This is a genomic window from Candidatus Binataceae bacterium (genome assembly GCA_035308025.1).
GTDB lineage: Bacteria > Desulfobacterota > Binatia > Binatales > Binataceae > JAJPHI01.
Window position 1 is genome coordinate 56,833 of record DATGHL010000026.1, and the last position, 57,671, is coordinate 114,503.

The 57,671-nt window shown below is 62.5% G+C and carries 50 protein-coding genes (1 of these 50 running past the window's edge); 23 read left to right on the forward strand and 27 right to left on the reverse strand.

All coding sequences use genetic code 11. The features are described from left to right. The first annotated feature begins 46 nt into the window (after window positions 1-46). Window positions 47-832 carry an SDR family oxidoreductase gene (locus VKS22_07255; GenBank protein ID HLW70403.1) on the forward strand — a complete coding sequence of 262 codons (786 nt, stop codon included), beginning with the start codon at window positions 47-49 and terminating at the stop codon, window positions 830-832. A 40-nt stretch (window positions 833-872) separates the two neighbouring features. Here the strand turns inward: VKS22_07255 and VKS22_07260 are convergent, their stop codons facing one another. Then, entirely contained in the window at window positions 873-1,913 is a 1,041-nt protein-coding gene (locus VKS22_07260) for a lytic transglycosylase domain-containing protein (GenBank protein ID HLW70404.1), read from the reverse strand. Window positions 1,914-2,049: 136 nt separating this feature from the next. Between VKS22_07260 and VKS22_07265 the strand changes: the two genes are divergently transcribed. Together VKS22_07265 and VKS22_07270 are read left to right on the forward strand one after the other, a co-directional pair. Further along, window positions 2,050-3,180 (forward strand): ATP-binding protein, encoded by a 1,131-nt coding sequence (locus VKS22_07265; protein ID HLW70405.1) that lies wholly within the window; start codon window positions 2,050-2,052, stop codon window positions 3,178-3,180. Between the two features lie 376 nt (window positions 3,181-3,556). After that, window positions 3,557-5,899, forward strand: a complete 2,343-nt coding sequence (locus tag VKS22_07270; protein HLW70406.1) for a response regulator — start codon at window positions 3,557-3,559, stop codon at window positions 5,897-5,899. A gap of 243 nt (window positions 5,900-6,142) precedes the next feature. Here the strand turns inward: VKS22_07270 and VKS22_07275 are convergent, their stop codons facing one another. Together VKS22_07275 and VKS22_07280 are read right to left on the reverse strand one after the other, a co-directional pair. Beyond that, window positions 6,143-6,934, reverse strand: coding sequence for an SDR family oxidoreductase (locus tag VKS22_07275; GenBank protein HLW70407.1), 792 nt, complete (start codon window positions 6,932-6,934; stop codon window positions 6,143-6,145). Then, window positions 6,931-8,229, reverse strand: a complete 1,299-nt coding sequence (locus VKS22_07280; GenBank protein HLW70408.1) for an acyl-CoA dehydrogenase family protein — start codon at window positions 8,227-8,229, stop codon at window positions 6,931-6,933. Before VKS22_07280 ends, VKS22_07275 begins: the two co-directional genes overlap by 4 nt. Before the next feature lie 192 nt (window positions 8,230-8,421). On the opposite strand from VKS22_07280, the gene VKS22_07285 reads away from it, so the two are divergent. From VKS22_07285 to VKS22_07305, 5 genes are all read left to right on the forward strand, one after another. Continuing rightward, window positions 8,422-8,571 (forward strand): hypothetical protein, encoded by a 150-nt coding sequence (locus VKS22_07285; protein ID HLW70409.1) that lies wholly within the window; start codon window positions 8,422-8,424, stop codon window positions 8,569-8,571. 233 nt (window positions 8,572-8,804) lie between these two features. Then, entirely contained in the window at window positions 8,805-10,007 is a 1,203-nt protein-coding gene (locus tag VKS22_07290) for a serine hydrolase domain-containing protein (protein HLW70410.1), read from the forward strand. Window positions 10,008-10,023: 16 nt separating this feature from the next. Then, entirely contained in the window at window positions 10,024-10,350 is a 327-nt protein-coding gene (locus tag VKS22_07295; GenBank protein ID HLW70411.1) for an NIPSNAP family protein, read from the forward strand. Between the two features lie 126 nt (window positions 10,351-10,476). After that, window positions 10,477-11,364, forward strand: coding sequence for a VOC family protein (locus tag VKS22_07300; protein HLW70412.1), 888 nt, complete (start codon window positions 10,477-10,479; stop codon window positions 11,362-11,364). 194 nt (window positions 11,365-11,558) lie between these two features. Continuing rightward, window positions 11,559-12,824, forward strand: coding sequence for an MFS transporter (locus tag VKS22_07305; GenBank protein HLW70413.1), 1,266 nt, complete (start codon window positions 11,559-11,561; stop codon window positions 12,822-12,824). On the opposite strand, the gene VKS22_07310 is transcribed toward VKS22_07305, so the two are convergent. Beyond that, complete coding sequence (locus VKS22_07310) at window positions 12,775-13,407, reverse strand: vitamin K epoxide reductase family protein (GenBank protein HLW70414.1); 633 nt, start codon at window positions 13,405-13,407, stop codon at window positions 12,775-12,777. The two genes, VKS22_07305 and VKS22_07310, sit on opposite strands and share 50 nt — an antisense overlap. Before the next feature lie 18 nt (window positions 13,408-13,425). Further along, window positions 13,426-15,090, reverse strand: coding sequence for a hypothetical protein (locus tag VKS22_07315; GenBank protein HLW70415.1), 1,665 nt, complete (start codon window positions 15,088-15,090; stop codon window positions 13,426-13,428). 455 nt (window positions 15,091-15,545) lie between these two features. Between VKS22_07315 and VKS22_07320 the strand changes: the two genes are divergently transcribed. Then, a complete protein-coding gene (locus tag VKS22_07320; GenBank protein ID HLW70416.1) occupies window positions 15,546-16,595 on the forward strand; it encodes an Mrp/NBP35 family ATP-binding protein in 1,050 nt (349 codons plus the stop codon). A 41-nt stretch (window positions 16,596-16,636) separates the two neighbouring features. Next, window positions 16,637-16,981 (forward strand): 4Fe-4S dicluster domain-containing protein, encoded by a 345-nt coding sequence (locus VKS22_07325; protein HLW70417.1) that lies wholly within the window; start codon window positions 16,637-16,639, stop codon window positions 16,979-16,981. A 44-nt stretch (window positions 16,982-17,025) separates the two neighbouring features. On the opposite strand, the gene VKS22_07330 is transcribed toward VKS22_07325, so the two are convergent. Beyond that, window positions 17,026-18,312, reverse strand: coding sequence for a BamA/TamA family outer membrane protein (locus tag VKS22_07330; GenBank protein HLW70418.1), 1,287 nt, complete (start codon window positions 18,310-18,312; stop codon window positions 17,026-17,028). A gap of 306 nt (window positions 18,313-18,618) precedes the next feature. On the opposite strand from VKS22_07330, the gene VKS22_07335 reads away from it, so the two are divergent. Continuing rightward, on the forward strand, window positions 18,619-20,310 hold the full coding sequence (locus VKS22_07335; protein ID HLW70419.1) for a thiamine pyrophosphate-binding protein: 1,692 nt from the start codon (window positions 18,619-18,621) through the stop codon (window positions 20,308-20,310). Between the two features lie 310 nt (window positions 20,311-20,620). Here the strand turns inward: VKS22_07335 and VKS22_07340 are convergent, their stop codons facing one another. Next, entirely contained in the window at window positions 20,621-22,129 is a 1,509-nt protein-coding gene (locus VKS22_07340) for a hypothetical protein (GenBank protein HLW70420.1), read from the reverse strand. A 92-nt stretch (window positions 22,130-22,221) separates the two neighbouring features. Here VKS22_07340 and VKS22_07345 point away from each other — a divergent pair, with 92 nt between their 5' ends. Next, entirely contained in the window at window positions 22,222-22,662 is a 441-nt protein-coding gene (locus tag VKS22_07345; protein ID HLW70421.1) for a hypothetical protein, read from the forward strand. 32 nt (window positions 22,663-22,694) lie between these two features. On the opposite strand, the gene VKS22_07350 is transcribed toward VKS22_07345, so the two are convergent. The 7 genes from VKS22_07350 to coaBC form a co-directional block, all read right to left on the reverse strand. Further along, window positions 22,695-24,221 carry a metallopeptidase TldD-related protein gene (locus VKS22_07350; GenBank protein HLW70422.1) on the reverse strand — a complete coding sequence of 509 codons (1,527 nt, stop codon included), beginning with the start codon at window positions 24,219-24,221 and terminating at the stop codon, window positions 22,695-22,697. Window positions 24,222-24,245: 24 nt separating this feature from the next. After that, on the reverse strand, window positions 24,246-25,718 hold the full coding sequence (locus tag VKS22_07355) for a TldD/PmbA family protein (protein ID HLW70423.1): 1,473 nt from the start codon (window positions 25,716-25,718) through the stop codon (window positions 24,246-24,248). Between the two features lie 104 nt (window positions 25,719-25,822). After that, the gene (locus VKS22_07360; protein HLW70424.1) at window positions 25,823-27,022 is read right to left on the reverse strand and encodes a CoA transferase; all 1,200 of its coding nucleotides are present in this window, start codon (window positions 27,020-27,022) and stop codon (window positions 25,823-25,825) included. Window positions 27,023-27,113: 91 nt separating this feature from the next. Beyond that, entirely contained in the window at window positions 27,114-27,923 is an 810-nt protein-coding gene (locus tag VKS22_07365; GenBank protein ID HLW70425.1) for a slipin family protein, read from the reverse strand. A gap of 14 nt (window positions 27,924-27,937) precedes the next feature. Then, window positions 27,938-29,251, reverse strand: a complete 1,314-nt coding sequence (locus VKS22_07370) for a nodulation protein NfeD (GenBank protein HLW70426.1) — start codon at window positions 29,249-29,251, stop codon at window positions 27,938-27,940. A gap of 42 nt (window positions 29,252-29,293) precedes the next feature. Beyond that, the gene (locus tag VKS22_07375; GenBank protein ID HLW70427.1) at window positions 29,294-30,103 is read right to left on the reverse strand and encodes a uracil-DNA glycosylase; all 810 of its coding nucleotides are present in this window, start codon (window positions 30,101-30,103) and stop codon (window positions 29,294-29,296) included. A 39-nt stretch (window positions 30,104-30,142) separates the two neighbouring features. Further along, window positions 30,143-31,384, reverse strand: a complete 1,242-nt coding sequence (gene coaBC / locus VKS22_07380; protein HLW70428.1) for a bifunctional phosphopantothenoylcysteine decarboxylase/phosphopantothenate--cysteine ligase CoaBC — start codon at window positions 31,382-31,384, stop codon at window positions 30,143-30,145. A 291-nt stretch (window positions 31,385-31,675) separates the two neighbouring features. Between coaBC and VKS22_07385 the strand changes: the two genes are divergently transcribed. Next, window positions 31,676-32,917 (forward strand): DUF1329 domain-containing protein, encoded by a 1,242-nt coding sequence (locus VKS22_07385; GenBank protein HLW70429.1) that lies wholly within the window; start codon window positions 31,676-31,678, stop codon window positions 32,915-32,917. A 22-nt stretch (window positions 32,918-32,939) separates the two neighbouring features. On the opposite strand, the gene VKS22_07390 is transcribed toward VKS22_07385, so the two are convergent. Genes VKS22_07390 through VKS22_07400 form a run of 3 tightly spaced genes read right to left on the reverse strand, consistent with a single transcriptional unit; the run spans window position 32,940 to window position 35,532 of the window. Beyond that, the gene (locus VKS22_07390) at window positions 32,940-33,485 is read right to left on the reverse strand and encodes a nuclear transport factor 2 family protein (GenBank protein ID HLW70430.1); all 546 of its coding nucleotides are present in this window, start codon (window positions 33,483-33,485) and stop codon (window positions 32,940-32,942) included. Window positions 33,486-33,494: 9 nt separating this feature from the next. After that, window positions 33,495-34,691: a kelch repeat-containing protein gene (locus tag VKS22_07395; GenBank protein ID HLW70431.1), complete on the reverse strand. Its 1,197-nt coding sequence runs from the start codon at window positions 34,689-34,691 to the stop codon at window positions 33,495-33,497. A 10-nt stretch (window positions 34,692-34,701) separates the two neighbouring features. Then, window positions 34,702-35,532 (reverse strand): helical backbone metal receptor, encoded by an 831-nt coding sequence (locus tag VKS22_07400; GenBank protein ID HLW70432.1) that lies wholly within the window; start codon window positions 35,530-35,532, stop codon window positions 34,702-34,704. A 158-nt stretch (window positions 35,533-35,690) separates the two neighbouring features. On the opposite strand from VKS22_07400, the gene VKS22_07405 reads away from it, so the two are divergent. The 4 genes from VKS22_07405 to gspC are packed head-to-tail and all read left to right on the forward strand — an operon-like array spanning window position 35,691 to window position 39,742. Further along, window positions 35,691-36,293, forward strand: coding sequence for an ureidoglycolate lyase (locus VKS22_07405; protein HLW70433.1), 603 nt, complete (start codon window positions 35,691-35,693; stop codon window positions 36,291-36,293). A gap of 6 nt (window positions 36,294-36,299) precedes the next feature. Beyond that, window positions 36,300-37,409: an amidohydrolase family protein gene (locus VKS22_07410; protein HLW70434.1), complete on the forward strand. Its 1,110-nt coding sequence runs from the start codon at window positions 36,300-36,302 to the stop codon at window positions 37,407-37,409. Window positions 37,410-37,445: 36 nt separating this feature from the next. After that, on the forward strand, window positions 37,446-38,810 hold the full coding sequence (locus VKS22_07415; GenBank protein HLW70435.1) for a glutamate-cysteine ligase family protein: 1,365 nt from the start codon (window positions 37,446-37,448) through the stop codon (window positions 38,808-38,810). 17 nt (window positions 38,811-38,827) lie between these two features. Then, window positions 38,828-39,742 carry a type II secretion system protein GspC gene (gspC, locus tag VKS22_07420; GenBank protein HLW70436.1) on the forward strand — a complete coding sequence of 305 codons (915 nt, stop codon included), beginning with the start codon at window positions 38,828-38,830 and terminating at the stop codon, window positions 39,740-39,742. Window positions 39,743-39,778: 36 nt separating this feature from the next. Here the strand turns inward: gspC and VKS22_07425 are convergent, their stop codons facing one another. The 8 genes from VKS22_07425 to VKS22_07460 all read right to left on the reverse strand — a co-directional run bounded on the left by VKS22_07425 (window position 39,779) and on the right by VKS22_07460 (window position 47,582). Continuing rightward, on the reverse strand, window positions 39,779-40,777 hold the full coding sequence (locus VKS22_07425) for a polyprenyl synthetase family protein (GenBank protein ID HLW70437.1): 999 nt from the start codon (window positions 40,775-40,777) through the stop codon (window positions 39,779-39,781). Between the two features lie 20 nt (window positions 40,778-40,797). Next, entirely contained in the window at window positions 40,798-41,553 is a 756-nt protein-coding gene (gene cofE / locus VKS22_07430; GenBank protein ID HLW70438.1) for a coenzyme F420-0:L-glutamate ligase, read from the reverse strand. Window positions 41,554-41,565: 12 nt separating this feature from the next. Next, window positions 41,566-42,471: a 2-phospho-L-lactate transferase gene (cofD, locus tag VKS22_07435; GenBank protein ID HLW70439.1), complete on the reverse strand. Its 906-nt coding sequence runs from the start codon at window positions 42,469-42,471 to the stop codon at window positions 41,566-41,568. After that, entirely contained in the window at window positions 42,458-43,711 is a 1,254-nt protein-coding gene (cofH, locus tag VKS22_07440) for a 5-amino-6-(D-ribitylamino)uracil--L-tyrosine 4-hydroxyphenyl transferase CofH (protein ID HLW70440.1), read from the reverse strand. Before cofH ends, cofD begins: the two co-directional genes overlap by 14 nt. Window positions 43,712-43,713: 2 nt before the next feature. After that, window positions 43,714-44,898, reverse strand: a complete 1,185-nt coding sequence (gene cofG, locus VKS22_07445; GenBank protein HLW70441.1) for a 7,8-didemethyl-8-hydroxy-5-deazariboflavin synthase CofG — start codon at window positions 44,896-44,898, stop codon at window positions 43,714-43,716. 74 nt (window positions 44,899-44,972) lie between these two features. Further along, on the reverse strand, window positions 44,973-45,680 hold the full coding sequence (locus tag VKS22_07450; GenBank protein ID HLW70442.1) for a type 1 glutamine amidotransferase: 708 nt from the start codon (window positions 45,678-45,680) through the stop codon (window positions 44,973-44,975). A gap of 58 nt (window positions 45,681-45,738) precedes the next feature. Further along, a complete protein-coding gene (locus VKS22_07455; protein ID HLW70443.1) occupies window positions 45,739-46,860 on the reverse strand; it encodes an FAD-dependent oxidoreductase in 1,122 nt (373 codons plus the stop codon). Window positions 46,861-46,868: 8 nt separating this feature from the next. Further along, window positions 46,869-47,582 carry an anti-sigma factor gene (locus VKS22_07460; GenBank protein ID HLW70444.1) on the reverse strand — a complete coding sequence of 238 codons (714 nt, stop codon included), beginning with the start codon at window positions 47,580-47,582 and terminating at the stop codon, window positions 46,869-46,871. Between the two features lie 120 nt (window positions 47,583-47,702). On the opposite strand from VKS22_07460, the gene VKS22_07465 reads away from it, so the two are divergent. Beyond that, window positions 47,703-48,770: a 3-deoxy-7-phosphoheptulonate synthase gene (locus VKS22_07465; GenBank protein ID HLW70445.1), complete on the forward strand. Its 1,068-nt coding sequence runs from the start codon at window positions 47,703-47,705 to the stop codon at window positions 48,768-48,770. 90 nt (window positions 48,771-48,860) lie between these two features. Here VKS22_07465 and VKS22_07470 read toward each other — a convergent pair whose 3' ends face one another. Further along, on the reverse strand, window positions 48,861-50,267 hold the full coding sequence (locus tag VKS22_07470; GenBank protein ID HLW70446.1) for a nicotinate phosphoribosyltransferase: 1,407 nt from the start codon (window positions 50,265-50,267) through the stop codon (window positions 48,861-48,863). Between the two features lie 51 nt (window positions 50,268-50,318). Further along, window positions 50,319-52,850: an ATP-binding protein gene (locus VKS22_07475; GenBank protein ID HLW70447.1), complete on the reverse strand. Its 2,532-nt coding sequence runs from the start codon at window positions 52,848-52,850 to the stop codon at window positions 50,319-50,321. Between the two features lie 50 nt (window positions 52,851-52,900). Between VKS22_07475 and VKS22_07480 the strand changes: the two genes are divergently transcribed. The 5 genes from VKS22_07480 to VKS22_07500 form a co-directional block, all read left to right on the forward strand. Beyond that, on the forward strand, window positions 52,901-53,287 hold the full coding sequence (locus VKS22_07480; GenBank protein ID HLW70448.1) for a hypothetical protein: 387 nt from the start codon (window positions 52,901-52,903) through the stop codon (window positions 53,285-53,287). Window positions 53,288-53,449: 162 nt separating this feature from the next. Continuing rightward, window positions 53,450-54,910, forward strand: a complete 1,461-nt coding sequence (gene hpnJ / locus VKS22_07485) for a hopanoid biosynthesis associated radical SAM protein HpnJ (GenBank protein HLW70449.1) — start codon at window positions 53,450-53,452, stop codon at window positions 54,908-54,910. A gap of 62 nt (window positions 54,911-54,972) precedes the next feature. Continuing rightward, window positions 54,973-56,175: a bacteriohopanetetrol glucosamine biosynthesis glycosyltransferase HpnI gene (gene hpnI, locus VKS22_07490; protein ID HLW70450.1), complete on the forward strand. Its 1,203-nt coding sequence runs from the start codon at window positions 54,973-54,975 to the stop codon at window positions 56,173-56,175. Then, window positions 56,176-57,027, forward strand: a complete 852-nt coding sequence (locus VKS22_07495) for a hypothetical protein (GenBank protein ID HLW70451.1) — start codon at window positions 56,176-56,178, stop codon at window positions 57,025-57,027. Between the two features lie 290 nt (window positions 57,028-57,317). Next, window positions 57,318-57,671, forward strand: partial view of an amidohydrolase family protein gene (locus tag VKS22_07500; protein HLW70452.1) — the beginning only. It continues 1,329 nt past the right edge of the window; 354 of the gene's 1,683 nt are visible here — the first part of the coding sequence; it begins with the start codon at window positions 57,318-57,320; the stop codon falls past the right edge of the window.

Sequence of the window (57,671 nt, forward strand, 5' to 3'; positions counted from 1 at the left end):
GCGCCGCCGCTCGCGAAATCCGGCTAGATTGCGCTTGAGGAAATCGATGGACCTGGGAATCGCGGGAAAAACAGCCTTGGTGTTGGGCGGCAGCAAGGGTCTCGGACGCGGCGTCGCCCATGCCTTGGCGGCCGAGGGCGTCGCCGTCGCTGTATTGGCGCGCGGTCAGGAGGCGATCGACAAGACGGTCGCCGAAATCAACGGCCGCGGGGGACGCGCCATCGGCGTCGCTGCGGATCTAGCCGATTGGCCGACGGTCGAGCGCGCCTTCAACACCGCGCGTCAGCAGCTCGGGCCGATCGATATTCTCCTCAATAACTCGGGTGGCCCACCGCCGTCGCCGGTAATCGGCGTCGCGCCCGAAGTCTGGGAAGCACAATTTCGCCAGATGGTGTTGGTGCTGTTTCGCCTGACCGATCTGGTGCTGCCCGAGATGCGGACGCGCAAATGGGGCCGCATCATCAACGTCGCCTCCGAGTCCGTGATCCAGCCGATTGCCGCCATCGGTATTTCGAACACGCTGCGCGCCTCGGTCGTCGGCTGGGCCAAAACCCTCTCCGGCGAGGTCGCCCGCGACGGCGTTACGGTCAACACGATGTTGCCGGGCCCCTTTGCCACGGACCGTGTAGCGCAGGTCTCGAAGATGATGGCGAGTCGGCAGAACATCACGGTTGAGGAGGTCCAAAAACGCCTCGCCAATCAGGTGCCGGTCGGACGGATCGGTGACGCCGCCGAGTTCGGCGCGATCGCGGCCTTTCTCGCCAGTCGGCACGCCGGCTATATCACGGGATCGACGATTCGCGTCGAGGGCGGGACTATCCGCTCAGTCTAGCCAGTCAGGCTGTAAGCTCGGGCCGGGGCTTGGGGGAGAGCTAAAGTTCGGGGGAGACCTGGGCGCTAGTCGCTCCGTTCGCGGGTACGCGAACCTGATAGACTCTCGCGCTCGGTGGGGCGCAATCGCCAACCAGCGCAGGATTCAATGCGCGCAGGACACTGACCGCGGTGTGCTGACGCGCGGCCACCGCCTTGAGCGGCGTACCACCCTTCACAGTGACCGTCTGATAGGAAGGAGTTGCTGCATAGCGCATCGGTTCGATCCCGTAGGCTTCGCGATGACGCGCAATCAACGCTACGGCCATAAAGCGATTAAGCAGGGTGCGGGTACGGCGGGGTATGCGCTCGATCAGGCGCTCGTACGGAGCGTCGGCCAGACGGAGATAGCGGTCACAACCGGTTTCGCCGTTGTTCCACGCTACCAATGTCATCCGCCAATCCGAGCCGGTCTGCTCGTGGAGCGTCGTCAGGTAATCCGCCGCCGCGCGCGTTGACTTGATCGGGTCGCGCCGCTCGTCCACCCAGCGGTTGATCGTTAGACCGAAGCGGCGGGCAGTACCGCGGCTGAGTTGCCAAGGGCCAGCCCCATTTGCCGCAAAGCCGCTCTCGGCAACGGTTAGATAGACCAGGTCAGGCGGCAGCCCGCGGTCCCGCAGCAACGATCCCATCTCGGCCATGTATGGGCTGATCCGCCGAAACGACCGGTTAAGCGTCGCGGGCTGGTTAACGTAACCGTCCACATAGGCCTGGACGGTGCGATTCAACACGATCGGAAAGGGCGCGACACTTTGCGGTTGGCTGCGTACAAAGGGCCCACTGTCCGACCCCGGCTTCGTGGCGGCAGCGGCGTCGTCATTCTGCGCCGGGGCATTCTGAGCCGGGCTCGCATGGTCGGTCGCCACGCCGGTGACCGACAATCCTGCCTGCTCGGAGGAGGAATTCAGCGCCGGCGAGCAGCCGAACAGCGGTGCCGCTAGACAGGCAAGTACAGAAATCTTTAGGAGGTTCCCCGGCATCAAGTTCCCGTTGACGAGGCTCACCTTATTGTCCTGGGCAACCGCAATCAACCCATCTGACATCAAAAAATCTAATATTATAAACAGCTATTTCTATTATGCCGCACCGCTCGTTGAACGTAACTTGAGGCGAAAACCGTCCCGTCCGCCGACGACAACTCTCGGCGGACGAACCACGCTATGCTAATTTCTGACGGCGATGGATCTGTGGCGCGACATAGTCGAAAGCCTACCGCAGGCCGTGCTCGTGCTGTCGCAGACGGGCGATCCGATCACGGTCAATCCGGCCGCCGAGACTTTGCTGGGAGTTTCGCCCATCGTGCGCTTCCGCGTCGAACGCCTGTTCGAGCTCAATCAGTGGCTCGCTGATATGGTCAAGACTTGCTTCGAGACCGCGCAGAGCCTCGAAAATCCGGCGATCGAGCTCGCCCTGGAGAAGCGCCGGGTCTCCGTTCACGCGGGCGTTTTCCCCTTACTCGGACCGGTTGGTGAAGCCCAGAGCGTGGTTGTCCTGCTTCACGATCTTTCCCATCAAAGAGGACTCGAACTCGGCGGCGAGCGCAATCGTCACGCGCTGCGGCTATCGCCCGCCGGGCTCGCCCACGAGGTCAAGAACCCGTTAACCGGGATTAAAGGGGCCGCCGAGCTGTTGGCGGCGCTCTTTCCAGCCGACGAGCGCGCCCGTCAGTACTGTGGATTGATTCTGCAGGGGGTTGATCGAATCGCTTCGCTGGTCGAGCAGGTACTGGCGGTATCGGGGCCGGCCCGGCTCAATCGCGGGCGCTTCAACATCCATCAGGTGCTGCATCAGGCGCTGCGGATGGCGGGTCTGTTCGAGCCGGTGCAGCAGGGTGTCGTGGTTGAACAGTTGTTCGACCCAAGCCTGCCCGAGGTTAACGGCGACGCCGCGGCCCTCGAGCGCGTCTTCTTGAACCTGTTGCGCAACGCACGCGAGGCGATCGACGAGAGTCCCACGGGCACTCGACATCTGATCAGGATTAGGACCGCGATGGAGAGCCAATTCAGGATCTCGTCCAAAGGGCGGCGGCGTCAGTTTCTGCGGGTCGAGATTAGCGACACCGGCAAAGGGATAACCGGCGAAGAAATAGAACAGCTTTTCACACCTTTCTTCACCACCAAGGCAAAGGGCACAGGGCTCGGCCTGATGTTGAGCCAACATACGATCGAGCTTCATGGCGGCAAGCTGTGGGCCGAGAGTCGCGGCCCTGAGAATCTGCTCCGCAGCGACTCCGTGAGAGACCCCGCGCAACCTGCGGATCCGGTGCAACCGGTCGGCATGACTTTCCACGTCCTGCTGCCTTTCGACTAGGACCAGTTTCTACGGGCAATAGTCGGCTGCAACGGATGCGAAACGATTGCCGTAGCGAAATCGCAAATCATGTTGCAATATCGTCGATAATACTCGCGGCGAATGAGCTTCGCGCGCAGAACGGAGTGCGCTTAATCGCGATGACTGAGACCGCGCATTCACTGCCTTAACATACGTCTGTTATGCATTGATATGTCTAATTGTGTATTGATCAGGGGTGGACCACCTTCTTCGCTCTCGCTCGTGGCAAAATAAAAGCGAAGCTATCGGATTGGGGGCGATTTCGCTGATGGATACCTAGCGGGCATCAGGTTTGCTCACATCCACTCTGACGCGCGCGTGAATCCGCGTCAGACCCGCGTCAAAGTGGAGAAGCATGAAAAAGGCTGAGGCCTGCTGCGCGTCCTGGATCGATGCTGTTGCAGATGTCGACCCGGCGCGCGAGCTTGATGAGGCCGAGCTCTGGCTGACGCGCACCGTGCGTATCGGAATCGGCTGCACGCTGCCGCTGCAGCTCGGCCATCTCGTGATAGTCATGGTCCGCTTTCCGTGGTTCGCACGATCGGTCGGGCCGATCCTTTTCTGCGATCTCGCCTTTACCGGCTTTTTTCTCGGCTGGACCTGGACGCGATCGTTCCACGACCGCTGGCGCGAGGGGGTCTTCGCCTGGAGCTCGACGCTGGTCGTGAGCGCCGCGATTGTCGGGACGATCACCCATCAGATGACCGCCTTCTTCCTCGCGTTGGTGCTGATGCTGTTTGGGACGGCTGCCTTCGCACCATGGGGGATGCTGTGGCAGTCATTCTTCGTGCTGGTCTGTCTAGGCGCGGCGGTTGCGGCGACGGAGATTGCGCCGCAGGCTGCTGACGGCTTTCAACTGTTTCGCTTGCTCGAATTATCGACCGCCGCATTTATCTCACTGTTCCTCGCGACCTTGACCGAGCGTTATCGCAACAGCATCAAGTTGCGGCTCCAAGCACTGGTGCAGAATGTCGAGCAGCTACGCGCGGCCGAGCGGGCGGTCGCCGCGGCACGAGAGGCCGCTGAGGCGAGTTCACGCGCCAAGAGTGATTTTCTTTCGAGTATGTCGCATGAGATTCGCACGCCCATGAATGCGATCCTGGGAATGGCCGAGGTCCTGGCTGATAGTGAACTCAGCCCCGATCAGCGCAAATACCTGTCGATCATGATGAACAACGGCGGCGCGCTGCTCGACCTGATCAACGCGATCCTCGATCTGGCGCGGGTCGAAAGCGGCCGCCTCAAGCTCGAAGAGACCAGTTTCGATCTCTACGAGCTGACCGAACGCGTTGCCGAAACTCTCGCGCTGCGGGCCCATCAGAAGGGCCTCGAGTTGATCGTCGATATTTCGCCGGCCACTCCGCAGACCGTGATCGGCGACCCTCTGCGGGTGCGCCAGGTACTGACCAACCTGCTCGGCAACGCGATCAAGTTCACGGCGCAAGGGGAAATCGCGCTCGAAATCAGACCCGAAGACGATCATGGGATGATCCGCTTTGCGGTCCACGATACTGGAATCGGTATTCCCGCTGAGCAAATCGAAAGCATCTTTAGCAGCTATGCTCAGGCGGAATCCTCGACCGCGCGCAAGTACGGTGGCAGTGGCCTCGGCCTCGCGATTGTCAAACAGCTCGCCGAGCTGATGGGTGGGCGGGTCGCGGTGGAAAGCACCGTCGATTGCGGCAGCACCTTTCACTTGAGCGCGCGCTTCAGATTGCCGGACGGGTCGGCCACGGCTGCAACCGTGGTCACTCGACCCCCGGGGAATCTCAAGCTTCTCGTCGTCGACCCGAACGCCACCAGTCGGCGAACGTTAGCCGCGATGCTCGCCCATCTGGGCGCGCAATGCACCGTCGCCGCGGACGGCGATGAGGCGCTCGCGCGCCTGCGCGACGATCGCCACGGCTACGACGCTCTCCTGCTCGACAATCAGGCGATGGGGCTTGGGGGTGTTGAAGCCGCCCGCCGAATCATCGCGGCGGGCTGCGGCCAAATTACGATCATCCCGATGTTAACTGCGAACGACCTCAGCGTGAAGCTGCCGATATTCCGTGGTCTCGGCCTGATCACGCATCTGGTCAAGCCGATCCGGCGCGCGGAGCTAGCTGGCGCCCTCCAAGCCGTCGCCGAGGAACGCACCGTCGCCCGGTTGGAAAAGCCCGCCGCGTTTGCTGCGAGCGGCGCGGCCCTGGCGCTCGGCGCGGCGCCGGATCGCGAAACTGCACCGCGTTTGCTCTCCCGGCCGGCGGTCTTATCTGACTTCGTGGGCTCGCTCCGCATCCTGGTGGCTGACGATTCCCCGGATAATCGTCTCCTGATCGAAGCGTTTACGAGGAAGACCGGGTGTAGTCTCGATCAGGCCGCTGATGGAGCGGCCGCGCTCGGGAAATTCATGGAGCACCGCTACGACATCGTCCTGATGGACATGCATATGCCGGTGATGGACGGCTACATGGCAGTCAGGCGGATTCGCGAATGGGAGAAGCTCCACGGCCTCAGGCGCACTCCGATAATCGCCCTGACGGCCTCGGTGCTCGACGGGGCGGTGGGCAAGACGCTCGAAGTGGGCTGCGATAGCCATGTCAGCAAGCCGGTCCGGCGCGAAATTCTGATCGCTGCGATCCGCGAACTGGTAGACGCTCCCGCCGTCAGGATGAGTCGCCCAGACGATTCCGTGATTGCCGTTGCGCCTGCTTGAGCGGGTAACGCCCAGGATTCATTCAGCCTAGGCGCGGCGCCAGGAGATTCTCAAGACCTACAACAAGAACGTATTAGTGACGGCGGTCATGAGAAACGGATCGCGCGTCAGGCCGAGTGCAACGAGCTAAAAGAGCGTATCGCGAGCGGTTGGTCCGGCACTGTCACATTAGCGTGTTCGAGGGCGACGATATTGCCCAGGTCTCCGGCGGTTCGATCAAATTCGCATTCCATACTCATCTCCTCATTCATAGAGCGTTCGCACGATCGGATTCGACGAGCCGCCGTCGATGGTGAGAATCGCGCCGGTGGTGAAGCTCGAGGCCGGGCTCGCGAAGTACATCGCGGCCCCGGCGACCTCTTCGGGATCGCCCGCGCGCTGGAGCGGAAAGGTCTCGCGCGCGCGCCGGGTAAAATCGTCGGTGCGCGACCAGCCTTTGCTGATATCGGTATGGAACGGGCCGCACATGATGCAATTGACGCGCACCTTCGGCCCATACTCCTTGGCGAAGGTGACGGTCAGGACATTGAGGCCGGCCTTGGCGGCGCCATAGATCGCCATCTCGGCGCTGGGCCGCGCCGCCGCCGTCGACGTGATGTTGACGATCGCCCCGCCCGGCCCTGCGGCCATCCGCGCGCCGAACACCGCCGACAGCCGGTAGGGTCCTTTGAGGTTCACGGCGAGGATCTTGTCGAACAGCTCCTCGCTGGTCTCGAGCGCCGAGGGCGCCAGCGGCGAGATGCCGGCGTTATTGATCAGAACGTCAGCGCGGCCCCACTTCGCATAGACCTCGTCGGCGAGGCGATTGCAATCTTCCCACTTGCCGACATGGATCGCGTGGGCCGAGCCGTCGCCGCCGAGCGCGCGCAGTTCCTTGACCGTGGCCTCGCAGGTTTCGAGCTTGCGACTCGCCACTGCGACCTTGGCGCCGGCCGCCGCAAACGCCAGGGACATCGCGTGGCCGATGCCGCGGCTGCCGCCCGTAATAACGACGACCTTGCCGGTGAAATCGTAATGCTGTGTGGCCGGGTTCAATTGGCCGCGACCTCGCGCTCGATGAGCTCGCCATATTTCTTGATGGCGGCCTCGCGCAACGCCGGAATGTGACCGCTCGGGAAGAGTCCCTTGGTGCCCTTGTATTCGCGCAGGATTTGCCGCGCCAGCGTGATCTTATGGACCTCGGTCGGACCGTCAGCCAGACCCATCACGAAACTTTCCATCACCTGATCGACAAAGGGCATCTCGGGCGTGACGCCGAGCGAGCCGTGGAGCTGCAACGCGCGCACCGCGACATCGTGAAAGACCTTCGGCATCTGCGCCTTGACCGCGGCGATATCCTTGCGAACTTTCAAGTAATCCTTGAACTTGTCGATCCGCCACGCGGTGCGCAGCACCAGCAACCGGAACTGCTCGATGTCGATCCAGGAATCCGCGATCTTTTCCTGCACCATCTGCTTGTCGGCGAGCGCCGAGCCTTGCGTGGTGCGCGAGAGCGCCCGTTCGCACATCAGATCGAAGGCTTTGCGCACCTGCCCGATGGTGCGCATCGCATGATGGATGCGGCCGCCGCCCAGGCGGGTCTGCGCCACCGCAAAGCCGCTGCCGCGCGGCCCGAGCAGATGATCTTTCGGGATCTGCACATCCTTGTAGCTGACGTAGGCGTGGGCGCCGGCGCCCTCGGGCTCCTGGCCTACTCCGACATTGCGCTTGATCGTGACGCCCGGAGTTTCCATCGGGACGATGAATGACGATTGGCGCAGATAGGGGGCGGCGTCGGGCTCCGATACTGCCATCACGATCAGAAACGACGCCCAGCGCGCGTTGGAGGAAAACCACTTCTCGCCGTTGAGCACCCAGTTGTCGCCCTTGAGCTCGGCCCGGGTGGTGAAGACCTTGGGATCGGCGCCGCCCTGCGGTTCGGTCATCGAGAAGCATGAAACGATCTCATTGGCGAGCAGTGGTTCGAGGTAGCGTTTCTTCTGCTCGGGCGTGCCGTATTTGGCGAGAATCTCGGCGTTGCCGGTGTCCGGGGCCTGGCAGCCGAAGACCGTCGGGGCGAAACGCGAGCGCCCGAGAATCTCGTTCATCAGGGCAAGCTTGACCTGTCCGTAACCCCGGCCGCCGAGTTCGGACTCGAGATGGCAGGCCCAGAGCTTTTGCTTGCGCACGGTCTCCTGCAGCGGACGGACCAAGCGGTTGCGTTTGGGATCCCGCACGTCGTAGGGCGATTCCAGAACATAGTCGAGCGGTTCGACCTCTTCACGGACAAACCTTTCCATCCAGTCGAGCTGCTGTTGAAATTCCGGTTCGGTCTCAAAATCCCAACTCACGTTGATTTCCTCCAATGCCGGGCCGTCGTAGCTCCATCGCGGTTCGAGCGATGGCGACCAGGGTATGCCGTAAGGCGAGAGTGCCTCAGCCCGCGATGGTTCTCAAGGGTTGCGATCAGCGACGCGTTGGTCACAGTTTGATAAAAACCAGTTGACTGGTCGAAACGACCAGTCAGAATTGAGCAATGATTCGTGAATTTCAAGCCTCCGAGGCGAAGGTTCGTCTGTTGCGAATTCTCCACGAAAGTCGAGCGCGGCGACACGATCATCATCACGCGCCGCCGCCGGCCAATCGCGCGCCTGATACCCGAAGCCGCGCGCCGTCAGGACGAAAGCGATTGAGACTCTCCGTGGGTTTGGCCGGCGGACGGGCCGGATCTCGCTGCGAGAACCCCTTGCGTCGCGCCACGAAGGCCACAAGTACTGATTAAAATGGTAAGCGGCTGGAAGCGATTTCTATTTTCGGGCAGCGCGGTCGTTGATTTATCGCCGCATTGATGTAGTAAGCTCCGGCATGAATGCGCGGTCCTCGCCCGACGGTGTATCAACTCCAACAACGAAAAGGAGCCCGACCAATGCCGGCACAGCACTTTTTTGCGGATTCCCCGACCGCAATCGGACTTGATCCCGACAAAGTTCAGGCACTCTTTGATCGCGCGCGACGCGACGTTACCGAAGGCGTGCTGCCCGCCTGCCAGTTGGCGATCGCGCGCAGCGGAAAGATCGGCGCGATGGGAACCTTCGGCCGCGCCGTGCAGGGCGGCGTCGAGCAGCCGGCGACCGACGCCACCGTCTTCGACGCGATGTCGGCGACCAAGGCGATCACTTCGTCGGCGCTGTGGCTCCTGATCCAGGAGGGCAAGATCGATCCGGCCGAGCGCATCGTCAAGTATGTGCCCGAATATGGGACCAACGGCAAAGAGTCGACGACGATCGAGCATCTGCTGATTCATACGGCTGGCATCCCGGTCGCGCCGGGCGCCTGGAAGGATTGGGGCGACCATAAGCGGCGGCTGGAACGGTTTGCGCAATGGCGCCCGGAGCATCCGCCGGGTGAGCGCTTCGCGTACCATATCCACGCGAATTACTGGCCGATTGCCGAGGCGATCGAGCGCATCACGGGAACCCGCCTCGGCGATTTCATCCGCGATCGCATCGCCGCGCCGCTGGGTTTGCCCGACCTGCGGATCGGCTTGCCGCGCGCGATTCAGCCGCGGATGGCGGACGTGAAATGGGTCGGCGAGCCGGCCGCCGCCGAAGAATACAAGAAACTCGGCGTGACGCCGCCGCGCGCCAACATGGGCTCGATCAACGAGGCGGTGGTGCTGGAGATGAACGACCCGGAGCTGCGCGAGATGGATTTCCCGGCAGGCGGCCTGATGACCACCGCAGCGGACATCGCGCTGTTCTATCAGGCGCTGCTCAACGACGGCTGCGCGCATGATGGCCGGCGCATCTGGGATTCCGCGATGCTGCGCGAGGCCCGGCGGATCCGCAGCGGCGACCTGATTGATCCGGCGCGCGGGATGACGGCGAATCGCGCCCTCGGAATCGTGATCGCTGGCGGCGACGGCAAGGCCAATCTGCGCGGCTTCGGGCGGACCAACTCGGCCGAGGCGTTTGGCCATCCGGGCTTCGGCGGGCAGCTCGCGTGGGCGGACCCGGCGAGTGGGATTTCGTTCAGTTATCTGACCAACGGCTTCGACCGCAATGACTTGCGCGAGGGCCGCCGCAGCGTGGCGCTCGCCAGCCTCGCGGGGGCCTGCGCCGCCCAGTGACCGGAGAGTAAATCTCATGATTCACGAATTGAGAATCTATCACGCGATGCCCGGCCGGCTGCCGGACCTGATCAGCCGCTTCGAGAAGGTCACGGTGCGGCTCTTCGAGAAACACGGCTTCAAGCAAATCGGCTACTGGACGGTCGCGATAGGCGAGTCGAATCAGGACCTGATCTATATGCTGCAATGGGAATCGATGGCCGAGCGCGACGCCAAGTTCGCGGCCTTTCAGGCCGATCCCGAATGGATCGAGGCGCGCCGCAAGAGCGAAGAGAACGGCCCGATTCTGGCGTCCCTGGCCAACTCGATCCTGCGGCCAACGAACTTTTCCGCATTGCGCTAATGTTTATTGTCATCCTGAGCGAAGTGAGCAACGCGAACGAAGTCGAAGGATCTCGGACAGCTTCGCGCCAGCGAAGCCGATACCGGTTTTCCGGGTAGACCTATGCACGGCGACACGGAGGAAAATATGGTTCAGGTGACCGAGTTGGGCTACATGGGAATCGGCGTCAAGCAAGTCGCGGAATGGCGGCGCTTCGCCACCGAGATCCTCGGAATGGAGTTGGCGGACGACGGCGAAGGCGACCGCTGCTACCTGCGCACCGACTACTGGCATCATCGAATCGTACTGCACGACAACGGCAGCGACGACCTCGAGTATCTGGGCTGGCGCGTGGCCGGCGCCGAGGAGTTCGCCGCGATGCAGCGTCAGCTCGCCGAGGCCGGGATCAAGTTCCGCGTCGGCGCGAGCGAGGAAGCGGCTGAACGCCGCGTTCTCGAAGTGCTCAAGCTGAACGATCCCGGCGGTAATCCGATCGAAATTTTTCACGGCCCGGAGATTCACTTCAGCAAGCCGTTCCATCCGGGCCGCCGGATGCACGGACGGTTCAAGACCGGCAGCGGCGGCATCGGCCACTGCATCCTGCGCCAGGACGATCCGGCCGCGGCGCAACGCTTCTATACCGCGCTCGGAATGCGCGGCGGCGTCGAGTACCGCATCCGCCTCGGCAGCGATCGCGTCGCCACGCCGATCTTCATGCACTGCAACGATCGCGACCACTCTATCGCATTCGGCGTCGGTCCACAGAAGCGGCGCATCAACCATCTGATGCTCGAAGTCGAAAACTTCGACGACGTCGGGCTCGCCTATGATCTGGTGCGCAAGCACAAGGTGCCGGTCGCGATCACGCCGGGCAAACACTCGAACGACCATATGTTCTCTTTCTATCTGCGCAATCCTTCCGGATGGCTCTTCGAGTACGGCCACGGCGGGCGGCCGGCGACTCATCAGTCGGAGTACTACGTCGAGGACATGTACGGTCATCAGATGGAGGGTGGCGGCTTCAACGTTGACTAACACTAGCGGAGCCGAAGGCGGAGCGAGCACAGGGGGCGGCCAAGTCCGCGAGGCGCGGCCACGGTCAGACGTCCGCGAGCTGCGTCCAGATTCTTGACTAGCCGAGCGCGGCTGCTGCACGAAGCGAGCACGGGGGGCGGTGGAGTCTGCGACGCGCGGCTAAGGTCAGAAGTCTGCGAGTTGCGTCAAAATTCTTGATCAGCCCAACGCCGCAGAACAAGCAGGACGGTCCGCGAGCCGCATCGAGCGCCGGAGTCGACTACAAGGCGATCGCGCTGCTCTCGGCCGCCCATCTCTCGGACGACGTCAATCAGGGCGTCGTGCCGGCGATGTTGCCGTTCTTCATCGCCGCCAACCACCTGACCTACGCCGCTGCGGCTGGGCTCGTGCTCGCGCAGACGTTGTCGGCGTCGGTCGCGCAACCTGCCTTTGGGATGCTCGCCGATCGGCGGCCGTCGCCGTGGTTGATTCCGGCCGGCCTGATGCTCGCCGGCGTCGGCGTCGCGATCAGCGGCCTCGCGCCGAGCTATGCGCTGATCTTCGCCGCGATCGCACTGAGCGGTCTCGGCATCTCGGCCTTTCATCCCGAGGCGGCGCGTCGCGTCCGCTACCTGAGCGGCTCGCGGCAGGCGACGACTATGAGCCTGTTCACGGTCGGTGGGATGGTCGGTTTCGCCCTCGGACCGTTATTTATCACCCCGACCCTGATTGCCTTCGGGACGCGCGGTGCGCTCGTGCTGGCAGCTCCCGTCATCGCCATGGGCGCGGCGGTGACGTGGCAACTGCCGCGCATCACGACGGTGCATGAATCCAATCGCCACAATGCGCGTGCGCTCGCTGAGGCGCCCGAGCGCTGGAGCGACTTCGTCCGGCTGACCGCGGTCGTAATCTCCCGCTCGATCACATTTTTTGGCCTAAACACCTTTGTGCCGCTCTATTGGATCCATGTCCTGCACGGCTCGCAGAGCGGCGCCGGCCTCGCTCTCACTACGATGCTCTTCGCCGTCGCCGTCGGGACGCTGATCGGCGGCCGGCTCGCCGACAGCTACGGACGGCGGATCGTGATCGTGGTCTCGCTCGCCGTCGTGGTTCCTTTGATCATGCTGTTTCTCAGCCTCAATAACCTGATCGCGGCCGGTGCGATGCTTATTCCCGTCGGAATCGTACTGGCGGCGTCGAACAGCGTCGTCGTCGTGATGGCGCAGGAATATCTGCCCAATCGCGTCGGCCTCGCCGCGGGCGTGACGCTGGGGCTTTCGATGACCATCGGCGGGCTCCTGATGCCGCTCTTCGGGACGATCGCCGACCACTACGGCTTGGCGCGCGCGCTGTTTGTGCTGGGGCTGCTGCCGGCGATTGGCTTCGTCCTGAGCCTCGGTCTGACCGAAAGCACCGGCTCGATCGATGAAATCAGCGCAACAGTTGCCACAAAATCAACGCGTTCAATGCTGCGACGTTGATACACTTCATGCACAGGCTTTTGATCCTGATCACCATTACATAGCTTAAATAGGCGCTGATCAGGACCGCGGTAAGTGCAAACAGTAGCGCCGCTCCCGGCGCTTTCACGTAAATCAGAAATAATAACGTAACGTAGAGCGCAACGCCGAACGCGGAATTCGGAATCCCGAAAGTCGCGCTTTCCGGACTTTGCAGCACAGCCTCAGTATGGTCATTGCGGGCTCCGCTACACCGGCACCGCGGTATCTTGTAATCGGGATCCGCCGAGAGTCTGTATTTGTAGTAGGTAGTCTGCAGCGAATAGATCAGGCCGAACGCCGCCAGTACGTACAGTGGATTTGCGTGGATGGTGTGCGTCAGCAACTCGGTCAGAATCCAAAAGCCGAGAATCGACCCGGTTACCATCTTGAGAAACTCCAGCAACAAGGCTGGGACCCGGCCTGGGACGTAACTCTCAAGGAAATTGCCCGAAACCACAGCTTGTCGGATACGCTCCGATACAACCTGACGCCGCACTTCCCGCTCGCGCACCCGATTCGAAATCACGCTCAACCACGTGGTCCCAGCCGTATTATGAAACATTTTATTCCTCTCCAATCCTCATCGCGGCGGCTGCGGCGGCTGGGTTTCCGAGTCTGGCAACTCCGGCGCCTGCACAAAAGCCGCCAGATCACTGGAAGTCACATACGGGCTCAGCCGGATCATGCACCACTGCAGGCGGGTGTAGGCCCGGCGAATGTTACCGCTCGGGTCCATCACCTTGCTGATGTGCAGCGTCGTGTCGTTCTCACAATTCGGCTTGTCACTGTCGTGGAGCAGGCCGCACTGATGCCCGCATTCGTGCAGGTAGGTCTCAGCGACCCGCACGATGTTTTGGTTCGCGGCGGAAATATTCTCGACCACCAGCGCCATCATGCGGTTCGTGTCCGCCTCGAACGGCAGCACCGCCTTTTGCACGAACACCAGCTTGCGGCTCCCGCGAAACGTGACGATGGTATAGCCGAGCAGATCGTTGCAGCCGACCGACGAGTCGTCCATGTTGTATTCCGACACGAAAAAGGTCGTGACCGCAGAGGTGTCGCCGTCCTTGTTCAGTAAAAGGAAGTTGGTCTCGTCGAAGGTAAGTGTCTGGCCCGATCCGCACTTCATATTTTCGGCAACCGCGGTGTTGGGCGGCGTGAATTCGATCTCGCCATTTACCAGATTCAACGAGGTGTTGGTCGGATGGCTGCAGGTCGAATCCGTATCAACGCGCATACCCATATCGGGCAGCGACCGATCACCGAAATAATCCTGAGAAGCCTTGTTGGTGTATTTATTGTTCCAATCGTTATAGTTATTGCTCGCCAATATGGCATCGCCAGCGAGCCATGCCTGGACGTTGGGATTATAGGTGAGCAAATTCTTGTGAAAGTCCGTGCCAGTTCCGTCGTCCGCTGGTGCGCTCGCAAAGATATCGCTGAACAGATGGCTGGCGATCTCCATCACCTTATACGGGTAATAGAGCAACGGCCGGCCCGGCACGTACCCGCCGCCCTGCTCTCTGATGAAATGGCCGGTGATCAGATTACCGCGCGTGGCGACTTCGTAGTATGAGATTGCTCCCGATGCCGCATCAACTATCGGCGCCAGCGGCTTCCCGCTATCGCTCAATATGTAGCCTCGAACGTTCTGGTCCGCTGCTCCGTCGGCATTCGCGTTGTTCACATAGACAAACCAGTCGGAATAGCCGTCATTGTTGCGGATAATTTTCGGGGCAACCCGGAAGCGGCGCGGATCGGTGTTGTTGAAGATCTCGGCGAGGTACGTCCAACATAGGAACCAGCGGATCACAATGTCGATCAGCGTGCAGACCCACGTCAGGATCATCGTGACGATCGCTTCGATTAGGTTGAGTAGCTGGATTATGGCCTGAACGATATAATTGCATACGAGCCGAGTGATAAACTGAACAACAACTTGTAAAACGTACGTCCAGGCACAGATAATATTTGTAACAACGCCGCAGACGTTGTTGCAGACGTTCTCACACCCGCAATCACAGCCGAAAATCCCGCAGAAGAAGTCGCAAATGCCGCAGATGACGCTGCAGACCGCATTGCATACGGTCTGGACCACGCTGTTGCAGAGCCACTCGAGGACCTGGGTGACGACGTTTACAGCTTCCTGGATGAGCTGGCAGAGCTGAACCAGGATATATTCAACGACGGAGACGACGATCTGGATGAGCCTGATGACAGGCTGAAAGACGAGTTGGCAGAGCACAGGATGCTACCTCCGGCTTTTTCCCCCGCGGTAGCTCTCCGCAAGAATTAGACCGGCTTAGTAGTAACCTTATTGCGATGCTATTGCCCTCCCGTGCCAAGCGCTCTTGGCAGTCTGCTGCAAAGGAGTTGCTTGAGGCGCCAGATTAGCCGAGCCCGTAGCCCGGGGTGCTGCCCGTTGCGGGCGGTTCCTCGGATAGTTCTCTCTACGCCGGGCGTCGCTCTCAGATTTCTGACGCATCGCCGGAAAGATGAAATGTTTCACTTTGCGCACATCGCTCGCACAAAGTTGTTAGAATGTTTCACGTGAAACATTTTTTTCGACGCGTACTCCGTTGTCACGCGCTTGCGGGGGTCTGGCGTTGAAAAGGTTTCGCGTGAAACATTTTGCGGAGCGATCGTGCAAGAGCGCGACAGCAGAGCGCGGACTCTCCGGACGCTAAAAAAGCAGTGAAAATGAAAGAAATCTCGACAGCGGATGTCCTGACGGCGCTGGCGCGGGTGAGTTACCCGGGTTATTCCATCGATCTGGTCGCGCTCGGAATCATCGAGGAGGTGACGCCCAACGACGCCGGCGGCTTTGCCGTCACCCTCCGTAATGCAGGCGACAAAGAGGCCACGCTCAAGGAAATTGCGCGGCGGGTCCACGAGGCGCTCGCCCACGATCTTGGCGTCGCCAAGATCGAATTCAAGGTCCATAAGATCGAGCCTGAGCTCGGCGAGAAGACCGGACGGACGCGGCTTGCCGGGACGCGCTGGGTGGTGGCCGTGGCTAGCGGCAAAGGCGGCGTCGGCAAGTCCACGGTCGCGGCGAATCTCGCGGTGGCGCTCAGCCGCCTCGGCTACAAGGTGGGTTTGCTCGACGCCGATATCTACGGCCCGTCGGTCCCGATGATGTTCGGGGTCGCGGGCGAGAAACCCCGCTCGGCGGGTGGGCAGAGTTTTTTCCCGATCGAAAAGTTCGGCATCAAGCTGATCTCGATCGGATTTTTTCTCACCGACAAGACGCCGGTTATCTGGCGCGGCCCGATGGTGATGAGCGCGGTGCGCCAGTTCTTGCAGGACACGCTCTGGGGCACCCAGGATTTTCTCATCGTCGATCTGCCCCCGGGCACCGGCGACGCCCAGCTCACGCTCGCGCAGTTGGTGGAACTCGATGGCGTCGTGATCGTGACGACGCCGCAGGACGTTGCGCTCGCGGACGCCCTCCGCGCCGTCCGGATGTTCCGCCAAGTGCATTGCCCACTCCTCGGCGTGGTTGAAAACATGAGCTACTTCACCTGTCCCGACTGCGGTGAACGCGAAGATCTGTTCGGCCATGGCGGCGGCGAGAAGATGGGCCGCGCAGAGGCTCTGGAGCTTCTGGCGGCGCTCCCGCTTTACGCAGAAATTCGCGCGGCGGGAGACAGCGGTACGCCAATCACGCTGCGCCAGCCCGAGCATCCGTCGAGCCTCGCCTTCGTCGAACTCGCGCGCCGCGTCGCCGCCGCGATGCCGGAGCATTAGGCGAAGCCGATCTTTCCGAATACCCTGCAAGCGTATCCAGCATGGCAACAATAATAACTGAGGAGTGCATCAACTGCGGCGCCTGCCTGCCGCGATGCCCAAACAACGCAATCTATGTCGGCGGTGCGCCGTGGGAGAGGGACGGCACGAGCCATCCGCCGATCGCTGAGGACATCTATTATATCGCGCCGGAAAAATGCACCGAGTGCGTCGGCTTCTTCGACCATGAGGAATGCGCCGCGATCTGTCCGGTCGATTGCTGCATCCCCGATCCGCAGATTCCCGAAGCTGAAGCGGCGCTGCTCGAGCGCGCCCGCAGCCTTCATCCGGACGTCCGCTTCGCGACGCCCTTCCCTTCCCGGTTCAGCGCCACCGCGAAGTCCTGAAAAGGGTGGGTCAGGACGCGGGCCCTGGCCGGGGACTGGTTATTCTAGAAGGGATAGTTGATGCCGGAGAAGACCGCGGCGCCCTCGCCCCCATAGCCGACATCGACGTAGCCAGCCACGAACGGCTCGGCAATCCCGCGAAAGCCGATGCCGCCGACCGGATGGAGATCGGTTGCGGGATCCTCAGAGAGCTTACGGAAGACGCGGCCGGCTTCGGCAAACGGCGCGATTTCGGCGATAGCATGAGTGCCGACTATATCGGTGTCATAGACCCGCGTACGGAACTCGAAATTAGCGACTGAAAGATTGTTGTCGGTGAAGCGGCCCACGCCATAGCCACGCAAGGTTTCCTGATCGTAGAGCAGGCTGTCCTCACCGCCGAGTCGCGCCATTGACCAGAACGGCGTCTCGCGGCCGGCCGGCGTGTACTGGATATACGCGTGCGCCGCGATCGTCAGACGCGGCATGACGGTCCAGTAATGGCGGAAGTCTGTGCCCATACGGTTGTATGAGACGGAGCTCAGAAATCGCCGATCAGCGTTACCCTCATAGAGCGTGATGAGGCCGCCTGCGCGCGGGATGTCAACCGAGTCGCGCGTATCATAGGTGGCGCGGATTTCGTTGTAGATTTCGGAGCCGCCGTTGATGCCCTTGACCTTGGGATAGAGCGCGGTGGTTTGGGGGAGGGAATTAAAGGCGCCCTTCAGAATCCTGACGTAGCGCGGGCGCGCGACGATGGCGAGTTGCAGGTTCTTCGTAATGTTCCAGCCGAACTTGCCGCTCACGTAGACCTGCTGAGTGGTGTAGTTGCTCTGGCCGCTTTCGCGGGAATCGTTGCCAATCCCGAAAAAACGTTCGGTAGGATCGCGCTCGAAGAAGATGCGGCCCTCGAACGACCACCATTTCTCCAACGTCCTGCCGGTGGCGTAATCCAAATCCACTTGACGCTGGATAGTCTGGTGCGCCTCCGCGAGCGCGTACCACTGGGTATCGGCCGAAGGGTAAGCGAAGTAGCGCACTGCGCCGCCGGGTCCGAGGTCGGTATTGTCGTTGATGTCGGGGGCAAAGATGCTGGTGATCTCTTTATGTTGATTCTCGAAAAGCGCGGCGAACAAGACACCGAAGGTGACGCCGCCGTTGGGATCGGTTGCGACCTCAGGAATCGGAATCAGCGTAAAGGGCCAGTTAGCCGGATTGAGCGGCGCGGGCCACGACGACGGATTATAAGGCGGCGGCCACGATTGCGGTTGCATCAAGCTGAACGCAAACACCGGAAGGGTTGCGCCAAAGAAAATCAGCGCAACCAGGACCGCTCGGTAAAAGCGCTTCATCAAGCGAGAGCGAGCTCCATCACGCGGTGTTGAAGCCCGATGCGTTTCGGCATTCGATGGTTCTTCGGCACGGCCTAACAAGATACAAGTTACGGCCTCAGGATCAACTACCTTACGACGGATTGGCGTCAGGGTTGTTCGGTCGAACGATTTCGTCCACGCGCCGGCTCGCGGTTTTCGCTCGCCTGGGAAATGTGTCAAGATTCCCTCGAAATCCAAGCGGCGCGCACGCCCGGTAGCCCCAGCCCTACGGCGCGGCATCCCAAAGTGTCTGTGACCGCACGGCATTACCCAGGAGGACTTCCGATGGCCAAAGCAGACGGCGGCGAACTAGTCGCGCGAATTATGCGCGAGAACCGCGCGCGCTATTGTTTCGCGATCAACGGCGGGCATCTGTTCCCGATTCTCGCGCAATTGCGCAGCCACGAGATCAAGCTCATCCATATGCGTCACGAGCAGGCAACGGCCTACGCTGCCGACGCCTATGCGCGGATGACGGGAGAACCCGGTATCTGCATGGTGACGGCAGGATGCGGATTGACCAACGCGGTGACCGGCCTCAGCCTCGCCGCGATGACCAACAGCGCCGTGGTCTGCGTCTCCGGGCAGCATCCGAACACGGAGGATCATCAGGGCTCATTCCAGGAGGCCTACGGTTCCGACATTCTGCGCAGCTTCGCGAAGTATACGAAGCGCGTCACCGACTGGAGCACGATCGAGTTCGACATGCGGCTGGCCTTCCGCGAGGCGATGACACCGCCACAGGGCGTCGCTCTGGTGGAGATTCCGCAGAACATACTTTATGCGGGCGGCGAGGACTCGAAGCAGCGTGCGGGCGGAATGCCGTTCACGCTCGACGACACGCGCTCGGCGGGCGATCCGGCGAAGATCGACAAAGCGGTCGAGATGCTGCATGCGGCCGAGCGGCCGCTGATCGCCGGCGGCGACGGACTGTTCTGGTCGCAGGCCGCGGCAGAACTTAAAGAGTTTGTTGAACTTACGAATATTCCGGTCTATGCGCGCCGCGCCGGACAGGGTTCGGTCTCGGAAGAGCATCCGCTGGCGATTCGCGGCGCCTTCAAGAAGCCCTTCACCGGCCGCGCCGACGTCGTCCTGACGCTGGGCTTCCGCTTCTGGAGCGGCGAGCATTTCGGCCGTCCGCCGACCTGGAATGACAAGGCCAAGTACATCCAGGTCGATCCGACCGCGAGCCGGATCGGCTGGCAGGTGCCGGCGGAGATTCCGATCGTGGGCGATCCGAAGTTGGTGCTGCGCCAGATGATCAATCGCATCAAAGAGGCGAAGCTCGACTTCTCGAAGAACCGCAACTCGAGCTGGGTCAAGGAGCTGGCGGAGGTGCGTGGAAATTTCGACCGCCAGGTGGTCGAGGGGGCGAAGAAATTTGCAACCAATCGGCCGATTCATCCGGCGCGGCTGACGCGTGATCTGGTTTCGGTGCTCGACAAGAATGCGACGGTAGTGATCGACAGCTTCACGCTCTCGGGCTGGATGTCGCAGAGTTTCGTCTGCCGCTTTCCGGGCTCGGTGATTGATGCCGGACCGCTGGCCCCGGTCGGCCACGGCTTCGGGATGGGTATCGGCGTGCAGTTGGCGCGGCCCGGAGCGCAGGTCGCACTGGTGATGGGCGACGGCGGCCTCGGGATCGGCGGCTGGGATATGGAGACGGCGGCGCGCTACAAGCTGCCGATCGTCTGCGTCTTGTGGAACAACAGCTCGTGGGGCCCGAGCTTCGAGGCGATGCCGATGCTCAAGGATCGCACCGACCCGTTCAACATGCTTCAGGAGATTCGCTACGACAAGATCTTCGAGGAGATGGGCTGCCACGGCGAGCACGTGACGAATCCCGACGACATCACACCGGCGCTCGAACGGGCCTTCAATTCGGGCAAACCGGCGGTGGTGAGTATCGTCGGCGACAAGACGGTTGGCCATCCGACCCTCGGCGGCAATCTACTGGGCTCGACCGGCTCGAACTAGAACACTAGAGGAGCCAAAGACGGAGCGAGCAGGCGAGTCTTTACCTTGGCCGCGCCTCGCGGACTCGGCCGCCCCCCGGAGCTGCGTCAAGATTCTTAATCAGGCGGCGGGATACGTGGAATGCGCATCCCGCCGCAACTTTTAGAGATTCCCCAGTTCTACTTCCGCTGCGGCCGAGATTCGTCACGCAGCAGCTTGCAGACTCCCCTCGTCATTGTGCTTCTCAGCGGATTGAAGGATCCGGGATTCTTCGCTGCGGCAGCCTTCGCTCAGAACGACAGAAGTGGCTTGTGCAAAGAATCCCTATGGTTTAGCGGGCGCGGACCTCGACCAGGCGGAAGCGCTTGAGCAGACGTGGATAGCAGGAGCTGATCTGCTGCAGCGAAGCCGACGGCAATGCGGAATCCGCAATCAGAATCGGTTCCGGTCCGCAGGCGATCGTCCATACGCGCGAAGCCGGATCGAGCTGTGCGCGCGCGCCGACGAGGCGTAGACGCTGCGGCTGATCGAGGTAGTAACGCAGGACCATCAGGGGCTCGAGCGGGACCACGGCGACCTGCCGACCCGCGGGCGTCGCAGCGACGGCGAAGCGCGCCGCCTCGCGCCATTGGACGTCCTCGGGATTGCGCCAGTGATGATGTAAATGCGCGAGCGATTGTCCGACGACCAGTATCGCGATCGCGTAACGTAAAGCTGCGCCGCGCACCGAGGCGATCCCGATCGCAGCCAGCACCAGAAAGGCGACGAGGCTCGGCAAGACGTAACGCTCGACCATCAGCGGTGTGATCGCATACGACACGATTTCAATCAGGCCAAACGGAATCACCAACCAGCACAGAATGAACAGGACGCCCAAGCGATGCGTACTGCGCTGACGCCAAGTCGCATACAGCGCCATCAGGGTCAGCGGCCAAAAGGCCGCGTTGCCCGTCAGCACCATCAAGGCTCTGACGGGCCACCACGGCGGCTGCGGCTCGATCGTCCCCAGGACGCCGGCATGAAGGGCGCCCAGCGCGGCACGCACGTCAACGATGCCAAGCGGGATAAACATCGCCGCCGCCAGAATCAATGCAGCCCCAGGCCGCGTCACGGAAATCCGGCCGAGCACTTTGCGAGATTGCGATGGCAGCCATAGAAGAGCTAGCCAGAGCGCTTCGGCGGCAAAAAAGCCGAGCACAATGAAATTGCAGGCGGTCGCAAGCGCCGTGAAAAAACCTGCGGCAATAACATTGGCGGCGCCGCGACGGCGAGATGATCGAATGAAAAACCAGATCTGCGCGAGCGTCGCGATCAACATCAATGGGTACATCCGGGCAGTGCGGTCAGTCGTGATCATCCGGAGATTGCAGGCGAACAGCAGGGCCGCGAAGGCCGCGGCCAACTCAGGGCTGAGGCTGCCGTCAGCGTCGTCGAGCGCGGCGAGAAGCTCGCGCACTGTGATGAAGAGCACAAGAATCGTCAGGGTGCCGAGCAGAGCGGAGAGCGTTCGCATCGCCCCGACACGATCACCCACTGCGTCGATCCAAAGATGCAGCGCAACGTCATAGATTCCGGCCTTGCCCGGATTGAGCTGCTGGCTGAGCGCGAAGCTGCCCGCGACGGTCGGCGCCGCGGCGGCGGTCCATGACGCCGCCTCGCCCCGGCTCATTTCGTCGGCGCCAAGCCGATAGAAGCGCAGGCTGCCGCCGAGAATCACGGCGACGATCAGGATCGCCAGCGTCGCGCGGCGGTCGGAGTCGGCGCGCGGAGCGGGAGACGCGGAAGTATCGGCGAGCCTCGGTAGTTGCAGGCGGCGCGCAAGCGCTTCGCGGATCGACATGGGCGTTGATGCTACTATCGCAACGATCTCATTTCATGTTACCGGCACGGTTTTCCTCATGCGTTCGCGCTGCGGCTCCCTTGTGCTGCGCGGTGTGGTTGGCGTTAGCCGGCTGCCGTCACACGACACATGAAACTGCCGTCATCTGTCCGGCGGGGGCGACTCTGAAGGGCGCCGCGCCGCCCAACGGGCGCGAGCTTTGGTGCGAGAAGATCGTCGATGGCGCGCCGGTCAAGGACGGACCGTTCATCGTCTACGCTGACGGCGGCGGAAAGCTGATCGAAGGAACCTACCGCGACGGTGTGCAGGAAGGCGAATGGACCACCTGGTACGAAAACGGCCAGCGCTCGGCGGTGGATTATTTTCATCGCGGCCTGCAGGACGGTCCACATCTGAGCTGGTACGCCAACGGGCAGAAGGCGATCGAGGGTAATTACCGCGCGGGCAAACGCGAGGGCGTCTGGACCCGTTGGGATCCGTCCGGGCTCACCAGCAGACGCGAGAGGTACGCGGCCGACAAGGTTGAGCGTTAGTGGTCGGGCGGAGCGGGTTCGGCTGGATCCGGCTAGTGCGGATTGACGGCGGATAGCGTGAGACCTTCGACCGCGATCGCGGGCATGAAATAGGCTTCGGGCGCGCCCCAAACGATCGCCGCTTCGGACTTTTTTCCAACCGCCAGCGGCTTCGAGAAGATCTGCTCGATATTCGCATTGATGCGCAGGCAGTTGGGCGCCAGCGGCGCCGCGAGCTTGCCGTCGCGGATGACCCAGGAATCGCCGCTGATCGTGCAAGTGAAATCGCCGGCGCGCTGCCCGTTGATCGGATAGGTGTACCAGACGCGGCCGACGTAGATGCCGTCGCGGACGGAGGCGATCAGTTCCTTTTCATCGACGCCGCCGCGCGTGCGCATGATCACGTTGGTGCCGGCGGCGCCCGGATGGGCGTCGAAACGGCGCGCGCCGCCTTCGCCCAGGCGATAGGCGCTCACGGGCGGAAAGTCGAGATTATCGATGGCAGCCGCGGTACCGAGTTTTTCGGCGCGATGCTCGTCGGAGAGCAGTCGGTGACGATCGTAATAGTTCGAGAGCAGCCCGATCAGTTTGCCTTCGCGGATGATCTCGGTGGGAGACGCGGGCAGACCCTCGCAGGTGATGCGGCGGCGGACGGGTCCGATTTTCGCCTGCGGATCATCGATCAGGTTGAGGCGGGCGTCCATCACCTGAGCGCCGAAGCGGCCGTGAAAGGCTGAATTCGCCGCGTGGAAAGCGCCGGTGGTAACAGAGCCCATCACGACATAATTGACGATTTCGGCCAGCGGCTGCGGCCCCAGCACGACACGATAACTGCCGCCCGCAAGCCGTTCGCCGTGACGCAGGTCGAGCGCGCGCAGCACGGCGTCGCGTCCCAGGTGCGCGCTTACAAGTTCCATCGCGGCTAACGTCGTCCCGATCGCGGTGGCGGTGCCTTTGGCTTCGAGCGATTCGATCAGGGCCGTAATCGAAGAGAGGAAAAAGGCGTTCTCGTCGGCCCGCACGTCGGCAAAGGCCGAGCTGGCGAGCGCTACGCGATCGCGAATCAACGATAGGTCGCCGCCGATAATCAGTCCAGGATGGGCGAGCTTCAAGGGCGCGCGTTGATCAAAAGTCGCGAGCGCGCCGGCGAGGATGCTCCAGGCAGCGTGTGCGATTTGGCCATCTCCGGTCGTGATCAGATCGCTTGCGACGCCGGCGGCGCCGGTGGAAAAGCTGCGCGGCTCGGCGGGCAGGCCCGGGAAATGCGGATCGACCAGCAACGAATTACGCGCCTTGGCCAGCGCGTCACGCACCGATGCCGGACTGAAATCTCCGGCGATGGCGGCGAAGCCGGCTTCGTGCGCGTCCCGCCGCATAACGATTCGTATGGCGAAGCCGCCCGCGTTCAGCGATTTCAACTCCTCGACCCCGCGCGAAGGTATATCGGAGGTGTAATTGAGGCGGGCGACACGATGCTCGGCGCTGGAACAATAGACCTCGTGTGCGGCGATCTCCTTGTCGCGCGCGATTAGTGCAGAAGCCGTGTGTGCGAACTGCTTCAGCTCGTTGAGGCTGTGCATTTTCAGTGACTGGGCGCGCGGGCGTCAGCCGCCGCCGAGTCGCGCGCGCGAACGCAGCGTCGGGCCGCCGTTGGACATGCGCTTGACCTGCATCGGCTGACCCTTGCCGCAATTCGGGATGGCGAAGAGGCGGAGGTCGTTGCCGACCCCGTCGATATTCATGAAGTAGCGCTTCGAATCGCTCATCAGGCTGCCCGCGCGATAGAGCCGGCCCAGGCGGCCATGCTCGATCGCGTACACGCGGCGGGCGGAGATGCGGAAATTCTCGCGCGATTCCGCGATCGAGGGAATCTGGTTGCCGCAGACGTAATAGCCGCGCTCGACGTCGGCGATCATCGCCGCGGGATCGCTCGCGCCGGGCATAAAGAAAGTGTTTGACATCCGGATGAGTGGCATATGCCAGGCTTCGCTCGCGCGCGACGAACCGTTGGGTTCGACGCCGAGCGCCGCGGCGGTGGCGCGCGAATTCAGAAAGCCGCGGAAGACTCCGGCCTCGACGTGCAGCTTGCGGCGCGCGCGAGTGCCCTCGTGGTCGTAACGATAGTGACCGAACCCGGCAAGAGTCGGATCGGAACAGGCCCATAGCAGCGGTGAACCGATCGGACGCCCGATTTCGTTCGCCGCGAGCGAGCGCAGCAGCCAACTGCGGCCGGCGTAGGCGGCTTCCATCTTGAGCGCGCGGTCGGCCTCGCAGGGATGGCCGATGATCTCGTGAGCGACCAGGGCGTTGAAGTGCGGATCAGTGACGACGACCACTTCATCGTCGGGCGGCTTGAGCGCGGGTGCGGCGGCAAGCTCACGGGTTTCCTTGCCCAACTCCAGCGCGAAGGTGTGCAAATCCGGATGGGGCGATAACTCGTCGCGCGAGCCATCGGCGAGGGTCTCGAAGCCGCGCTGATCGCCGATCACATCCCAAGTCTCCTGATGGCCGTCCGCAGTCTGCGCCACAATGTAACAATCACCCTGCGAGAAGGCGAAGGCCTGCGAGATGATCGACCCGGCAGAGTTGACGAAAAGCTCGTGGCGGAGTTCAGCGAGCGCCGAAACTGCATTGAAGGCGATCTCGTTGCCGAGACCACAGACTGCGGCGGAAGCCTCGCGGCAGGCGCGATCCAGTTCGCCGTGGTCGAGGCCGCGCGGATCGCACACATAGGTCGCGGCGGCGTTGTCGCACTTGGTGGAGGGCTCGACGAGATCTAGCGCCATCAGGTTCGCGGCCTTAGCGCCGAGAAGTTTCAGCGTCGCGCTTTTTTCACGCAGGTCGGCACGCGCGCGCTCCAGGGCTTCGTTGAGGGCGCTGTTCAAGGCCGCAGCCAGCTTGGTTTTGCTCAGCGCGAGACGCCCGATCTCCACACCGGTAAAGCCGCGGCCGACGACGCTGTCGCGGCCGGCGCAATGCACGCGCACACCGAAGGCGGCGGCTTCGCTCGCCGAACTGTCGCGCGCATCGCCGTCGCTGGCGGTAGCGGTGCGGGCGAACATTGCCTCGAAACGCATCTCGGCGTAGGTCGCGCCGCGATGGGTCGCGACCAAACGGCGCAGAGCGGAAGGCGCGGCCCCCTTGAGGAACTCGATTGCGGCGAAGATATCCGGCGGCGGGCTCAGATGACGCCCTGCTGACTCAACTGATCAAGGTCCGCGGCGGTCATGCCGAGCATCTGTCCATAAATTTCGGAGTTGTGCTGACCCAGCAACGGAGCGCTTTTGACCTCGACCGGGGAATCCTCAAGCCGCACCGGACATCCGGGCATCGTGAATTTGCCGCGCACCGGATGGTCGATCGTAACGACCATCCCGCGTTCCCGCATGTGCGGATCGTTGAGCAGCTCGACGGTATCGAACACCGCGCCGCACGGGACACCCGCTTCGCCCATCATCCGCATCACGTCATGCTTGGTGTGCTGACTGGTCCAGCCTTCGAGGATGGCGGTAAGCTCGTCGAAGTGCTGGATGCGTTCCTTGCGATCGCTGAAGCGCGGGTCAGTAAGCACATCGGGGCGGCCGATCGTGTTCCACATCGCGTTCCACATCTCGGGCGAAGTGGCGAGCATATAGACGTAGTCGTTGGGACCGCCGGGCGCGCATTTGAAGGTATCGCCGATGATGCCGGCGCCCACGCGGCTGCCGTTGCGGACGACCGGCTCGTGGGTCAGATGGGTGGCCATCATGGGGACGCGGACGAAATTGAAGACCGCTTCCTGCATCGCGAGTTCGACCTTTTGCCCCTTGCCGGTGGCTTGGCGCTGTATATACGCGGCAAGGATGCCGATCGCGGCGTGCATCCCGGTGCCGGTGTCACCGATCGTGGGACCGGGCCGCAGTGGCGGCGAATCGGGATAACCGGTCAGTGAAAATGCACCACCGGTCGCCTGCGCGATCATGTCGAAGCTCTTGTACTTGCTGTAGGGACCGAAGGTGCCGAAGCCCTTGATCGTCAGGTAGATCAGGCGCGGATTGATCTCGCGCAAGCGATCGTAGCCGAGGCCGAAGCTTTCTAGGGTGCCCAGCGAGTAGTTCTCGCTCAAAATATCGACTTGCTTGACCAGCGCGATCAGCATATCGCGACCGCGTTCGGATTTGAGATTGAGCGTGATGCTGCGCTTGTTCGCATTGAGCAGCATGAAGTAATGGGAATCGACGCCGGGCTTCTCGGTCAGCATCCAGCGGCCCTGCTCGCCCATCTTGGGCGGTTCGACCTTGATCACCTCCGCTCCCAGCCACGCCAGCATCTCGGTGCACGAGGGCCCGGCCTCGAATTGCGTCAGATCAAGAACCTTCACTCCCGCAAGTGCTTTTTCCATTTCCGCTCCTCCAGGCTGAACAAATATCCGTCGGCGCCGCTTCGATCTTGTACCGCCATCCATGAGTAACGGCAAGGCGACCGACTGCGGTCTAGGTCGAGGTTTTGGGATCGATGCTGACGATGGGCGGTGGCGGTACGGCTGCGGGCGTCGAGCCGGCGGCGAATCTGCGGAAAGGCTCGAACAAATCGATCGGCAGCGGAAAAATGGTCGTCGAGTTATGCTCGGTCGCGATCTCGGCGAGCGTCTGCAGATAGCGCAACTGCAGAGTGATCGGATTATGGCTCATGATCTCGGCTGCCTCCGCCAGGCGTTGCGCAGCCTGATATTCGCCCTCGGCGGCGATCACTTTGGCCCGGCGCTCGCGCTCGGCTTCGGCCTGCGCCGCGATCGCGCGCTGCATGTCCTGCGGCAAATCGATGTTCTTGAGTTCGACCAGCATCACCTTGATGCCCCAGGGTTCGGTGTTCAGATCGATAACTGATTGAATCTGGGCATTCAGCCGGTCACGCTGACTCAACAGATCATCGAGATCCGTCTGGCCGCCGACCGAGCGCAGCGTGGTCTGCGCGAGTTGCAGGGTCGCATACAGATAATCCCGCACCTCGGTCACGGCCTTTGACGGATCGATCACGCGAAAGTAGAGCACCGCGCTGACTTTGACCGTGACGTTGTCTTTGGTGATCACATCCTGGGAGGGGATTTCCAGCGTGACGGTGCGCAAATCGATGCGCACCGTGCGTTCGAGGATCGGCACGATAAAGACGACGCCCGGTCCGCGATAGGCGCTTAACCGCCCGAGACGAAAGATCACGGCGCGTTCGTATTCATTGAGAATTTTGAGTCCGCTTAAGACCACGATGATAGCGATGAAGGCAACTACGCCTGCGCCGATTGGCATTTTAGCTTTCTCCCTTAGCGCTCTGCGCTGACCACGAGTTCGAGGCCGTGCACGGCCGTTACACGCGCGCGGGCGCCTGCTGCAATCGACACATCCGAGACCGCGCGCCAGAGTTCGCCATGCACGAACATGCGCCCGGGCGCTCCCGGTGCGATCGCTTCGCGAACCACGCCGATCTCGCCGATCAAGCCCTCGCGACCAGTCTGCGCGCGTCCGCGCCGCTGAGCTATCGCGATGTAGCCGACGCCCAGGATGACCGCGCTCATCGCCACCGCCGCCCCCCAGATAATCCCGCCGTTGATTCCGAGATTAGTCTCCGAGCGATCGACCAGCAGGAATGATCCAATTACGAACGCGGCCACGCCGCCCATCCCAAGAACGCCGTAGCTGGTCAGGAAGACCTCGGAGATCAGCAGTGCGACGCCGAGAATCATAAGGAGCAACCCCGCCGCATTGATCGGGATTACGTCGAAAGAAGCGAGCGCCAACAACAGGCAAATCGCGCCGAGCACGCCCGGTAGAAAAACCCCCGGATGAGCGAACTCGAAGTACAGGCCGAGCAAGCCGGCGATCATCAGGATGTACATCAGATTCGGATCGGCGAGGTGGCTCAGGAGCCGATCGCCGAGGCCCATCTCGCGGCGGCGCACGAGCGCGTCGGCGAGTTCGAGCTTGACGGTTTGGCCGCCGGCAAGCTTGACCTGCCGCCCCGAAGCTTGCTGCAGCAGGCTGTCCAAATCCGGCGCGACGATATCAATCACGTGCAGCTTGAGCGCTTCGTTCTCGCCAATCGCGACGCTCTTGCGGACGGCGTCCTCGGCCCAGGATTCGTTGCGACCGCGCTCGCGCGCGATCGTTTTGGCGAACGACGCGGTGAAGTTCTCGAGCTTCTGGCCCATCGCGCCCGGCACGTCGTCTCCACCCATCTCGACCGGATGGGCCGCGCCGATCGTCGTCCCGGGCGCCATTGCGGCCAGGTTCGCCGCCTCCGTGATGAAGGTGCCGGCGGAGGCGGCGCTGGCGCCGGCTGGAACGACATAGACGATCACGGGGACAGGAGAATTGAGTAGGCTCTTCACGACGGTCCGCGCCGAAGTCAGCAGTCCGCCCGGCGTATCGAGCTCGATAACCAATGCGGCGGCGTGGTCAGCAGACGCGCGATTGATCGAGTCGTTGATAAAGTCGGCAGAGGCTGGGTTGATGGCGCCGTCTACTACGATCAGATCAACCACGACCGGCGAGGCGGCCTGCGCAGCACCGCTGACAAAGATGATTGTAAGGAACCCCAGGACCAGGGCGAGCGCTCGCACATGAAGTAATCGCTTCACGTCGATGTCAGGTCGCGCTTCATTTTCGCATCGCGCCCCGCATCAGGATCGCGCACCGCGCCCTGGAAGCGCAAGTTCGAGGGCTTTCATAACCTCTTGAATGTCCCCCCACACGAGTCGTTTGTCGGCGGGGTTGCGGAGCAGATAGGACGGATGAAACGTCGGCATCATGCGCACGCCGCGCACGCTCTGCCAGACGCCGCGCAGCTTGCTAATCGGTGTCTTGATCTTGAGCAGCGAGTGCACGGCGAAGGCGCCGAGACCGACGATGACGCGAGGCCGGACCAGATCGATTTGGCGGAACAGAAAAGGCTCGCAGGCCGCGACTTCGTCGGGCTCGGGATTGCGATTCTCCGGCGGCCGGCACTTGATCACATTGCAGATGTATACCTGCGCGCGCGTCAGGCCCATGCCGCGCTCGATGATATCGGTGAGCAGTTGGCCGGCGCGGCCGACGAAGGGCTCGCCCTGCGCGTCTTCGTCAGCACCCGGCGCCTCGCCGACGAACATCAGCTCGGCCTTGGGATCGCCGACGCCAAAGACCAGATTGGTGCGCAAGGGCGCCAGCTTGCAGCGCCGGCAATCGCCGATAAACTCGCGCAATTCGCCGAGGTCGGCGGCACGCGCGAGTCCCGGATAGAGCTCGGCCGCAGCGGGCACTGTCTCAAACATGACTGGCGGCGATGGCGGTGCTTCGGCGCGGCGCGGCTTCAGCGGCATCGGGAGAGGAGCGGCCGGGACGAATCGACCTGCGGGCACGCCTTCCAGCCCTTCTTCGCGCAATTGCTCGAGGTAGTCACGGAGCGAAGCGAGGATCGTCGCGCGATCAGACGGGCACCCAGAGCTGTTCATTACCTGTGTTTCGCGCTCACCGATAGTAGTTGCGAAGAACTACTTTTGCCGCGCGGCGCGAGGAGGATTTTTTATCTCAGCCTTCGCCGCGCGCAGAGCATTCAAGCGGTCAAGAATCACGTCGGCGACGTCATCCTTCAGCAGTTTGGGAGTTGTTTCAATCTGGCCGTTCGCACTAAGCATCGTCACGATATTAGTATCGACGGCGAAGCCCGCATCGCTGCGCGAAACATCGTTGCCGACAATCAGATCAAGCCGCTTGCGCCGGAGCTTGTCGAGAGCATTGACTTGAAGATCCTCGGTTTCCGCGGCGAAACCAATCAGGATGCGTCCGGCCTTCTTCGCGGCCAAGAGTGGCAGCTCGTCGGTGATAGGCGCGAGTTCGAGTGTCATGCCGGCCGGGTTTTTCTTGAGCTTGCGCAGCGCGGGTGCCTTCGGGCGAAAGTCCGCGACCGCGGCGGCCATGATCAGGACGGAGCTCCAGGGAAAGTTGCGCGAGGTTGCACCGAGCAGCTCAGCGGCGCTGGTGGTATCGATCCGCTCGACCCCATGCGGCGTCGCCTGCGCCGACGGTCCCGCCACCAGCCGCACCTGCGCGCCGCGTCGCCACGCGGCGCGCGCGATCGCGAAGCCCATCTTGCCGGTCGAGCGATTCGAGACGAAACGCACCGGATCAATTGCTTCCTGAGTCGGCCCAGCGGTCACTAAAATACGCTCCGCCGCGAGGTCGTGTGGGGTGAGCATCCGCGCGAGTTCCTCGACGATCACCGCAGGATCGGTCAGCCGACCCCGGCCTTCGTAGCCGCAGGCGAGCGCGCCCGCGCCGGGTTCAATAATCGTGGCCCCGCGTGCGCGCAGCTTATGCAAATTATCGATGACCGTCGGATGCGCATACATGTTGAGATTCATCGCCGGCGCGAAGGCCACCGGGCAGCGCGCCGCGAGCAGCACAGTGGTTACGATATCGTCAGCGATTCCGACGGCGGCCTTTGCAATCAGATTCGCGGTTGCGGGTGCGATCACCAGCGCGTCGGCGCCGTCGGCAAGCCGGATATGTCCGATCTCGGATTCTTGCGTCAGGCTAAAAGTTTCAGTTGCGACCGGATTCAGGCTGAGAGTCTGCAAGGTCAACGGCGTGATGAATTCGGTTGCGTTGCGCGTCATCATGACGCGGACCCGCGCGCCGGCCGTGACGAGCAGGCGGATCAGTTCCGCCGATTTGTAGGCGGCGATGCCGCCGCAGACTCCCACCACGACGGTCTTGTCTCTGAGGGCGCGCATTTCACGATTTTAGCCAAGGGATTGGGCGAAAAGAAGAGACCATGCTTAGGACTTGGACCGCACGGAGCTTGTGAAAATGCGCCTGACTCGCGATACTGCGCGCAACTTCGGTCTGGGGCCGTTACGCCCCCACGTCAGTAATTTTGGGATGGTGCTTCAATGATCGGAAAGTCCAAATTCCTAGCGACCCTTATGAGCCTGTGGGCTCTCACGTTGTCGTCTGCGCTTGCATCCGCCGAGTCCGCGAGCCAAGTCACACCGGGTGCTGGCGGATCATTCAAAGGCGTTATCGTGCAGAGCCCGGCCGATAGCGGCACAACGAATCAAACGATTCCCCCCGGCACCAGTATCACGACGCAGAACTGGCAGCAGTACCACGGCTTCATGTCGGACGGCTTGCAAGCGCTGTTCGCCGGAAAATACTTCTGGAAAATTAGCGACGGGATGCAACTCAATCTAGGCCCCACACACATCAATCCGCCGCCGCGCAGCTACATTGACGCGACCGAGAAATACTCCAGCCAGGTCAAACTTGTCGAGTTGCCTAACGGCGGCTTGACGCTGGAGAATTATCAAGGCGGAGCGCCATTCCCTAATCCTGAGGATCCGCACAAGGGCTGGAAAATCCTGGCGGACCTCTGGTACCGCTACTTCCCGAATACGTCAGTGATCATGCACGGCGGTGGATGCTCGATTGACCGCGCCGCCGATGTCAATTGCACCGCGGGTGATATTGTCTATCGGCAACTGAATTACAATACCGATCCGGGCGTGCCGATGGCGGTTCCCGGCGGCGTCGACAAATTCTATACGCAGTGGTACATGCTGGTCGAGCCTGAACAGCAGCGCTACACGGCATCCCTTCAGATCGTATACACAGACTTAAAGAAAGATGAGGACATCTACGCGTTTGTCCCAGCGTTGCGGCGCTATCAACGGGTGTCGACGCTCGGACGGTGCAGCATGGTTTCGGGCGTCGATATTACAGAGGAAGATTATCGTTCCGGGTTCGACTCTAACCTGACGCAACTCAAAGTTGACTACTTGGGCGAGAAGAAGATTATCGCGCTGATTCTTCCCAAGATGCCGGACGGGAAATTTCCGGACTATCTAGACCTACCTCTCGGATGGCCGAAGCCGTCGTGGGCGCAGTGGCAATTGCGCGATACCTATGTAATCAGCGTCAGCAAGTTGCCGTCGGAGAGCAGCAACTACTGTTACGGCAAGCGCGTCATGTACGTTGACAAGACCACTTTTGCGCCGCTGTGGGAAGAACTGTACGACGCGAAGCTGCGGCCGTGGAAGATCGTTGGGCTATTTCTGGCGACGACCGACGTGCCCGGAGTAGGCAAGGTCGAAACCTCAGGATCTATTATATATGCTTTCTGGGATATTCAGAACGATCACGCTTCCTTCGTTGCTGACCCGACGGAGATTCGCTATCCATACTATGCAAACAGCCAGGTGCCGCACGAATATCTGGATCTCGACCGCTATACGACACCCGGCGGGCTTGGCATGATCATGCGTTAGCGAGCGATTGCGGGGCGTTGCTTCAGTCGCGTCGGGCGCGGGTGATCAGTTGATTCGAGGGCAGCGAGGAATCAACGGCCTTGCGGGCGGATTCGATGCCAGCAACCGGCAGGTGGGCCGAATCGAGCAAGCCGATCTGGACCAGCACAGAAGCTTGATCCCAGTAGATATGCTCGTGGGCGATCAGGCCGTCGCGAAATTCAACGATCACCACGAGCGGAACTTCGACGCGGCGGTGGGTGGGAGCGACTCCCGGCAGCATCCAATCCATCTCGAGGGTGTGGGTGAACTTGAAGATCATCTCGTCAACGATCCGGTCATCGCCGATCGTGCGCGAAAGCGGCGTGATCGTCGTGTCAGGGGGCATCCGCGGGATGAACCGCCGCGAGTAGAACTCGCGCAGCGCCGCTTTGCCGTTGCCGCCCGTCAGCACTGGGATGTGATTGACGTAGGCGTCGGCGGCCATCGTGGCTAGAGTGACTTCAATGTCGCGAGCGGTGAACTCGCCGCCGAGGTGACGCTCCCAGAGTTCGGTGAGACCACCGGGATTTTTCTGAGAGCTAGTCATTAGCTGAGATCACGGCTGGGGTGTAAAGATTTCGGCAGTCGCCTGAACGGTGAACTTGCCGCCCGTCGTAACGCTCGCACCGCCGGCCACAAGCACCGTCCCATCCTGGAGCAAGGTGGCAGTATGGCCCTCGCGTGCGAACGCCATAGTCGGTCCCTGCTCGAATTTCTTCGTCGCGATTGCATAGGCTTCGGAAGTCGCGAGCGAAAACGCCGGAGTGGTCGGCGGAACATCGTAACCGCCGGTGCGCAGGACGTCGCCGGAACCTAGTAGCGTCGCGGTCGCGGCGAAACCAGAATGTTTTACGCTCTTGGCCGAGAGAAATTTGTTGGTCGCAGGATCATAAAGGGTGGCGTTGCGCGTGGTTGTGCCATTAACGCCGAAGCCGCTGGCAAGCAGAACCTCGCCATCGTTGAGCAAGGTCGCGGTGTGGAGCGTGCGCGCGATCGTCATTTTTTTTGCCGTCAAAGTGAAAGTCTGGGCCGTGGGATCGTAGAGCTCGGCGGTCTTCAGCACCGCGCCGGTCTTATCCTGGCCGCCGGCGATCAGCACCTCGCCGCTTTGCAGCAGAGTCGCGGTATGGCCGAGGCGTTCGGTGGACATCGTGGCGGCGAGCGCGGTGAAGGTCTTGGTCGTAGGGTCATAGAGTTCGGCGGTCTTGACTGGCTTGAAGGTCAACATATCCAGGCCGCCGGTGATAAGGACCTCACCATTCTGCAGCAGCGTCGCGGTATGCTCGGCGCGGGTGTCGGTCATTGGCGTTGTGGTCAAGGTAAAGAGCCCGGTCGCTGGATTATAGATATCGGCGCTTGCGTAAACCTCGGCCAAGTTGGCGGATTCTCCGCCGGTAATCAGCACGGTGCCATCGTTGAGCAGCGTTGCGGTGTGCTCGACGCGCGCAATGTCCATCACGCCGGCGGTGAGCGCGAAGGTTCGGGTCGTGGGGTTGTATAGCTCGGCATTGGACTGAGCGACCCCGTTGTTGTCCTCGCCCCCAGTAATCAGCACGGCGCCGTCGTTGAGCAAAGTCGCAGTGTGCGCGAACCGCGGCGTGGTCATCTGTCCGGTCGTCAAGGCGAACGCTCCCGGGTAAATAACTTTTTTGGCTATGGCGTCGCTCGCGCGGCCAACGAGGGCGAAGGCGCACAGAGCGATGATCATCGCACTGCCGAGCAGCCGGCGGCGTGAAACTGGATGAAGCAGCATCGTTATTCTCCTAGACGGCGGCGGCGCGGACGCGCCCCAACAGCGCCGCCAGATTCTTCAAGCCGCTGGTCATGTGCACGCCGTACCAGTGCAAATCCCGCCCGTTGATCAGTACGACGCGGCGGCTCAGTGCGGGCGGGAGCAGCGGCTTTAACTCCTCGACATCCCTGGCGCCGAACTCGTAAGGTTCGTCGGGCAGCATCACGAAGTCCGGACGCAGCGCGATCGCCTCCTCGAGCGTGGTGCGGGGATAGCGTTCGCCGGTTGCGGCAAAGATATTATTGAAACCGAGCATGCGGAGGACGTCGTGGGCGTAAGTGTCGGCGTTAAAAACCATCCACGGGTTTTTCCAGATGGGGCAGAAAGCGCGAAAGCGTAGTTTGGCCCATACTCCGACCTCGGTTTCGATAACGCTGACGGCGCGCACGATGTCGCGCGCCATCGCGTCGGCCGTGGGTGCGCATCCGAGGAGCGCACCGAGCTTGATGATGCTCTCGACCGCGGCGCTGATCTTGCGCGGATAGGTAGTAAAAACCTGGATTTTAGCGGCGCGCAGGGCCTCGATATCCTCACGGCGGTTTTCTTCCGCATTGGCGATAACGAGATCAGGCGCCGTCGTCAGAATCGCGCGAATGTCGGGATTCTTGGTGCCGCCAATTTTGGCGACGGCGGCCGCAGCGTCGGGAGCGACGCAGTAGCGGGTGACGCCGACCAGAGCGTCGCCGCGCCCGAGCGCGAAGACGGTTTCCGTCCAGCTCGGCACGAGAGAAACGATGCGCTCGGGCCGCCGCTCAAGTTCGAGCCTGAAGCCGAGTTCGTCTGCGGTCCGTAGCCAAGCCATGCACGATTATAGCGACGCGGCGGTGGCGGCGCATCGATGCCTGTCAGAGCTTCGCGGCTTGTCAGAGCTTCACGGCTTGTCAAAGCTTCGCGCGACGGCCTAAGCTCGACTGCAGATGGCCCGGCGGGAGCACGAAAACAGGGTCTGGAGAACGCTCGATGGAAAAACAAAACCTCAGGCTTGCCGAACTAAGCGAGCATCGTGGCGAGAGTTCCCGCGGGGCGCAGAGTATCAAGCTCAAGCTCCAACCCTTGACGGTCGAGGCGTTCAGACCCTACGGCCAGGTGCTCGAGAATAAGCAGCCGGTGCTACCCGAGGTCGAGCCGGGCGAGGGGCGCGTCGCGATCGAGCTGCTCAAGTTCAAGCGGCCGGTCAATTCACGGCGGATCAGCATGATGGCCACGCATTTTTCGTATAACCAGACGTTTATCCCGCTACGCGGAACCATAGCGTTGGTGGTCGCGCCGCCGCCGCGCAATCGCGGCGCAGGCCATGAGCATTACGAGATCGATTACGAACGGCTCGCGGCGTTTTTCGTCGAACCTGGCCAAGCCGCGCTCATCGACAAGGGGACGTGGCATTTCGCAGTTGCGCTGGGCGCGGAATGCGATCTGATCAACGTAACGCGCAAGGATCCCGGCGAGGGCACCAGCAATATCGATGACGAGATGCGGATGGACGACATCCCATCGCAGCGGCCATATGTCGAGGTGCTGGACTTCGCCCGGCGCGACAAGCGCGTGCTCGAACTCGAAGCCTGAGCATACATGACGACGCAGCGGATTATCGACGCGGACGCGCATATGTTCGAGCCGCCCGGCCTGTGGACGGAGGGCCTTGAGCGGCGCTTCCGCGAGCGCGCGCCGCGGATCGTCAAAGATCCTGGCGGACGCAAAGGCTCGTTCTTCGTCTGCGGGGAGTTGCCGCCATTGCGCATCTCGGGCGCCTTCGCGGCGGGCAAGAGTTTCGATTCGGCCTTCCTCGACGCCGGACTTGAGAGCGTCCCGGCCGGCGGCTGGGAACCCGCGGCGCGGCTCAAGGACATGGCGCTCGACGGCATCGACGCCGCAGCGTTGTATACGACGATGGGTTTCGTGCTCTTCTGGATCGATGACGCGGATTTTCAGCACGACTGTTTTCGCGTCTATAACGACTGGCTCGCCGGCTTTTGCGCATACGCTCCTGAGCGCTTCGCCGGGCTCGCTCTAATCTCGCTGTATGATCCTGAGCGCGCGCGCCGCGAACTCGAACGGTGTGTGAAGCTGGGCTTAAAGGGTGCGTTGATCTGGGCCTCGCCGCCGGACGATCGGCCTTACAGCACGAAGCAGTACGATCCGTTCTGGGCGGCGGCGGCGGAACTCGGGATGCCGTTGTCGCTGCATACGCTGACGGGCAAGACCAAAGCCGCGCAGCAGGATGAAGCCGATATCGGCGAGCTCTATGCGCGGATGGTAATTCGCACGCACGAAACCCAGCACTCGCTTTGCACGCTGATTTTTTCCGGGATCTTCGAGCGCTTTCCGCAACTCAAGATCGTCTCGGCGGAGAATGATATCGCGTGGGTCCCGCATCTGCTCGAGCGGGCCGACAAATACTACCGGCGCTTCAAACAGGCCTACGGCAGTGCGCTTTCGCTGAAACCGAGCGAATACTTCAAGCGGCAGGTTTATGCGACCTTCATCGACGACCCGATGGGCCTCAAAACCTATCATCTGGTGGGCGCTGACAATTTCATGTGGTCGACAGACTATCCCCATCAGGCGGCGACGTGGCCCCATTCGCGGGAAGTGCTCGCGCGCGATTTTGCCGCCTTGCCAGAGGCCGATCGGCAGAAGATAGTGTGTGACAACGCGGCCCGGCTCTATGGCTTCGTTTAGTACGTTGGTCAGTAAACAGGCGAGGAACCACAGGCTATGAACGAACCGCTGGAACGCAAAGAGGAATTGGTTCGCTATTTCCAGTCGGGCGCGAAGCCGCGCGCGCAGTGGCGGGTTGGCACCGAGTACGAAAAGGTCGCGGTCTCGGCCGCTAGTGGCCGCGCCCTACCCTTCTCGGGTCCGCGCGGCGTCGAGGAGATTCTGCGGCGTCTGGTGGATCATTACGGTTACGAGCCTGACGACGAGCACGGTCGGCTGATCGCACTCAAGGGCGAGCGCGCGCCGATCACAATCGAACCGGGCGGGCAGATCGAACTCTCGGGCGAACAGTGCGACTCAATCCATTGCGCCCATCAGGAGTTCACGAAACATATGGAGCAGTTGATCGAGATCGGCCACGAGCTGGGAGCGACGATCCTCGGCCTCGGGATGCAACCGATCAGCCGGATCGACGAGATCGAACTCCTGCCGAAGGACCGCTATCGCATCATGTATCCTTATATGGCGCGCAAGGGGCAGCTCGGACAGCGGATGATGAAGCAGACCGCGGGCGTTCAGGCTAACCTCGACTATAGCGACGAAGCCGACGCGATGCGCAAACTGCGCGTGAGCATGGGAATCGTGCCGTTGGTCTATGCGATGTTCGCAAATTCGCCACTCTCGGATGGCCGTCTCAACGGCTATCAGAGCTATCGCGGGCATATCTGGCAGGACACCGATCGCGATCGCAGCGGGATGCTCGAATTTGTCTTTCGCGACGATGCCGGGTTCGACGACTATGTCGAGTATGCGCTGGACGTGCCGATGTACTTCCTCGGCCGCGACCACCAGTATCTCGACCTGACGACACCGCCGGGACTGACCTTCCGGCAGTTCATGGAACATGGCTACGGCAAGGAGCGTGCAACCCTCGACGATTGGGCGGCGCACCTCACGACAATTTTCACCGAGGTGCGGTTGAAGAAATATATCGAGGTGCGGACCGCGGACAGTCAGCCGCCGCTGCTGATGCTGTCGCTGCCGGCGCTCTGTAAGGGCCTCCTCTACGATAACGATTGCCTGAGCGGGGCCTGGGATCTGGTCAAACGCTGGTCCTTCGCGGAGCGGCTGGAACTGGCGGACGCGGCGCAAAAAATCGGCCTTGAAGCTCGCGCCGGGCGGATCAAGCTTCAGGAGATAGCGCTCGAACTAGCCAACGTCGCGATGGTTGGCCTGGCGCGGCAACGCAACCTTAACGAACGCAACGACGACGAGACGATCTATCTAATCCATATGCTCGACCAGGTGCGGATGGGTCATAATCAGGCGAGCCTGACGATCGAGCGCTGGAAGGGCCGCTGGAATTACGATGTGCGACGGCTGGTCGAAGGCTGTTCGTATGAGGCCGAGGCGACGCTTTAGGTCCCGGTAAATAATCGATGTCCGGTTTCAATCTGCTCGAGCGCTACGTTCTGCTGATCAACCTGCTGATTGGCGTGGTGATAATCCCGTATTTTCTCGCGCTCGGCGTGACGGACGCGGCCAAACTTTACCTTGCGCGAAATATTGTGCCAGCGGAAATGCGGTCTCGTAATGACTCCGCACAATCGGCGGCGACGGCGGTGAGGGGACGCGCGGCTTACGCGGCAATCGAACGCCGCGACATCTTTAATCTCGCACCGCCGCCGGTCGATGCGGCGGTCGAGAATGAACCGCTGACGGTCAAGCTCGTCGGCACGTCACAGCTCAGCAGCGGCAAGCCCTACGCGATTATCCAGAACGCCAGCGCCGAGCAATCGGTTTATCGGGTCGGTGAGATGATTCCGGACGCCGGGCAACTGCTGGAGGTGACGGCGAATCGTGCGGTGATAATGCACAACGGGCATCGCGCCGCAATAGAAATCCCGCATGACGCGGCTGGGTCCGCCCAGCCGTTTGCGCAGCAGCCGGGCGCATTCCGCGGAGCGCCGCCGGTTAGTCCCGGAATGCCGCTGAATCTGCGCCGCCATGCTGCGGGAGTCCGGCGGCTGAGCGCAAATCGCTTCTTGCTGGATCGATCAACGGTGAGCAGTAATTTGCAAAATATGGCGCCGCTGTTCAGTCAGATTCGCGCTATACCCAATGTGCAAAACGGCGCCGCCAACGGCTTTCGGCTCTCCGAGATCCAGCCGAATTCGATCTTCCAGCAGATCGGTCTGCAGGACGGCGACCTGCTGAGGGCAATCAATGGGCAGCCGGTCGGCGACCCGACCAAGGCGCTGGCCATGATGCAGTCATTGCAAAATCAGTCGTCAATCACCCTGAGTGTCGTGCGCAACGGCTCGCTGACGCAGCTCCATTACACTGTCCGCTAAAGGCTGCGCGGCGCTGCGCCCGGCGGTTTGAGAGCGTCAGCTTTCGCGATCGATTTGATCTTCGATGAGGAGCTTCAGGCCGTCGCGGTAGGGGGACTCGTCGAGCTGGTCGAGGAGCTGGTGTGCGCCGGCGATCTCGGCGGTAATCATGGCCTTGGCCCGCCGCATCACGAGGGGGCCCCTCATCAGTTCGAGGGCGCGCGCCAAGGCGCCGTTATCGGTTACGGCGCCGTTGGCGAAGATGGCGTGCAATTCAGGAATCTCGTTCATCCCGATTACCGCGGGCAGCGACAGCACTCCCGCGCGCAGATCGGAGCCGACCGGCTTGCCGATCTTCTCCTCGGGGCCGGCGATGTCGAGCAGATCATCGACCATCTGAAAGGCGCGCCCGACGGCGAGGCCGAGCCGTTCCATAGCGTCGATGCGCGCAGGCGTAGCGCCCGCGAGGTCGGCGGCGACGCGACCGCCGGCAGCGAACAGCGAGGCGGTCTTGCGGGTGATGATCGCGAGATAGTCATCCACGGTCGCGGCGGTCTGATGGCGCAGCCGGCCTTCCATCACTTCGCCCTCGGTGAGCTGGATGCAGGCGCGGGCGGCCGTGCGCACCAGCCGCTCGTCGAAGCGGCCGCATAACTCGAAGGCCCGGCTGAAAAGAAAATCACCGGCGATCAGCGAGCCCGCCACGCCATAGCGCGCATAGGCCGAGGGCTTACCGCGCCGCAGCATCCCAGTATCGATAATGTCGTCGTGCAGCAGGGTCGCAGAGTGAATAAGTTCGAGCGCGATCGCGGAATCGATCGCGTCGGCTACCGCGTGATCGCTGCCCCCACAAGCGCGATAGACCAGCATCACGAACAGCGGCCGCAGACGCTTGCCCGCGCCGTCGACCAGGTAATGGCAGATCTCGCTGATCAGCGACTCGCGGGAATCGAGCAGGCCGGCGAGCCGATGCTCTGCGCGACTCAGATCATCGCGGACGTAGTGGGCCGGATCGGATAATGCGGCCGCCGGGACCTTGATTGCGGCAGCTTTCAACGATTTCACCTAAGACAACTCTAGCGAAAAAGGTCAGACGATGCTGGACGGATCAAGGCTTTGGCGCTGACGCCCTCGGCCGGCTGATATTGGTATCCGCGCACCAGCACGGCGGGCGTCGCTCCGGCCTTCGGCATCAAGAGGCCGGCGGCGGCGGCGATCTGATCGGCGATTGCAATTACCGTATGGTGGAGCTCGCGGCCGCCGAGGTCGGCGGTGCCGCGCAAATCGAGCATCGGGTCGATCCCGGCGACGCCCAGACAGACCTCGGTCAGGCCGTCGCGCCAGGGCCGGCCGAAGGTATCGGTAATGAGCACGGCGATCTGCGCTCCGGTTAGCCGCTTGAGCCCGGCGCGGAGTCTGACCGCTGAGGCGTCGGCGTCTTCGGGCAGCAGAATCGCGCGGTCGTCGGCGAGGCTGTTGGATTCGTCGATGCCGGCGTTGGCGCAAACCCACCCCGGGCCGGTTTCGACGATCAAGACAGCGTTATCCATTCGCACGATGCGGCTGGTCTGGCGCAAAACCAGCTCAACCGCGCGTGGATCTTTATCCCAGCGTGCGGCGAATTTACGAGCCATCTCAGACGGCTCGACCCTAGTAAGATCGACAATCCGGCCTTCGGCCTTCGAGACGATTTTCTGGCAGACGGTAAGGATGTCGCCGTGCGCGAGGGTCAATCGCATCGCGTCGAGCGCAAGGGCAATCAACTCGGCGAGGTTATCGCCCTCCCGCACTATCGGGATACCTTCAAGGGCGGTCAGCGTCAGCGAAGCCATAATCGACTGATACTATACCTCGAGTGCGTTGAGCACGACGGTGGCGAGGCGCTCCGCGCGGGCGGGTGTGCCCATGATGGTGTCGGTCGCGATGGCATTGAGACCGAGATCGCGAATCGGCTCGAGATAGCGGCTGTCGATCTTATCGAGCACGAAGAGACCCGCAAAATCCCGGTAGAGCCGCGCGACGCCGAGTGGCGAAACCTCGTGGCCGAGACCGCGCATCATCTTGTCGGCCGGCCCCTTGACCGGTTTGCCGCCGACGATCGGGCTAATCGCGGCGACACGGTCACGCACCGAGCAGAGCGCGTCGCGGACGCCGTCGAGTTGCAGGATCGGTCCGAGCGAGACGAAGGGATTCGACGGGGCGAGAATGATCGCGTGCGAGCGCACGATGGTGGGAATCACGTCCGGCGCGGGGGCGGCGCGTTCGATCCCGCGCAGCTCGATACTTTCGACGGCGCCGCGCGCGCGCCCGCGCACGAAGTATTCCTGGAACGGGAGCGCGGATTTGCCCTTGAGCTTGACGTGGGTATGAACCCGATCGTCGCTCATCGGCAAGATGCGCGATTTGACGCCGAAGCATCGCGCTATTTCCGCTGTGACCTCAGTGATGGTCGCGCCGGCGCGCAGCCGCTCGGTGCGGTATAGATGGGTCGCGATATCGCGATCGCCCAGATTGAACCAGGGCTTGCCGAAGAAGCGGCCGAGCGCATCGAGGGCATGGAAACTCTCGTCCGCGAGGCCCCAACCGTTGGCGCGATTCACGACGCCGCCGAGCGTGTAGATGATCGTGTCAACGTCGGGCGAGACGTGCAGTCCGTAAAACTGCTCGTCGTCTCCCGTGTTGACGATGATGTTCAGCAGCCGCGGGTCGAAGCGGCGGACCAACCCGCGGATAAACTTAGCGGCCCCCACCCCCCCCGCAAGCGTGGTTATCGTGGTTCGTGAAGGACTCGGAGATCGGCCGCGCGCCATTGGGTGCCCTTTTGCCGTACAGCTTCTTGTAGGTGGTAGTACGTTCGACGGCCACGCGGCCCATCGCGCGCGCCTTTTCCTCGATCAAATCAACCGGGACGAACTCGCCCGCGGTGCCGCCGGCCTCGGCGGTGATGCTCTCTTCCATCAAAGTGCCGGAGAAATCGTTGCAGCCGGCTTTGAGCGTGACCGCGGCGCAATCGACGCCTAGCTTGACCCACGAGGTTTGCAGGTTGTCGATCTGTCCCCGCAGGAACAATCGGGCAAAAGCGTACATCTGCAGGTCCAGCGTGCCGAGCGGTTGCGGCGAGACCAATCCCTTGCGAAACAGGACGGTGTTTTCGTGAATGAAGCGCAGCGGCACGAACTCGGTAAAGCCGTGCGTATCCTTCTGAATATTACGCAGGAGATTTAGGTGATTGATGACGTGGCGCGGGTGCTCGAGATGGCCGTACATGATGGTCGAAGTGGTCGGCACGCCGAGTGAGTGTGCGGTCGTGATGATATCGACCCAAGCGGCGACATCGACCTTCTTGTGACTCAAGATTTCGCGGATGTCGTCGTCGAGAATTTCCGCCGCAGTGCCCGGAATCGAGCCGAGCCCGTGGTCACGCAGCATCGCGATATATTCACGATATGGCAGGTTGGTGCGGCGCGCGCCGTACATGATCTCCATCGGCGAGAAGGCGTGAATATGCAGATCGGGATATACGGCCTTAATCGTGTCGAGGATGTCGCGATATTTGAACGGCGGCATCTCCGGGTTGATCCCGCCCTGGATGCAGACCTCGGTGGCGCCGCGCGCGATAGCGTCGGCGATTTTAGCGAGGATGGTTTCGTCGGAATGGTCGTAGGCGTCGGATTCCCATTTCTGGCGCTTGAAGCCGCAGAACTGGCAGCCGACGAAGCAGATGTTGGTGAAGTTGAGATTGCGATTGACGACGTAGGTGACTTCGTCGCCGACATCCTCGGCGCGCGCCAGGTCGGCGCACTTGACGACGGCGCGCAGATCGTCGCCGTCTGCGGTGTAGAGCGCCAAGCCCTCCTCGGGCGTGAGTTCCTGGCGATCGAGGCTGCGCTTCAATGCAGTTCGGACCTCGGCGGACGCCCGGTCGATCAAGCGACCCAATGGCGCCGCCTCGACTTCGTTGACGAAGCCGAGCATCTCTTCGAGGTTCATACTTAGACCTCCGCGGTGAGCTGAGCGGCGAGGCGGTTGATATGCGGCATCATAGCCGGATCGACCCACTCGCCATCGATATAGTCGGGGTAAATCGCGAGCCGCTGAATTAGGTGAAAGCCGGCGCGCGCGCATCGATTCGCCAGGGCTTCAAGGTGAGGCCAGGGCGCTTCGGGGTTGACGTAGTCCTTGCTGAGCGGCGAAATCCCGCCCCAGTCGTTGATTCCAGCGTCGAGGAAGAGTTCGATTTCGTGCGGCGAGAGATTGGGCGGCGCCTGCACGTTCATCGTAGGGCCGAGCACGAGCCGCGCGGTCGCGATCGCCCGCGCCATTTCGAAGCGATCGGGCTCGGGGGCGTCCGCCAGCGGAATCTCGGGCTTGGCGCGGAAATTCTGGATAATCACTTCCTGAATATGACCGTAGCGCTCGTGCGAGTCGCGAATCGCTATCAAACTCTGCGCACGTTCCATCGGAGTCTCGCCAATACCGAGCAGGATTCCGGTCGTGAATGGGATCTTGAGCGCGCCCGCTTCGTCGATCATGCGCATCCGGATCGCCGGATCCTTATCGGGCGCCCACTGATGAACGCCGCCGCGCCGGCGCAGGCGCGGCGAGATACTTTCGAGCATCAGGCCCATGCTGGCGTTGAACGGCCGCAATATCGCCATCTCGTCGCGGGTCATGATGCCGGCGTTGGTATGGGGCAGAAGTCCCTGCTCCAGCGCGGCGCCGCAAGCCTGCCCGACATACTCGATAGTGCTGCTGGCGCCGCGCTCGCGCAGCGTTTCCCGATACTCCTTGAAGGCGAGCTCGGGCTTGTCGCCGAGGCACATCAGCGCTTCCTTGCATCCGAGCTCGAGGCCGCGCTTCGACCAGGCGGCGATTTCATGCAGGGTCATGGTCCAGGCCCCGGGATCACCGGGATCGCGGCGGAAAGTGCAGTAGCTGCATCGGTCGCGGCACAGATTGGTGACGGGCAAAAAGACTTTGCGCGAATAGCTGACCTCGCGACCCTTGCCGCGATCGCGCAACGCGGCCGCCGCGGCCATAACCTCCGGCAGCATGTCGTCGGGACACTCAATAAGCGCGATCGCGTCGGCTTCGTCGAGACGGGCGCCCGCGAGCGCTCGGTCGAGGATGTTGCGGAGCGGCGCGAGCCGTGGAGTACTGACCGCTAGCTCAGGCATCACAATCTGGGGTGGTTATAGGCGATCAAGCCGGGTGAGGCAAACGTCGAGTTTCAGATCGATGGGTCGCGCGCTCATGTGCCCTGGATGGGACTTGCCCAGCGGCCAAAGACCGTGGCACCGATCTGGCCTAGTTGCGGCAGATGGCGCGGCGCGGCGGCGAGGATCGCGTTCCCATCGAGGCCGACACGCTTCAGACCGTCGCCGAACTCTGCGACCAGAGCGGTGAGGATCTCCTCGGTCATCTCGGCATGAAACAGGAAGCCGTAGGCCTTTTCGCCGTAGCGATAGCCCTGGAGGGCGGTCTTTTCCGATGACGCGAGCGCGGTCGCGCCTGCGGGCAGATCAAACACGTCGCTATGCCAGTGGGCGGCGGTAAATTCGGTCGCGACGCCGCGCAGGAGGCGATCGTCGCGGGCGTCATCGGTGAGCCGCACCGGGTACCATCCGATCTCGCGGGTCGCGCCGCGATAGACCTTGGCGCCGAGGGCGGCGGCGAGCAATTGGCTGCCGAGGCAGACGCCGAGGATCGGTTTGTTCTCCTTGAGCGCCGCCTCAATCAGCCGCATCTCGTCGCGCAGATAGGGAAAACTGTCGAGCTGATAGACGGTCTGCGGACCGCCCATGACGATCAGGCCGCCGGCGCCGCGGATCGATTCGGGAATCGGCTGGCCCTCGTGGACGCGGATGTATTGCCAGGCGAGCGCGGCAGTTTCGAGCGCATCCGCGATCGCGCCCAGAGTCTCAGCCGGATGATGCTGGAGGACAACTATCTTCGCCATCGATACCCCGCGACCAATTTCGCTTCGTGAGTGTTACCTTGCCAACAAGCATCATGAATCAGGCAGATTTTATGTCGGATATGCCCCACGACGGTAGCGGCGCGCCGTCGACGATCGCCGCAGCCATCAGCGCCCCGGCATGAACGCTGAAAGCAACGCCGTGCCCGGCGTAGGCGCCCGCGATCAGCACGCGCTCGGCCTTGGGATGGCGCATCAGGAGCGGTATGAGGCCCTCGCGAAAAGCGATCGGCCCAGCCCATCGCGCGACAATCGGTACTCTCGCGAGCGCGGGGTTGAGCGCGCGGACGCGGCCTTCGAGCCACTCGAGAATAGCGACCGAATCACTGCCTGAGATCTCAAGGCGTTCGAGCTCGTCGGGTTCGCTGAAGCTCAGCCCGGCGCCGAAGACAATACTGCCATCGCACACACGCCCCCACAAATAGGGCGTATCAGCGGTATAAAAAGGCATCCGCTCATCGAGGCCGAGGCTCGTGAGTGTCGCGTCATCGAGCGGCGCGGTCAGGCAGGCATAGGTCAGCGCGCTGCGTAGGGCCGGCATTCGCGGAATCAGCGTGGCAGTCCAGGCGTTGAGCGCGACGATCACGTAGCCGGGATGGATTTCCTCTCCTTCGACTTCGAGCGCAGGCGCTGCGGAAAGTTTCAGCGCGGCGACGCGCCGATGTTCGAACACGATTGCGCCCGCGGCGATCGCGGCCTCGGCGAGTCCGGCGACCATCGCGCCGGGCTCGATCGAGCCGCCCGCGACCGTGCGCGCGACGCTGATCGCAGCGCCATCGTCGAACCAGGGCAAGCGGCGGCCTCCGCCGCGCGCCTGATGAACGATCTCCCAGCATCCGGGCAGGCGCAGGTCGCATTCAATTCCGAGATCGGTGACGAGTCGTTCGAGTTGCGGAACACAGTCACGCGCGCCGGGACGTGGTCCGGTCGCGGTGCCTTCGAGCACGATACCGCCGGTGCGTCCGCTGGCGCCGGAACCCACGCGATCGGCCTCGAAGACGACGGCGCGCAGGCCGCGCCGTGCAAGGTGGTAGGCTGCCGACAGGCCAGTCGCCCCGCCGCCGATGATCGCAACGTCGGGCGTTGCCGGAATCGAAGCGCCTGCGGGAATCAGCTTGGCCCGCCGCCAAAGAGCCTCGCCCCAATGGCGCGATAACTTCATGAAACTCCTTAACGTTTCATTGGTTCGTGGAACTCACCTTTGAGAATCGGTGAACTGAGTGGATTGCCGTCGGCGTTGCGTTCCAGCATCAGCACCGCCGCAATCGTATCGATGGGTGGGGCGGATTCCTCGACTGCGATTCCGTTATGCTCCTTTTCCGCCGGTATCGCGGGCTGCGCGGGGACCATCGGGCCGTGACGTTGCACCCACCAAAGGCGGTACTGCTGATCCGGTGCGAGGGCGGGCAATCCAGTAACTTCCAGCACCGCTGCAGCCAGCCGCCGGCTCGTCACGATCACAGCCGCCGGACCGGGCGCCCGCTCGGCGGGCCACAGGTGAATGATTCGGCAGTCGGGGGTGGCGAGGACGCGGGTGAACTCGCGGCGCGCTGCGGCCTGATCGCGCAGTCCGGCAATCTCACGATTTGCGACCAGCAGATGAGCCTGCATCAGGCTGATCCGCGACTGCAGCAGGTCGAGATGACGTCGCAGTTGACCGGCGCGATGACCCGATTGCGCGCCGAATTCCACCGCGACGACCGCGCAGGCGAGTGCCAGGGCTAACCCCATCCCGGCTATGGCGTTCCAGAAAGCCGGTTGGCGCAGGCGGGACGTCCGCTGGGCGCGACGTTTGATCGCGGCCTGCGGGTTAACTGCCTGAGTGCCCCTCGAAGAACTTGTCGAGGGACCTGTCGCGGAACTTGCCGACGAATTCTTCACCATTTCTAACGACGCTTGCGCCTGCCGTCCTGATTATCGCTCTTTCGCGCGGGTGAAAAGAGACCCTCAGTGGGAACTGCGCTTTGTCGCAGCGCCGCGTTCGGCTAAGAATATGAGTCCCTTATGACGCGGCAGATTCAGGATATTCGCATCCGTGGCACGGAACCTTTAACGGCGCCGCGGATTCTCAAGGCAGAATTGCCGATCGACGAGGCGATTGTGGACACGGTCTTCGGGGCCCGCGAGACGATTCGCGCGATGCTCCGCGGCGCGGACCGGCGGCTGCTGTGTATCGTCGGTCCGTGCTCGATTCATGATCCGGAAGCCGCGATCGATTATGCACGCCGGCTCGCCGATCTGAAGCGCCGGCTCGAGCGGCAGCTCTTCATCCTGATGCGCGTGTATTTCGAGAAGCCGCGCACCACCGTGGGCTGGAAGGGGCTGATCAACGATCCTCACATGGACGACAGTTGCGACGTGCAGGCCGGGCTGCGAATCGCGCGGCGGCTGCTGCTTGAGATTACGCGGCTGGGGCTGGCGGCGGCGACCGAGATGCTCGACCCAATCACGCCGCAGTACACCGCCGATCTGATCGCGTGGTCGGCGATTGGCGCGCGCACGACCGAGTCGCAAACCCATCGCGAGATGGCGAGCGGGCTGTCGATGCCGGTGGGTTTCAAGAACACGACGGACGGCAATCTACAAGTCGCGGTCAATGCGATTGAATCGGCGCGGCGTCCGCACGCCTTCCTCGGGATCAACCAGGATGGCGTCACGGCGATCGTGCGCACCGCGGGCAATCCCGACGCCCACGTCGTATTGCGCGGCGGCAAAACACCCAACTTTGACGCGGCGAGCATCGCGGAGTGCGGGCGGATGCTCGCGAAGGCCTCCCTCGCGCCGCGCTTGATTGTCGATTGCTCGCACGCGCAAACCGCGAAGGACTTCACGCGTCAGCCCCTCGTGCTTGAGGCCCTGGTCGAGCAGATTTGTGCGGGCGAACCGGCGATCATGGGCGTGATGCTCGAGAGTAATCTGGAGGCGGGCAACCAGCCGCTGACCGGCGACCGCGCCGCACTGAAATACGGCGTCTCGATCACCGATCCGTGTATCGATTGGCTGGCGACTGAACGGTGTCTCGTGAAGGCGGCCGAACGTCTAGATCGGCACGCTGGCGCCGCCGAGGGCTGACTTGCAATCTTGACGCAGCTCCAGGTGTCAGCGGTGTCTGTAATTCTGAACGCAGCTCGCAGACTCGCCTGCTCGTTCCGCTCCGCTCCACTAGCGTTCTTGACGGCGCGCGCTGCGCATCCGTTCGCTGATCACCAGCGCGTCAAGCGCCGCAGTCTGGCGCACCGGGTAAGAATCCGGCTTTTCGAGATCCTTGTAGCACTGTTCCAGATGCGCCAGCGACTCGAGCAGGTGTGCGCGCGACTCAACCAGCACAGGAGGCGCGCCGATTCTATGGCCGCCAGTCATGACACGCTGCAAGAGCGGGATCGTCTCGGACGGTGCGGGTTTGAATTCGTGGGCGACACTGACCGCGCCCTCCTGCGCCAAGGCGATCAGATCAGAGTAGAAGCCGCCTTTGGGATTGAGCGCACGGAAAATCTGCCTACGCCCCGGCGCTGAGGTTTTACCAATCGAAATTTTCATCCTTGGCGCACCGGCATACTCGGCCAGCTTGTAAACCATATCTAGCGACGGCGCGTCGCCGCTGACCGCGGTCTCAGCGCCGACCCCGAACGCATCGATCGGCGCGCCGGCGCGGAGCAATTGATCGATGCGGTATTCGTCGAGGTTGCCGGTCGCGAAGATCGCGACCTCGCGCAGCCCCTCGCGATCCAGAACGCGGCGCGCGGCAAGGCTGAGTGCGGCGAGGTCGCCGCTGTCCAGACGAATCGCCTGAAGTTTATGACCTTTACGTTTGAGCTCAAGCGCGACCCGCGCGGCATTCTCCACGCCCGCGAGCGTGTCGTAAGTATCCACGAGCAGCGCGCTGAGGTCGGGGAAGAGTTGCGTGTAATGCTCGAAGGCGGCGCGTTCGCCGTCATGCGCCATCACGTAACTGTGGGCCATAGTGCCGTAGAGCGGGATCCCGTAGCGGCGGCCGGCGAGAACGTTCGACGTGCCGATAAAGCCGGCGAGGTAACTCGAACGCGCGGCGAGCAGACCGGCGTCCGCGCCGTGCGCGCGACGCAAGCCAAAATCGATCAGGCTGCGGCCGCGCGCCGCCAGCATCACGCGCGCTGCCTTGGTCGCCAGCAAGCTTGCCGGTCCGAGCTGGTTGAGCACGAGCGTCTCGAGCAGTTGAGCTTCGATCAGCGGGGCGGTGATCTCGAGGATCGGCTCGTCGGCAAAAAAAACTGTCCCCTCGGTGATCGCGCAGATCTCGCCGGTGAAACGCATCGTTCCCAGCCACGTGAGAAACTCGGGCGCAAAGAGCTTGAGCGAACTGAGGTAATCCAAGGCTGACTGATCGAAGTGAAAGGCCTCGACCGCCTCGAGCAGGCGCTCCAGCCCGGCCGCGACGAGAAAGCCCCGCCGCAACGGCATCCGCCGTACGCTCACGGCGAAGGTCGCGGGCTGATTGAAGCCAAGCTGGAAGTAACTCGCCGCCATCGTCAGCTCATACAGATCGATGAGCAGCGGCATTTCGGCAGGATCGAGGCGCAGGTCAATCTTCATGATCTGGCGCCATAGGCTAGAGGCTTCCGGCGAAGCGCCGCATCGGATCGCTCAACGCTGCGGTTCGGGCGGGACCGGCGCGCCCGGCGGCGCGGGCGGCGCGGACGCCGCTTCGTGAATTACGCGCGTCTCCGACGGATGCTGCTCGCACAGCCGGTCGCCCATCTCGCGCAGCCGTTTGGCGGCCAGATAAAAGATCGTTCCGGGTTCATCGATCGTGCCCGCACGCACGCCGGTGAGTAACTCGATTCCATGCTCGATCGTGTCGGCGGTGTAGATGTGAAACCTGCCCGCCTCGACCGCGGCGATCGTCTCGTCATCGAGCATCAGATTGCGCACATTTGCGCGCGGCGCCATCACGCCCTGGCGGCCGGTAAGCCCGACCGCTTTGCAGACGCGAAAGAAGCCTTCGATCTTCTGGTTGACCCCGCCGATCGCCTGCACGGCGCCGAACTGATCCACCGATCCGGTCACCGCAAGATCCTGGCGAAGCGGGACGCCACTAAGCGCGGAGAGCAGCGCGTAGAGTTCCGTCGAGCTGGCGCTGTCGCCGTCGATACCGGAATACGACTGCTCGAAGCAGATGCTGGCGGAGAGCGTCAGCGGCCGTTCCTGCCCGAAGCGATTTCGCAGAAAACCGCTGAGGATCATAATGCCTTTGTCGTGAGTGGAGCCGGAAAGACGGGCTTCGCGCTCGATATTGATGAGGCCCGCCTGACCGACGGCAACGGTGGCGGTGACGCGCGACGGCCGCCCGAAGCTGTAGCCGCCGACATCGAGCACCGCCAGCCCGTTGATTTGACCGACGGCCGCGCCCTCCAGTTCGACGATGATCGTGCCTTCGGCGATGAGCCGCCGAATTTCCTCTTCGATAAAGTTGAGGCGGAGGGCATGCTCCCGCAGCGCGCGTTCGACGTGCGCGCGGATGACGAGCGCGGCCTGCGCGGCGCGGGCGAAGTAGGCCGCCTGACGCGCCAGGTCCTCGATCGGCTCGAGGCTGCTGGCGACGCGGCCGCGATTACCCGTCAGGCGCATCCCATACTCGACGATCGCGCTCAGCGCCTGACCGTCGAAGGGCGGCAAGTTTTCTCGCCGCGCCAGCATCCCGATACGCGCGGCGTAGTGCAGCGCCGCCGCTTCAGTGGCGTCGATCACCGGCCGGACCTCGGCCTTGATCTTGAACAGTTGCGCGAATTCGGGATCGTAAAAATAGAGCAGGTTGTAGAGCTGAGCCCCGCCCAGGACCGCGAGCTTGTTGCGCACTTCGATCGGCTGCGGCTTGATTCCGCTGAGCGAGAAAAACGGCATCGGCTCGAAGGTCTCGACTGTCAGGCGACCGCTCCGGAGCGCGCGCTTGAGGGTCTTCCAGACGCCGGGCTCGACGACGGCGTCTTCGAGGTCCAGCAGCAGAAAACCGCCGTGAGCCTTCAAAAACGAGCCGGCGATGATGCGTGTGAAGTCGGTGGCGGAACGGCCCATCGGATCGATAACGCGGTCGATCGTGCCGAACAGGTTGCGGTAGCTCGGCGCGTCTTCGCTGATCACTGGCGCTCCGCTGCGGCCAGAATTATCGACCAGCACGTTAATCTGGTAGTCGCCAAAGCGCTCGGCGCCGGGGCGTTGCGGCGGACGCCCGGGGAGCTCGCCGTCGTCCGACCCGTCGGGCTCGCTTTCGCGGAAGCGCTCGAGGCGGCTCAGCATGTGCTCGGTCACCTGATCGAGATAGCTCGCCACCGCCGGGTTCTTGAAGAAGTCCTTCAGCGCGGTGATCGCCGGACTAATCAGGCGGCTCGCGAAAGCGCGCTCGATCGCGCGAATATCCGCAATCAGCTCGCGCGTGATCTCCTGCTGGCGCATCATCAGCGTCGCGAGTTCGCCCTGGAGCTCGCCCTGCGCTTTGCCCAGTGCGTCGCGCTCTGCCTCGGATAGCGCTTGCATTTCGCGCTGCAACTCCTCGGGCGACTCCGGCTGCTTGCCGCGAATCAACGGGATAAACATCATCTGTCCGCCCGGGCCGGCGCGCAGGCCGAGGCCGCGCTCGCGCGCGCGATTCTCGAACGCGCCGAACAGCTCCTGTGCGCGCTTGCTGTACTTCTCACGCAAGGCGGTGCGCTCCTGGTCGAAATCCTCACGGCGAAAAGCCTTGGGGAGCTGATCGAGGATGTAGCTGATCAACTCCTGCATGCGGCTGCGCAGTGCGACGCCCTGCCCCGCCGCCAGATAGATCGCGACCGGCTCTTCGGGATTGCGGAAATTGTTGACGTAGACCCAATCGCCCGGCGTCGGCATCGCCGCCGCCCGCTCCTCGAGCAGCCGCACGACGGATTGGCGTTCCTCGCGCGAGCGCATGCCGCTGACAAAGACGTTGTAGCCCGGCGCGTCGATTCCCAGCGCCAGCCGAATCGCCTCGAGCGCGCGCTCCTGGCCGAGCAATTCATTGCCGTCGCTCACGCGGAAGGCCTGCTCGAGTTCGTCGGGCTTCGCGGGAGATGCGTGGCGCAGCTCGGCGACGGCTAGTTCCGGGTGCGGCGGGGCCGGCCGCAGCGCGGTCCGCAAGCCCTCGCTCTCACTATTCTCAGCCATCTGGGATTTCCTTTGATGAAGCGAACTGAGGAAGGAAACGACTATGCCAGTTGAATTTTGCGGCCGGGCCTCTTCGGCAGGACGATCGTCAGCCCCCGATCCTCGAAGCGCGCGGTTACCGCCTCCGGCTCAATCAGATGCTTGAATTCGACGACGCGCTCGGTGGGGCCGGTCGCCATGACACTCCGCACCACGAGCCGGCGCTCGCTCGCCTCGATATCGATTTGATCGCGATCGGCCGCAAGCTGCGCCATGCGAACTTCGTAGCGGTCTCGGTGCTCGATAACCTCGGTTCTCGGCGGATGGCGGAGTCCGGGGGGTGTCTGAATGCGGTCATCGACGCGGGCACCCGCACCTCGCCAGCGAGTGATCAGAAGGTCGTCGAAGAGATTGTCGAGGTCGCGCTCGAAGGCGTCGAGTACGTCGAACATATCTGACCGCGAACGCTGTGCCACGAGATCATCCTAGCCGCTATGCTCGCGCCGCGTCGAGAGCAGCCCAAATTCGGCGGCTCTTCGCCCAACAGCAGTGCTTATTGCACCGCCCCAAGGTGCTGTATAATGTTGCCTAACCTTTCGGACAGGCGCGGAGAACCCTGCATGGATTACATGAAAACGCTTTTCCTCAACCCGCCATCCTACGACGACTTCGACGGCGGCGCGGGCTCGCGTTACCAGGCGACACGCGAGGTCTGGTCCTTCTGGTATCCGACCTGGCTGGCCTATCCGGCGGGATTGATTCCGGGCGCACGGTTGCTTGATGCGCCGCCGCACAATTTCACCCCCGAAATGACCGTGGCCGAGGCCAAGAACTACGATCTTGTAGTCCTGCACACCTCGACCCCCTCGCTGACTATGGACATCCGCACGGCGGAATCGATCAAAGCCGCGAACCGCAACTGCACGATTGCTTTCGTCGGCGGCCATCCGACGGCGCGGGCCGAAGAGACCCTCAAGCTCTCGCAGGCGATCGATATCGCCGCGCGCAAGGAGTTCGATCACTCGATGGTCGAGGTTGCTCAGGGGATGGATTGGGGCAAGGTTAACGGGATCAGCTATCGGCGCAACGGGATGCTCCATCACAATCCGGATCGCTCGATCCTGAGTAACGAAGAGCTCGATGCGCTGCCGTTCGTCACCGAGGTCTATGCGCAGAACCTCGATTACCTGCGCTACAACAGCCCCTACTGCAATTATCCCTACGTCTCGATGTACACCGGCCGCGGCTGTCCGGCGCGCTGCACTTTTTGCCTGTGGCCACAGGTCACCCAGGGTCACAAGTACCGCGTGCGCAGCCCCGAGAATGTTTACGAAGAAGTCGCCGCGATGAAGGCGAAGTTCCCCAAAATGAAGGAGTTGTTCTTCGACGACGACACCTTCACCGCCGACGCGATGCGCGCGCGCAAAATCGCGCAGTTGCTCAAACCGCTCGGGATTACCTGGTCAACCAACTCGCGCGCTAACGTCGATTACGAGACCCTTAAGATCATGAAGGATGGTGGGTTGCGCCTGTTCGTCGTCGGCTATGAGAGCGGCAATGCCGAAATTCTCAAGAACATCAAAAAGGGCGTGCGCATCGACCGCGCCCGCCGCTTCACCAAAGACTGCCATGACGTCGGCATCCTGATTCACGGAACTTTCATCCTCGGGCTGCCGGGCGAAAGCCGCGCGACGATCGCCGAATCGATGCAGTTTGCGCGCGAGATGGATTGCGAGACCATCCAGGTTTCGCTGGCCTCGCCCTACCCGGGGACGGAGCTGTTCGAGTACGTGAGCGCCAATGGCTATCTGGCGATTGACCCGCTGCTCGACGCCTCGGGCTATCAGAAGTGCTCGGTGCAGTATCCAGGTCTCAGCGCTGACGAGATCTATCAGTCGGTCGAGCGCTTCTACCGCAGCTTTTACTTCCGCCCGAAATATATTTTCAAGTCGGTGCGCAAGATGCTGAGCTCGTCCGAGGAGTGCAAGCGCCTGCTGAAAGAAGGGGCGCAATTTCTCTCGACGATGCGCCAGCGGCGCGCGCAAGTGCGCAATTCGCCGCAAAGTGCGCAGGCTGCCTAGCGACGGCTCGCGAGGGGCGGCGCAAAGTGTGAGTAGCACGGCGCCGCCCGGTCCGATCTCAAATGTCTGTTCTCGCCATAGTTGCTCTGATCGGCGTTGGTACCTCGCTGACGTACTATGCCGTTGCGGCGATTGCGGCGATGCGCTTTGCGCACCGCGCGCACGAAGCTCGGCCGTCGCTTCCGAAAATTGCGCCGCGCGTCGCCGTGCTGAAGCCGCTGCGCGGCCGTCCCGAAGGTCTAACGGCCAACCTGACCAGTTATCTCGAAGCTGACTATCCCCGCATCGAATACTACTTCGCGGTCTCCAGCTACGAGGATTCCGCCACTGAGGTTCCGGTTTCGCTGCGCGCTCAATACAAGTTCAAGCCCATTACACTGATCGTCGGCGAAGCGCCCGCCTGCACCAATCGCAAGGTCGGCAAACTCATCCGCATGGCCGAACGGGCTGAGCGCGCCGAAATTTTCGTCCTGAGCGACGCCGATATCGCAATCTCACGCGATCACCTGCAACACATCGTCGGCGAACTCATGGCCGACGAAAAGCTCGGCATCGTGACCTGTATCTATCGCGCCAGGCCGCTCGGCTCTCTGGCCTCGCGGCTCGAAGCCCTCTGCGTCAACACCGACTTCGCTCCGCAAGTGATGATCTCGGCGGCGATCGAGCCGATTCACTACGCGCTCGGCGCGACGATCGCGATCAAACGGGAAGCGCTCGCCGCGACCGGCGGCTTCACCCGGCTCAAGGACGTCCTCGCCGACGACTATTATCTCGGCAACCTCGTGGCCAAGGCCGGCTATACCGTGAAACTCTCGAGCTCGATCGTGACCACGGTCTGCGCGGAAAAAACTTTCGCCGATTTCTGGCATCATCAGATGCGCTGGGCGCGCACCTACAAAACCACGCGGCCGGCCAGCCTCGCAACGATTCTGGTGCACGGGCCCTTTTGGGCGATCCTGTTTCTGCTCGCGATGAAGTTCAGCTTGCTTGCAACCGGGGTTTTCGCAGTGGTTATTCTCGCCCGCGTCGCGATGGCGCGCCTGATAATCCGGCGGGTGCTCGCGATGCCCGAGCTGGGCCGCGACGCCTGGCTCGCGCCGCTCAAGGATCTCGTCATGACCGCTATTTGGTTCGCCTGCCTGACGGGCAACGAAGTCCGCTGGGGGGAGCGACGGCTCAAGATCCTCGCTGGCGGCGTGATGCGCGAAGTGCCGGCTGACGCAGGGTCAGTAACCGGCTCGAAGGCAATGGCTGACGCCGAGTGAATGGCTGATCGGACTGCGCTGTTTCTGCTCATCGGGACGGCCGCCAGCGTCTTGCTTGGAGTTGGTCTCGTGATTATGAAAAGCCGCAGCGCCGCGCTGCCGGCCGCGGAGGGCCGGCGCAGCCTGCGCATCGCTATTCGCTGGCTGCGCGACCCGCTGTGGGCCGCCGGGATTGCGATCCAAACCGCCGGTTTCGCGCTCTACATGATCGCTCTGAGTGGCGCGCCGGTCTCGATGCTCGCTGTGATGATGCAAGGTAATGTCGCCGTGTTTGTCCTTTTCGCCGCGCTTTTCCTGCACGAGCGCGCGGGCGCGGGCGAGTGGTTCGCGATCAGCGCAGTGGTGGCGGCGATCCTTTTGCTCGCCCTGTCGTTGCATGGCGGCGCGGCCGAACGCCCCGGCGATCGGCGCATGCTCGGGATCCTCCTGTTTGCTGGAATTCTGCTCGCCGCGGCGCCGCACTTGAGCGCGCGGCTGCGTACGAGCGGCATCGCGCCGGCGCTTGCATCAGGCGTCGCTTTTGGCCTCGGCAGCCTCTACGCCAAGGCGCTCACGGACGCCTACGCGGCGGCGCCGCACGCGCCGGTCGCCGCGATCTTCGCCAGCCCATGGCTCTATCTGACGATTGCGACGAATCTGGGCGGACTCGTGCTGCTGCAGAATGCTTTCCACTCGGCGCGCGGGATTATCGCGATGCCGTTGTCGTCGGCCTGCTCCAATCTGGTGCCGATCATCGGCGGCATCCTCGCTTTCGGCGAACGCCTCCCGACCGACATTCCCTCCGCAGTGCTGCGCATCTCCGCTTTCGCCCTGACGATTGTGGCCGGCGGCTTCCTCGCGACCTCGGAATAAGGCACTAGCGCAGCGCGGTTGCCGTGCGGAGCGAGCAGGAGAGTCTGCAAGGTGCGTTCGAGGAAAATCCCGACTCGGAATCCTTTCGCTTGGCGGCCTTGCCAAAGCGCCCCTTACTGGATTAGTTTCTCTTGTTGGTTGCTTAAGGAAAGATTTCACTTTTTCACCGTTTCCCGCTTTGGCCAGAGGATGCGGAACTGCATCAAGGCGCCGTCCGCAATCCGCCGGGAGTTCTAGTGACGACTCTCAAGGCCATTCCCCGGCGCTGATTTAAGCGAAGGAGGTTCTCGATGTCCTACGATCTTCTCATCAAAAACGGCACGGTGGTCGACGGTACCGGTGCTAAACCGCGCCGCGCTGACGTCGCGATCGCGGACGGCAAAGTCGCCGAGATCGGTCAAGTCACCGACAGCGCCAAAAAAGTGATCGACGCGTCGGACCTGATCGTCGCGCCCGGGTTCATTGATCCGCACACCCATTACGATGCGCAGATCTGCTGGGATCCCTACATCACGTCGTCGTCGTGGCATGGCGTCACCAGCGTGGTGATGGGTAATTGCGGCGTCGGTATCGCGCCCTGCAAACCTGACGCGCACGCGATTGCGGCCTGGGATCTGGTCAACGTCGAAGCCATACCTTTCGAC

Excerpts from the sequence above, each read along its gene's own strand:
- VKS22_07300 (HLW70412.1), top strand. The coding sequence starts at position 10,477 with ATGGTTCAGGTGACCGAGTTGGGCTACATGGGAATCGGCGTCAAGCAA.
- VKS22_07405 (HLW70433.1), top strand. The coding sequence starts at position 35,691 with ATGGAAAAACAAAACCTCAGGCTTGCCGAACTAAGCGAGCATCGTGGC.
- VKS22_07330 (HLW70418.1), bottom strand. The coding sequence starts at position 18,312 with ATGAAGCGCTTTTACCGAGCGGTCCTGGTTGCGCTGATTTTCTTTGGC.
- VKS22_07375 (HLW70427.1), bottom strand. The coding sequence starts at position 30,103 with ATGAACAGCTCTGGGTGCCCGTCTGATCGCGCGACGATCCTCGCTTCG.
- VKS22_07495 (HLW70451.1), top strand. The coding sequence starts at position 56,176 with ATGGCTGATCGGACTGCGCTGTTTCTGCTCATCGGGACGGCCGCCAGC.
- VKS22_07400 (HLW70432.1), bottom strand. The coding sequence starts at position 35,532 with ATGGCTTGGCTACGGACCGCAGACGAACTCGGCTTCAGGCTCGAACTT.
- VKS22_07260 (HLW70404.1), bottom strand. The coding sequence starts at position 1,913 with ATGTCAGATGGGTTGATTGCGGTTGCCCAGGACAATAAGGTGAGCCTC.
- VKS22_07460 (HLW70444.1), bottom strand. The coding sequence starts at position 47,582 with ATGGTGAAGAATTCGTCGGCAAGTTCCGCGACAGGTCCCTCGACAAGT.
- VKS22_07340 (HLW70420.1), bottom strand. The coding sequence starts at position 22,129 with ATGTCGATCCGCGAAGCGCTTGCGCGCCGCCTGCAACTACCGAGGCTC.
- gspC (HLW70436.1), top strand. The coding sequence starts at position 38,828 with ATGTCCGGTTTCAATCTGCTCGAGCGCTACGTTCTGCTGATCAACCTG.
- VKS22_07320 (HLW70416.1), top strand. The coding sequence starts at position 15,546 with ATGAAAGAAATCTCGACAGCGGATGTCCTGACGGCGCTGGCGCGGGTG.
- cofH (HLW70440.1), bottom strand. The coding sequence starts at position 43,711 with ATGAACCTCGAAGAGATGCTCGGCTTCGTCAACGAAGTCGAGGCGGCG.
- VKS22_07410 (HLW70434.1), top strand. The coding sequence starts at position 36,300 with ATGACGACGCAGCGGATTATCGACGCGGACGCGCATATGTTCGAGCCG.
- VKS22_07390 (HLW70430.1), bottom strand. The coding sequence starts at position 33,485 with ATGACTAGCTCTCAGAAAAATCCCGGTGGTCTCACCGAACTCTGGGAG.
- coaBC (HLW70428.1), bottom strand. The coding sequence starts at position 31,384 with ATGCGCGCCCTCAGAGACAAGACCGTCGTGGTGGGAGTCTGCGGCGGC.
- VKS22_07335 (HLW70419.1), top strand. The coding sequence starts at position 18,619 with ATGGCCAAAGCAGACGGCGGCGAACTAGTCGCGCGAATTATGCGCGAG.
- VKS22_07415 (HLW70435.1), top strand. The coding sequence starts at position 37,446 with ATGAACGAACCGCTGGAACGCAAAGAGGAATTGGTTCGCTATTTCCAG.
- VKS22_07265 (HLW70405.1), top strand. The coding sequence starts at position 2,050 with ATGGATCTGTGGCGCGACATAGTCGAAAGCCTACCGCAGGCCGTGCTC.
- VKS22_07295 (HLW70411.1), top strand. The coding sequence starts at position 10,024 with ATGATTCACGAATTGAGAATCTATCACGCGATGCCCGGCCGGCTGCCG.
- cofG (HLW70441.1), bottom strand. The coding sequence starts at position 44,898 with ATGCCTGAGCTAGCGGTCAGTACTCCACGGCTCGCGCCGCTCCGCAAC.
- VKS22_07465 (HLW70445.1), top strand. The coding sequence starts at position 47,703 with ATGACGCGGCAGATTCAGGATATTCGCATCCGTGGCACGGAACCTTTA.
- VKS22_07290 (HLW70410.1), top strand. The coding sequence starts at position 8,805 with ATGCCGGCACAGCACTTTTTTGCGGATTCCCCGACCGCAATCGGACTT.
- VKS22_07310 (HLW70414.1), bottom strand. The coding sequence starts at position 13,407 with ATGTTTCATAATACGGCTGGGACCACGTGGTTGAGCGTGATTTCGAAT.
- cofE (HLW70438.1), bottom strand. The coding sequence starts at position 41,553 with ATGGCTTCGCTGACGCTGACCGCCCTTGAAGGTATCCCGATAGTGCGG.
- VKS22_07475 (HLW70447.1), bottom strand. The coding sequence starts at position 52,850 with ATGGCTGAGAATAGTGAGAGCGAGGGCTTGCGGACCGCGCTGCGGCCG.
- VKS22_07325 (HLW70417.1), top strand. The coding sequence starts at position 16,637 with ATGGCAACAATAATAACTGAGGAGTGCATCAACTGCGGCGCCTGCCTG.
- VKS22_07355 (HLW70423.1), bottom strand. The coding sequence starts at position 25,718 with ATGCGTTTCGAGGCAATGTTCGCCCGCACCGCTACCGCCAGCGACGGC.
- VKS22_07395 (HLW70431.1), bottom strand. The coding sequence starts at position 34,691 with ATGCTGCTTCATCCAGTTTCACGCCGCCGGCTGCTCGGCAGTGCGATG.
- VKS22_07450 (HLW70442.1), bottom strand. The coding sequence starts at position 45,680 with ATGGCGAAGATAGTTGTCCTCCAGCATCATCCGGCTGAGACTCTGGGC.
- VKS22_07470 (HLW70446.1), bottom strand. The coding sequence starts at position 50,267 with ATGAAGATTGACCTGCGCCTCGATCCTGCCGAAATGCCGCTGCTCATC.
- hpnI (HLW70450.1), top strand. The coding sequence starts at position 54,973 with ATGTCTGTTCTCGCCATAGTTGCTCTGATCGGCGTTGGTACCTCGCTG.
- hpnJ (HLW70449.1), top strand. The coding sequence starts at position 53,450 with ATGGATTACATGAAAACGCTTTTCCTCAACCCGCCATCCTACGACGAC.
- VKS22_07365 (HLW70425.1), bottom strand. The coding sequence starts at position 27,923 with ATGCCAATCGGCGCAGGCGTAGTTGCCTTCATCGCTATCATCGTGGTC.
- VKS22_07455 (HLW70443.1), bottom strand. The coding sequence starts at position 46,860 with ATGAAGTTATCGCGCCATTGGGGCGAGGCTCTTTGGCGGCGGGCCAAG.
- VKS22_07255 (HLW70403.1), top strand. The coding sequence starts at position 47 with ATGGACCTGGGAATCGCGGGAAAAACAGCCTTGGTGTTGGGCGGCAGC.
- VKS22_07350 (HLW70422.1), bottom strand. The coding sequence starts at position 24,221 with ATGCACAGCCTCAACGAGCTGAAGCAGTTCGCACACACGGCTTCTGCA.
- VKS22_07360 (HLW70424.1), bottom strand. The coding sequence starts at position 27,022 with ATGGAAAAAGCACTTGCGGGAGTGAAGGTTCTTGATCTGACGCAATTC.
- VKS22_07270 (HLW70406.1), top strand. The coding sequence starts at position 3,557 with ATGAAAAAGGCTGAGGCCTGCTGCGCGTCCTGGATCGATGCTGTTGCA.